Annotated in this window: 45 protein-coding genes, 3 pseudogenes and 2 riboswitches (1 of these 50 running past the window's edge); of the genes and pseudogenes, 18 read left to right on the top strand and 30 right to left on the bottom strand. The window is 68.8% G+C overall.

Annotated elements, in window-relative coordinates:
• A protein-coding gene (locus tag K228_RS0111600; protein ID WP_025618587.1) for a polymorphic toxin-type HINT domain-containing protein crosses the window boundary here: on the bottom strand, positions 1 to 8,610 show its 5' portion. Its footprint begins 1,212 nt before the window's first position; 8,610 of the gene's 9,822 nt are visible here — the first part of the coding sequence; it begins with the start codon at positions 8,608 to 8,610; its stop codon lies off the left edge, out of view.
• Between the two features lie 581 nt (positions 8,611 to 9,191).
• Here K228_RS0111600 and K228_RS30035 point away from each other — a divergent pair.
• Complete coding sequence (locus K228_RS30035) at positions 9,192 to 11,207, top strand: tachylectin-related carbohydrate-binding protein (RefSeq protein WP_025618586.1); 2,016 nt, start codon at positions 9,192 to 9,194, stop codon at positions 11,205 to 11,207.
• A 243-nt stretch (positions 11,208 to 11,450) separates the two neighbouring features.
• Here K228_RS30035 and K228_RS26985 read toward each other — a convergent pair whose 3' ends face one another.
• The 3 genes from K228_RS26985 to K228_RS0111585 form a co-directional block, all read right to left on the bottom strand.
• Entirely contained in the window at positions 11,451 to 12,236 is a 786-nt protein-coding gene (locus K228_RS26985) for a pentapeptide repeat-containing protein (RefSeq protein WP_025618585.1), read from the bottom strand.
• Positions 12,226 to 12,651, bottom strand: coding sequence for a hypothetical protein (locus K228_RS26980; RefSeq protein WP_080516543.1), 426 nt, complete (start codon positions 12,649 to 12,651; stop codon positions 12,226 to 12,228). The genes K228_RS26985 and K228_RS26980 overlap by 11 nt, the downstream gene beginning before the upstream one ends.
• A 434-nt stretch (positions 12,652 to 13,085) precedes the next feature.
• Complete coding sequence (locus K228_RS0111585) at positions 13,086 to 13,325, bottom strand: winged helix-turn-helix domain-containing protein (protein ID WP_025618584.1); 240 nt, start codon at positions 13,323 to 13,325, stop codon at positions 13,086 to 13,088.
• Between the two features lie 199 nt (positions 13,326 to 13,524).
• On the opposite strand from K228_RS0111585, the gene K228_RS0111580 reads away from it, so the two are divergent.
• Positions 13,525 to 13,929 (top strand): DivIVA domain-containing protein, encoded by a 405-nt coding sequence (locus K228_RS0111580; RefSeq protein WP_025618583.1) that lies wholly within the window; start codon positions 13,525 to 13,527, stop codon positions 13,927 to 13,929.
• Positions 13,926 to 14,118: pseudogene (locus K228_RS26975) on the top strand (hypothetical protein); the annotation flags it as partial. The gene K228_RS0111580 and the pseudogene K228_RS26975, both read left to right, overlap by 4 nt.
• Before the next feature lie 25 nt (positions 14,119 to 14,143).
• On the opposite strand, the gene K228_RS0111575 reads toward K228_RS26975, so the two are convergent.
• The 5 genes from K228_RS0111575 to K228_RS0111555 form a co-directional block, all read right to left on the bottom strand.
• The gene (locus K228_RS0111575; RefSeq protein WP_025618582.1) at positions 14,144 to 14,479 is read right to left on the bottom strand and encodes a DUF1416 domain-containing protein; all 336 of its coding nucleotides are present in this window, start codon (positions 14,477 to 14,479) and stop codon (positions 14,144 to 14,146) included.
• A complete protein-coding gene (locus K228_RS0111570; RefSeq protein ID WP_025618581.1) occupies positions 14,476 to 15,324 on the bottom strand; it encodes a sulfurtransferase in 849 nt (282 codons plus the stop codon). Before K228_RS0111570 ends, K228_RS0111575 begins: the two co-directional genes overlap by 4 nt.
• 182 nt (positions 15,325 to 15,506) lie before the next feature.
• Positions 15,507 to 15,662, bottom strand: coding sequence for an Ms5788A family Cys-rich leader peptide (locus K228_RS30160; protein WP_342667119.1), 156 nt, complete (start codon positions 15,660 to 15,662; stop codon positions 15,507 to 15,509).
• A 17-nt stretch (positions 15,663 to 15,679) separates the two neighbouring features.
• Positions 15,680 to 16,471, bottom strand: a complete 792-nt coding sequence (locus K228_RS0111560; protein ID WP_025618580.1) for an LmeA family phospholipid-binding protein — start codon at positions 16,469 to 16,471, stop codon at positions 15,680 to 15,682.
• Between the two features lie 116 nt (positions 16,472 to 16,587).
• Entirely contained in the window at positions 16,588 to 17,619 is a 1,032-nt protein-coding gene (locus tag K228_RS0111555; RefSeq protein WP_025618579.1) for a hypothetical protein, read from the bottom strand.
• A 243-nt stretch (positions 17,620 to 17,862) separates the two neighbouring features.
• Between K228_RS0111555 and K228_RS0111550 the strand changes: the two genes are divergently transcribed.
• The 3 genes from K228_RS0111550 to mshD all read left to right on the top strand — a co-directional run bounded on the left by K228_RS0111550 (position 17,863) and on the right by mshD (position 20,558).
• Positions 17,863 to 18,582 (top strand): winged helix-turn-helix transcriptional regulator, encoded by a 720-nt coding sequence (locus tag K228_RS0111550; RefSeq protein WP_025618578.1) that lies wholly within the window; start codon positions 17,863 to 17,865, stop codon positions 18,580 to 18,582.
• A gap of 121 nt (positions 18,583 to 18,703) precedes the next feature.
• Positions 18,704 to 19,609, top strand: a complete 906-nt coding sequence (locus tag K228_RS0111545; protein ID WP_025618577.1) for a polysaccharide deacetylase family protein — start codon at positions 18,704 to 18,706, stop codon at positions 19,607 to 19,609.
• 25 nt (positions 19,610 to 19,634) lie between these two features.
• On the top strand, positions 19,635 to 20,558 hold the full coding sequence (gene mshD / locus K228_RS0111540) for a mycothiol synthase (protein ID WP_025618576.1): 924 nt from the start codon (positions 19,635 to 19,637) through the stop codon (positions 20,556 to 20,558).
• Between the two features lie 62 nt (positions 20,559 to 20,620).
• Here the strand turns inward: mshD and K228_RS0111535 are convergent, their stop codons facing one another.
• The 11 genes from K228_RS0111535 to K228_RS0111485 all read right to left on the bottom strand — a co-directional run bounded on the left by K228_RS0111535 (position 20,621) and on the right by K228_RS0111485 (position 29,794).
• Positions 20,621 to 21,376, bottom strand: a complete 756-nt coding sequence (locus tag K228_RS0111535; RefSeq protein WP_025618575.1) for a winged helix-turn-helix transcriptional regulator — start codon at positions 21,374 to 21,376, stop codon at positions 20,621 to 20,623.
• A gap of 17 nt (positions 21,377 to 21,393) precedes the next feature.
• Complete coding sequence (gene pstB, locus K228_RS0111530) at positions 21,394 to 22,260, bottom strand: phosphate ABC transporter ATP-binding protein PstB (protein ID WP_025618574.1); 867 nt, start codon at positions 22,258 to 22,260, stop codon at positions 21,394 to 21,396.
• Between the two features lie 61 nt (positions 22,261 to 22,321).
• A complete protein-coding gene (gene pstA / locus K228_RS0111525) occupies positions 22,322 to 23,245 on the bottom strand; it encodes a phosphate ABC transporter permease PstA (RefSeq protein WP_025618573.1) in 924 nt (307 codons plus the stop codon).
• Positions 23,242 to 24,189, bottom strand: coding sequence for a phosphate ABC transporter permease subunit PstC (pstC, locus tag K228_RS0111520; protein ID WP_025618572.1), 948 nt, complete (start codon positions 24,187 to 24,189; stop codon positions 23,242 to 23,244). The genes pstA and pstC overlap by 4 nt, the downstream gene beginning before the upstream one ends.
• A 1-nt stretch (position 24,190) precedes the next feature.
• A complete protein-coding gene (locus K228_RS0111515; RefSeq protein WP_025618571.1) occupies positions 24,191 to 25,141 on the bottom strand; it encodes a phosphate ABC transporter substrate-binding protein PstS family protein in 951 nt (316 codons plus the stop codon).
• Positions 25,138 to 25,284: a hypothetical protein gene (locus K228_RS28810; RefSeq protein WP_188116191.1), complete on the bottom strand. Its 147-nt coding sequence runs from the start codon at positions 25,282 to 25,284 to the stop codon at positions 25,138 to 25,140. Before K228_RS28810 ends, K228_RS0111515 begins: the two co-directional genes overlap by 4 nt.
• Before the next feature lie 111 nt (positions 25,285 to 25,395).
• On the bottom strand, positions 25,396 to 26,040 hold the full coding sequence (phoU, locus tag K228_RS0111505) for a phosphate signaling complex protein PhoU (protein WP_025618570.1): 645 nt from the start codon (positions 26,038 to 26,040) through the stop codon (positions 25,396 to 25,398).
• Positions 26,041 to 26,204: 164 nt separating this feature from the next.
• Positions 26,205 to 27,092, bottom strand: coding sequence for an NUDIX hydrolase (locus tag K228_RS0111500; RefSeq protein WP_025618569.1), 888 nt, complete (start codon positions 27,090 to 27,092; stop codon positions 26,205 to 26,207).
• A 52-nt stretch (positions 27,093 to 27,144) separates the two neighbouring features.
• On the bottom strand, positions 27,145 to 28,149 hold the full coding sequence (locus tag K228_RS0111495) for an inorganic phosphate transporter (RefSeq protein ID WP_025618568.1): 1,005 nt from the start codon (positions 28,147 to 28,149) through the stop codon (positions 27,145 to 27,147).
• 3 nt (positions 28,150 to 28,152) lie between these two features.
• Positions 28,153 to 28,779, bottom strand: a complete 627-nt coding sequence (locus tag K228_RS0111490; RefSeq protein ID WP_018254656.1) for a DUF47 domain-containing protein — start codon at positions 28,777 to 28,779, stop codon at positions 28,153 to 28,155.
• Between the two features lie 508 nt (positions 28,780 to 29,287).
• Positions 29,288 to 29,794: a DUF402 domain-containing protein gene (locus K228_RS0111485; protein ID WP_025618567.1), complete on the bottom strand. Its 507-nt coding sequence runs from the start codon at positions 29,792 to 29,794 to the stop codon at positions 29,288 to 29,290.
• Between the two features lie 137 nt (positions 29,795 to 29,931).
• Here K228_RS0111485 and K228_RS0111480 point away from each other — a divergent pair, with 137 nt between their 5' ends.
• Positions 29,932 to 31,983, top strand: a complete 2,052-nt coding sequence (locus tag K228_RS0111480; RefSeq protein WP_029723495.1) for an ATP-dependent DNA helicase — start codon at positions 29,932 to 29,934, stop codon at positions 31,981 to 31,983.
• A 12-nt stretch (positions 31,984 to 31,995) separates the two neighbouring features.
• On the opposite strand, the gene K228_RS0111475 is transcribed toward K228_RS0111480, so the two are convergent.
• Positions 31,996 to 33,270, bottom strand: coding sequence for an AI-2E family transporter (locus K228_RS0111475; RefSeq protein ID WP_025618566.1), 1,275 nt, complete (start codon positions 33,268 to 33,270; stop codon positions 31,996 to 31,998).
• A gap of 178 nt (positions 33,271 to 33,448) precedes the next feature.
• Between K228_RS0111475 and K228_RS0111470 the strand changes: the two genes are divergently transcribed.
• Together K228_RS0111470 and K228_RS28805 are read left to right on the top strand one after the other, a co-directional pair.
• Positions 33,449 to 33,787 carry a GroES family chaperonin gene (locus K228_RS0111470; protein WP_025618565.1) on the top strand — a complete coding sequence of 113 codons (339 nt, stop codon included), beginning with the start codon at positions 33,449 to 33,451 and terminating at the stop codon, positions 33,785 to 33,787.
• Positions 33,788 to 33,874: 87 nt separating this feature from the next.
• Complete coding sequence (locus tag K228_RS28805) at positions 33,875 to 34,042, top strand: hypothetical protein (RefSeq protein ID WP_018218073.1); 168 nt, start codon at positions 33,875 to 33,877, stop codon at positions 34,040 to 34,042.
• A gap of 49 nt (positions 34,043 to 34,091) precedes the next feature.
• Here the strand turns inward: K228_RS28805 and K228_RS0111460 are convergent, their stop codons facing one another.
• On the bottom strand, positions 34,092 to 35,612 hold the full coding sequence (locus tag K228_RS0111460) for a PrsW family intramembrane metalloprotease (RefSeq protein ID WP_025618564.1): 1,521 nt from the start codon (positions 35,610 to 35,612) through the stop codon (positions 34,092 to 34,094).
• A 24-nt stretch (positions 35,613 to 35,636) separates the two neighbouring features.
• Positions 35,637 to 35,756: riboswitch (SAM riboswitch) on the top strand.
• 40 nt (positions 35,757 to 35,796) lie between these two features.
• Between K228_RS0111460 and K228_RS0111455 the strand changes: the two genes are divergently transcribed.
• Complete coding sequence (locus K228_RS0111455) at positions 35,797 to 37,041, top strand: aminotransferase class V-fold PLP-dependent enzyme (RefSeq protein WP_025618563.1); 1,245 nt, start codon at positions 35,797 to 35,799, stop codon at positions 37,039 to 37,041.
• A 61-nt stretch (positions 37,042 to 37,102) separates the two neighbouring features.
• Here the strand turns inward: K228_RS0111455 and K228_RS0111450 are convergent, their stop codons facing one another.
• A complete protein-coding gene (locus K228_RS0111450) occupies positions 37,103 to 38,338 on the bottom strand; it encodes an FUSC family protein (RefSeq protein WP_025618562.1) in 1,236 nt (411 codons plus the stop codon).
• Between the two features lie 276 nt (positions 38,339 to 38,614).
• Between K228_RS0111450 and K228_RS0111445 the strand changes: the two genes are divergently transcribed.
• A complete protein-coding gene (locus K228_RS0111445; RefSeq protein ID WP_025618561.1) occupies positions 38,615 to 40,009 on the top strand; it encodes an FAD-binding oxidoreductase in 1,395 nt (464 codons plus the stop codon).
• A gap of 49 nt (positions 40,010 to 40,058) precedes the next feature.
• Here the strand turns inward: K228_RS0111445 and K228_RS0111440 are convergent, their stop codons facing one another.
• Complete coding sequence (locus K228_RS0111440; protein ID WP_025618560.1) at positions 40,059 to 41,870, bottom strand: glycerol-3-phosphate dehydrogenase/oxidase; 1,812 nt, start codon at positions 41,868 to 41,870, stop codon at positions 40,059 to 40,061.
• Between the two features lie 159 nt (positions 41,871 to 42,029).
• On the opposite strand from K228_RS0111440, the gene K228_RS0111435 reads away from it, so the two are divergent.
• The 3 genes from K228_RS0111435 to K228_RS0111425 all read left to right on the top strand — a co-directional run bounded on the left by K228_RS0111435 (position 42,030) and on the right by K228_RS0111425 (position 45,800).
• Positions 42,030 to 44,453, top strand: a complete 2,424-nt coding sequence (locus tag K228_RS0111435) for a S8 family serine peptidase (RefSeq protein ID WP_025618559.1) — start codon at positions 42,030 to 42,032, stop codon at positions 44,451 to 44,453.
• A 127-nt stretch (positions 44,454 to 44,580) separates the two neighbouring features.
• On the top strand, positions 44,581 to 45,510 hold the full coding sequence (locus K228_RS0111430) for a GNAT family N-acetyltransferase (RefSeq protein ID WP_025618558.1): 930 nt from the start codon (positions 44,581 to 44,583) through the stop codon (positions 45,508 to 45,510).
• Between the two features lie 86 nt (positions 45,511 to 45,596).
• The gene (locus K228_RS0111425) at positions 45,597 to 45,800 is read left to right on the top strand and encodes a hypothetical protein (protein ID WP_025618557.1); all 204 of its coding nucleotides are present in this window, start codon (positions 45,597 to 45,599) and stop codon (positions 45,798 to 45,800) included.
• 57 nt (positions 45,801 to 45,857) lie between these two features.
• On the opposite strand, the gene groL is transcribed toward K228_RS0111425, so the two are convergent.
• Positions 45,858 to 47,480: a chaperonin GroEL gene (gene groL, locus K228_RS0111420; protein WP_018221617.1), complete on the bottom strand. Its 1,623-nt coding sequence runs from the start codon at positions 47,478 to 47,480 to the stop codon at positions 45,858 to 45,860.
• A gap of 721 nt (positions 47,481 to 48,201) precedes the next feature.
• Positions 48,202 to 48,405 carry a cold-shock protein gene (locus K228_RS0111415; protein ID WP_007073263.1) on the bottom strand — a complete coding sequence of 68 codons (204 nt, stop codon included), beginning with the start codon at positions 48,403 to 48,405 and terminating at the stop codon, positions 48,202 to 48,204.
• Positions 48,406 to 48,615: 210 nt separating this feature from the next.
• On the opposite strand from K228_RS0111415, the gene K228_RS0111410 reads away from it, so the two are divergent.
• Together K228_RS0111410 and K228_RS0111405 are read left to right on the top strand one after the other, a co-directional pair.
• Entirely contained in the window at positions 48,616 to 49,152 is a 537-nt protein-coding gene (locus tag K228_RS0111410) for a GNAT family N-acetyltransferase (RefSeq protein ID WP_025618556.1), read from the top strand.
• Positions 49,153 to 49,324: 172 nt separating this feature from the next.
• A complete protein-coding gene (locus tag K228_RS0111405; RefSeq protein ID WP_033776800.1) occupies positions 49,325 to 50,164 on the top strand; it encodes an SAM-dependent methyltransferase in 840 nt (279 codons plus the stop codon).
• 10 nt (positions 50,165 to 50,174) lie between these two features.
• On the opposite strand, the pseudogene K228_RS30380 reads toward K228_RS0111405, so the two are convergent.
• From K228_RS30380 to thrC, 4 genes and pseudogenes are all read right to left on the bottom strand, one after another.
• Positions 50,175 to 50,471: pseudogene (locus tag K228_RS30380) on the bottom strand (IS701 family transposase); the annotation flags it as partial.
• 993 nt (positions 50,472 to 51,464) lie between these two features.
• Entirely contained in the window at positions 51,465 to 53,138 is a 1,674-nt protein-coding gene (gene paaN / locus K228_RS0111395; protein WP_025618554.1) for a phenylacetic acid degradation protein PaaN, read from the bottom strand.
• A gap of 51 nt (positions 53,139 to 53,189) precedes the next feature.
• Positions 53,190 to 54,188 (bottom strand): GNAT family N-acetyltransferase, encoded by a 999-nt coding sequence (locus K228_RS0111390; RefSeq protein ID WP_025618553.1) that lies wholly within the window; start codon positions 54,186 to 54,188, stop codon positions 53,190 to 53,192.
• A gap of 239 nt (positions 54,189 to 54,427) precedes the next feature.
• On the bottom strand, positions 54,428 to 55,714 hold the full coding sequence (thrC, locus tag K228_RS0111385; RefSeq protein ID WP_025618552.1) for a threonine synthase: 1,287 nt from the start codon (positions 55,712 to 55,714) through the stop codon (positions 54,428 to 54,430).
• Between the two features lie 10 nt (positions 55,715 to 55,724).
• A riboswitch (SAM riboswitch) is annotated at positions 55,725 to 55,859 on the bottom strand.
• A 773-nt stretch (positions 55,860 to 56,632) separates the two neighbouring features.
• On the opposite strand from thrC, the gene K228_RS25535 reads away from it, so the two are divergent.
• Both K228_RS25535 and K228_RS29170 read left to right on the top strand, forming a co-directional pair.
• A complete protein-coding gene (locus K228_RS25535) occupies positions 56,633 to 57,379 on the top strand; it encodes an LPXTG cell wall anchor domain-containing protein (protein WP_033776795.1) in 747 nt (248 codons plus the stop codon).
• A gap of 168 nt (positions 57,380 to 57,547) precedes the next feature.
• Positions 57,548 to 57,671 (top strand): annotated as a pseudogene (locus tag K228_RS29170) (IS701 family transposase); the annotation flags it as partial.

Here is a 57,671-nt window from a genome sequence, read left to right as displayed (position 1 = left end):
TTTCTCGGCTGCCGCGTTCAGGAGCTTCTCTCGGAACTTTTCCGGGTCCTTGATGGCCTGGGCGGTGACCGAGACGACACTGGCCGCGACTTTGACGCCGGCAGAAACCAGTTCTTTTGCTGCGATCAGAGGTTTTGTCAGCGCTTGAACAACCGGCAGTTTGGTGAATTTGACCAGCTTTTCCTGCACTGCCTTGGCTGCCCGCGTAACCTTGGCCTTGACTTCATGTGCGGCGGCCCTGGCCTGTTCCTTCGCCCAGTCGCCGAGCTTGCCGTCCTGGTAGGCTGCGTAGCCCTCTCTCGCCTTGTTCTTAACCGCGTGGATCTTATCGCTAACCCAGGTCTTCGCCGCGGTAAGGGCTGATTTCACACGGTTGTACTGCTTCGTAACCCAGGTGCGCGCATTCTCCCACAGCCTGGACCCCCAGCTCTTTGCAGAATTCCACGTCCGGCCCACAGCCTTCTTGGCGGACTTCCACTTGTTGGATACCCAGCTACTTGCTTTCTTGACAAAGCTGGGCCAGTGGCCGTCGGGGTCGTAGAAGTCGAGTGGGGCGCCAGCACCGTAGCCGTACCGGTTGGCCAGAATCGAATCCCCAGCGGCGTAGGTGACGCTGTCCCGCGAGGTGAATGAACCGGTACCGGGGTCGTACCAGCGGGCACCCATGTCGACCTGGCCGGTGTCTGGATCGGTCCAGTCACCCTGGAAGCCCAGGTTGCCGGTGTCGCCGACGCTGTCGATCTTTTGACCGAACGGGTCGTAGGCAGTCGAGTCGTTGAGTGCGGCGAGCTCGGTGTTGGCCGGGTCGAAGGCGGCCACGACATCGCCGTGCACGTCGGTCAGGGACAGCCGTTCGTTGTTGCCCTGGCCGGTGGCGAGCAGTTCCCCGCCCGGTCCGCGAGCGAAGTACTCCACCCCGTCGTGGACCACCTCATCCCCGAAGCCGGCGTAGGTGAAGGTCGTCCCGGTACGGGAAGTCACCCGGTCCAGGCCGTCGTAGGTGTAGGTCTGCTCGTCGGCCTCGGTGAGCCGGTCGAACGCGTCGAACGAGTACTGCTCGGACAGGCCGGAGCTGGTCCGGGTACTCAGGGTGCCGCGGGCGGTGTAGGCATAGGTGTAGTCGCCATCGGAGAGCAGGCGGTTTCGCTCGTCGAACGTAGCGGTCTTCGACCCGGCGCTGATCCGGTTACCGCTGTCGTCCCACTCGTACGCGACCGTGCCCTCCGCGTTGGTCCACGAGGTGAGCCGGCCCGCCTTGTCGTACGTGTAGGTGTTGTCGCCCGCGCCCGCGGTGCCCGTGGTCTTCTTCTCGGTCAGGTGACCGTTCAGGTCGAAGCCGTAGATCACTGAGGCGACGGTGGAGCCGGCGCTGTTCTGCACAGTGTCGCTGGCGACCCGGCCAAAGTCGTCGTACCCGAAGGTGCGAATCCGGCCGCCGCCGTAATCGACCGTCTCCACCTCGCCGGCGGCGTCGTAGCTCAGCCGCTGTGCCTGGCCGGTGATCGAGTCGGTGATCGTGTCGAGCCGACCCTTGACGTAGTCGAAGGTGGATGTCCCGGTCACGTCAGTCCGGGTCGTCATCCGACCGTCGTCGTCGTAGGTGAAGCTGGCGGTGCCGGACGGGCCGGCGGTGGAGAGCAGCGCCCCCTGGTCGTTGTAGGTATAGCTATTGGCACCGCCCGGGGCGCTCACACTGGTGGGCCGTCCCACCAGGTCGTAGCTGACTTCCCGCGCGGTGGTCGCGGTGTCGCCACCTGATCCGGTCTCGGCGGTGAGCCGGCCGCCGGCGTCGTAGGTACGCTGCCGGCTGACGTCGCCCGGTGCGCTCAACCGGACCGCCTGACCTTCGGCGTCGTAGCCGACAGTCCAGGTGCGGTCGGCCACCGCCGGGTGGGCGGTCGTCGCCGGTTCGATCGTCGACTCCGGCAGGCCGAGCGTGTTGTACGTGTAGATGGTCGAGTTACCCCGGCCGTCGGTGTAGCGGGTCCGGTTGCCGGCGACGTCGTAGCCGAAGGTGGTGGTGATCGACTTTTTGTCGGTCACCGGTTCGATCTGTGTGCGTAGCCGGCTCAACGCGTCGTACTCGTACCGGGTGACGGTGCCGTACGGATCCGTTGACCGGATCATGTTGCTTGCCTCGTCGTATTCGTACGTCTGGCGGCGAAGCAGTGTCCCGTCCGCGTCCAGGCTGGCATCGCTGGCCCGGTCGCCAAACCGGTCGTACTCGATGCTGACGGTGCGGCCCAGTCCGTCGGAGGCACGGATCTGCCGGCCCGCGTAGTCGTAGCCGAAGACCATCGACTCGCCAGTAGGCGCGGTGGTCCGGATCATGTCGCCCACGCTGTCGTAGGCGTTGACCGTCGTCGCACCCGACGGTGACACGACCGAGGTCAGATTGCCGTAGTCGTCGTAGGCCATCTGGGTGACGAGGTTCCGGGGCGTCGGTTGCCGTTCCACGCGGGTCTGCGTGATCTGGCGGTCCAGATCGTCGTAGGTGGATTCGATCCGAGCACCGGTCGGGTCGGTGACCGACAGCACTTCGCCGACGCGGGTGTACGTGTAGTGGGTCACCGCCCGGTCATCGTTGGTCGATGCCGGATCGTCCCGGGCGACAAGACGGTTGAGCTGGTCGTAGGTGAACTTGGTGGTGCCACTCGGACGGATTGCCTCGACAACGTTGCCCAGCCCGTCGTAGCTCTGTCGGGTTTCCGGGATGATCTGCTCGGAGACTCCCGGCGGCAGGTAGGCCGGGGCTAGGGTGCGCACCGGACGGCCGAGTTTGTCGTACTCGACGTGGGAGATCTGCCCGCGTGGGTCACGCGCGGCGACCTGCTCGCCGAAGGTGTTGTAGCTGAACGCGACCTCGACGCGGGTCGTGACGGGCCCGCCGCCGTCGCTCTCCGCCGCCGCCGCCGGGCCGGTCGAGCTGACCTGCCGGCCGAGTTCGTCGTATTCGTAGGTGGTGGTGAAGGCGGCCTTGTCGGCACCGCTCACGTTGCCCCGGGGGTCGGTGGCGCTCAGTCGCAAGCCCCGCTGGTCATACGTGTAGCTGGTCGTCCGGGTCTCGCTGCCTGCCGTCACCTTCTCGGTCAGCAGGTTGCCATCATCGTCGTAGGTGTAGTCAACGGTTTCCGTGACAACCGGCACGACCCACGGCACATTGGAGGCCTTGCCGCTGCGGGTCGTCCGTGTCACGTTGCCGTTGAGGTCGTACGCCATGGTCTCGGTCCGGGTCAGCCCGGTCGGATCCAGAACGCTGGTGAGAAGCTTGCCCGCCCGGTCGTACGTGAACTCGCTCGCCCGGGTGCCGTTAGCTTCCTTCTTGAGGGTGAGGTTGCCGGCCGCGTCGTACTGGCGTTCCTCGACTACATAGTCACGCGTGGTTCCGTCCTGGTCCCGGAAGTCCTTCATCGTGATGGCGTGCAGGCGGTCGTCCCGGTAGTACGTGTACTCCAGGCGACGACCCATCGCGTCGGTGTCGCTGGCGAGTCGACCCGCGTGGTCGTACGAGTAGGCGTGCAACACCAGATAGTCGCCGGTGTCCGGGGCGGGTATGCCATCCGGGTCGCTGCGCCAGCCGCGCAGCCGCACCTCGGCGACCTTGTTCTGAGCCGTGTACGCCCAGTCGTACCGGTTGTCGTTGGCATCCACCATGGATGTCCGGTTGCCGAACCGGTCGTACTCGTAGCTCTCCTCGTTGCCTTCGGCGTCGATCATCCGCACCGGGCGGTTGTACTCGTCGTACTCGGTGGTGACGATTCGCTCCGGGTCCTCGCCGAGCAGGTCGGCGACGGTTACCTCGGTGACGTTGCCGTCCGCGTCGTACTCGTTGGTGGTGCGCGCCTGATGCTCCGCACCGGAGATCTCCTCGGTGACTACCGGGCCAGTGACGGCCTTGACCCGGGAGTGATCGTCGTAGGTGAAGGTGGTGGTGACACCCTCGGGGTGGGAGTCCGAGACGATCTTCTCGGTGAGTTGCCGGCCGAGTGTGTCATAGGTGTACTCGCTGACCAGACCGCCTGGCTCGGTGACCCGGGCAAGGTCTCCGTTGCTGTAGTAGACGAAGCGGGTGACCTTGCCACGGGCGTCGGTACTGGTCTTGATCAGGCCGGCCGGTGGATTCCCGCCGCCAACGGCGACTTCGGCACCGAAGGTGTAAGTGTGCCTGACGGTGCTTCCATCCGGGTTGGTCTGCCGGGTTAGCTGACCGTCTATCGCGTATTCGAAGGTGGTGCGGTACTGATTGTCGGTGGGGCTGCTCGACCGGCTGTCCCTCGACTCGACGACCAGGTCCACCCGCGGGTCCAGCCGGTCGGTGATGGTGGCGGAGTAGGTGAAGTAGCGGGTATGGCACTCAGAGGTGGTACGGCAGTTCTTACGGGTCGTCAGGCGACCCTTGCTGTCGTAGGTCATCTCCACCGAGTCACCGTTTTCGTTGGTGACCTTGGTCTGGTAGCCCTTTTCGTCGTATGAGTAGCTGCGGATCGCCATGCCGTCGAGCGGATGCTCGACGAAGACCGGCCCACCGGAGTCGTCCGGAATGATGGTGCAGAAGGCAGGGTCGATAGGGTCCGGTTCCGTGCACGTCTCACCGGGCGGAGGACCCGGCGACGGAGTTGGCTCACCCGGCTGGTCCTCCGGCCGGGTTTCCAGGCCGAGCGGAATGCCGGAGCGCAACATCTGCCCGGTCAGCGCGTCGTACTCGTAGAGGTGCGGGCGGTTGGCCGGGTCCAGGAGCTGGACACTCCGGCGGAGATCGTCGTCGCCGCCGTAGATAGCCGGCTGACCGATCTTCCAAGTACCACCGTTCTCGTCGGTGTATTCCTTCACCCGGTCGGTGGCGGTGTCGTAGACAACCTCGCTGGCGACCTTACCGCTGGGAAGCGTGATCTTGGTGAGCTGCTGTGCGGCGGGCTTCGCGTACTCGAAGTGCGCCGCGGCGGTCTTCGGGCCAATGGGATGCGAGTAGACGGCGACCTCGTCGATCATGCCGGCGAAGTACCGCCGAGCCGTCCACCCCCAACCCGGCCACGAGCCGGGCGTCGTAGCCGAAGCGGCACCGACCTGGTTGAACGTCAGCAGCGAGTGTTCGATGGTCTGCCCGGTCCGCTCGCCGACCTTGACGCCGTCCAGATACATGGTCTGGACGTTGCCCATGGCGGACAGTACGACGTGGTGCCACTTGCCGTCGTTGACAGGAACGGTGGAGGAAATCGGTGCGATGGTGCCTCCGGCGAGCTGACCACGCAGGCGGCCATCGATGCCGGTGTAGAGGATCGGCACCCCGCTGGTGGCAGCGGAGTCGAGGGCCTTGTCCTGGTAGCCGATCAGCGGGCCACCGGTCTGGGTCTTGCCGACCTTGAACCAGAGCTCGACAGCGGTGTCACGACTCTTTTTCACCAGGCCCTTTGGGAGCTCCACATGGGAGGAGGTGCCGTTGAAGGAGGCCGCGGTGTCACCGACGCCCTCGATCACACCAGGTTGGGCAAGGGTCACGTGGTGATAGGTGGCGGAGTCCTTGCCCAGGTTGATCGCGACGTCGCTGGCCGCCGCGGTGCCCTCACTCTCCCCGAGTCGGTAGTACGAGTCCGGGCGGGCATCGAGCACGGCGGTACGGTAGTGCGAGCCCTCCGCGTACTCGTAGCTGGTGCAGGCGTCCGTCGGCGAGCACACCTTGGTGAGCAGATCGCCGCTGTAGGTGTAGGTCCAGGTCAGCGGGGCGCCGTCAATCGCGTCGGTCTTGACGGCGGTGATATGGTCGTCGGTCCACGAGAAGTGGAGCGCTCGGCCCGCGGTGTTGGTAAAGCTGTTCGCGACTTGCGCCCGTGCCAACTTGCCGGAGAAGACGTCGTACACCAGCTTGACCGACCGGGCCATCTTGTCAGTGATCCTGACCAACTTGCCGGTCAGGGAAAACTCGTAGGTGGTGCCGGAGCGGTCGCGCAGCTTCCAGCCCGTGTCATCGAGGGTCAGCCGGGCCACCCGACCCGACGGCGCGACGTACGTCCCGTCGGAGTTCCGCCCGAACCGTACCTCCTGCCCGTCCGGGTAACGGATCACCACGTTGCCGGAGCCGTCATCGTCCGGCGTCAGCTTCATGTCGTACCGACTGGACCAGCCGGCGCCGAAGACCGCGGACGGACGCGGGTCGAGGCTGTTGTACGTGCGGAGCAGATTCAGCTCCGGCCCAACGGTCATGGCCGTGACGTCGATCGCCGACGTACTGACGTTGCCGACCTGGGTGTCGAAATCACGCCCCCGTTCGGCGTCTGGCGATCTGGCGATCCGGGAGAGCACGTCCGGTTGGGGCACGGAGGTAAGTAACACCGAGTCGGGGGAGCGCACCTCGTTGGCGCCGTCCCTGACGTAGGCACGCCACAGGTAGGACTCGCCCCAGGACAGGCGACTGTCCGGGATCACCCACGCGTGTTCGTCGAGGTAGCCGGAGTCCGTGCAGTTGGCTTCCCCGCCGTCGTCGGTACGGTCACAGACCTCAAACTTGAAGCTGAGAGTTGCCCCGGGTGGGGCGTCGGTGTCCACGGCTTGCGCCCACAGCAGCGGGTTCAGGGTGGGGGCCTGGTACCCGTTCGGTGGGTACAGCTCCTGCACCACCGGTGGCACGTCGAAGACTTGGAGCACGATCCGGCCCGGCGGGACCTGGTGATCGGTGAAGACGGCGCCGCCGGTACGAACCATGGTGAAGTCGAGGAAGTACGTTGCCGGTTCCAGCCGTTTCACCGAGGCGTCGAGGGTGACCGTGGCGCCGCGGGCGAGGGTCGACGGCAGGCTTGCCGACCGTTGCTGGGTAACGGCCTCTCCCGTCTGGGCGTTGTAGACCCGGTAGGCGAGGTAGTAGTTCGCGGGCGTCCAGTCCTCGGAGCCCCGGTTGGTGACGGTCACCTGCACGTTGCCGTCCTGGTTACGCAGGACGGGCGGCTCCGGGGTCGGGTTCGGGATCGCGTACTCGGCGTTGTAGGGCGAGTGGGTGATGTACAGCGTTGGCGCGTTGGCGGTACCGGTACCGGCAAGCCGCTTCCAGGCCGAGGAGTCGGTCGTCGAGGCCCGCAGCGACAGACCGTTGTTGGCCTGTTCACCGTTCACCCACCGCTGTACCAGGTCCCGCCCGGCCGTACCAAGGTCGAACATCTCGTTGGCCGCCGGGCACGCCGACTGGGACTGCCCCAGGCCGATGTAGCCATGCGCGAACGAGCGGCTGGCAAGCGAGCTACCCACCGACGGACCGGGGTACGAGTGGCCGGTGCCCGCGGTCCACGACTCGGTGACCGGGTGGACAGTGATCTTTCGTGGCTTGCAGGAGGCCGCGTCGTAGTTGACCACGGACAGGGCGGCCCCGTGGATAGTTTGATCACGTAGCTGGTCAACCAGCCCGTTGAACGTGAGGTACGCCGCCGCGTTGGACCCACTGGCGCGTCCCACCAGCAGCTCCTGGCCTCCAGAGGTGGAGCTGCTGCCGTGCACGTACATGCTGCTGTCCGCGCCCTCGCCGGTCACCGGCGGACCCACCGTCGGGTCAACCTCGACCGGGAACCGACGATCCGGATCGCTCAACCACGCCGAGTCCAGCGTCAGTCGCAGCGCGGGTTGATCGTCAACGTTGACGAGTTCGTAGCGCACGCCGGTGGAAGTGGCAGGACCGCGATCGCCCTCACCGGCATCCACCATGTACCCGGGCGGAATGACCGCCCGTTGCATGCCGGCTTTGTCGGTCAGTACGACCTGCCCATCAACGAGCCGGGCGGTCAGGTCGCGTAGGTGAAGCGGAAAGAGATACGAGGTCGGAGCGGTGGCGGAGTGCAGAACGAGAGTTTCCTTGACCCCGCTGGGACGCGGTTCCAAGCGCAGATCCATCTCCGGTCGAACACCGGGATAGACAATCGCGTCACCAGTGACCTGCCCGACCGTCCCGGCGGCGTCGGCGACGCTGTAGCCGAACTCGATGTCCTCGTCGAAGATCAACCGGACGAGATCGCCCGCGTCAGACCGAGGAGCCAGTCGGACCTGGGTCGCGTCCGCCGCGTTCTGCCAACCACCGTCACCGCTGGGCACCAGACTGCTGTCAATCGGTGCCCAGCTACCGTCTGACGTCTGGTAGTTGATCGGCGCGGACGAGAATTCGATGGTCTGGGTGCCATCGGCGTTGTGGTAGACCCGCTGGTTGGCGTCACGCTCGGCCGGCTGCTCGCGACTGGTCTTCTGGTCGAAGCCCTTTGCCTCACCCGCCGGCGGCTGCTCCACGCTGGCCTTGTTGACGGCCGACTTCGGCTCCTGCGCCAGGCGATGCAGCGGGTAGCGGCCACGCTGTGTGGTCGGCAGCTCCCGATTGACCCGGCCCCGGGCAACGTGGTCGCTTCCGGTCGCCGTCGAACTCCACTTCTGGGCAGGCGCCCCAGCCGCTGCCCTGCGCCCGGCCTCGTCTCCTTCAACGGGCAGCGGCGACAGACCGCCCACCCCGCCGCCGCCCAAACCGAGAGCGAGTACGCCAACCATGGCAGCAGCGACGAGAGAACGCACCGTGCCCGTGCGCAGCAGCGGAGCACGCCTCGACGGCTGTGCCGACCGGTCGAACGTACGTCGAGGACCAAAGGACATCGTCAACCCCTGGGCTGATGGATCAATTGACAGCAGGAAGACTGCGGATCAGCCTCGAGCGACTCGACCTCGAATGGTTCCGCAGTGTTAGTGCATTGCTGAAAATAGCCGAACAACGCATAAATCCAGAAATTGCCAGCACATAAGCGCGCCGGGCGACACGCGACAGACAAACGTCAAGCCAGCGCGAGAACAGCCTCAAACACAGGGACAGTGTGCACACCCGCAGCGGCCATTAAAGGCAATCAGCCATTGTGAACTTCCCGTTAGCAAACCCGCTTCTTCGACTATCCACTGCTACTCTCCGTCACCGTCCCATCTCGACTCGCCGCCGTACAATCCCAGCAACGCAGGCCATTGTCAAGGCGTCATCCGACCCACTCAGCCGGTCAGGCACACCTCCTGACGGGACGGCAATGAGGGGGGCACGGTGCAGCCCCGATCGACTACCATCCAGCACGGCCAAACGAGCAGGGCCCGCAGAGCCTCCCAATTACAAAGACCTATTACTTTATTCCACACAATCCAAGAATGCCGGCATACCGGGCAAACAGCACACACAATGAGAAAGGGGTTTGAAAATGTTCCGTCCCACACATGTTCGCAGGCGGGGAACAGTCCCCAGGCGCAGCGCACTCCGTTTAGGACTTGCGATTGCACTGATCGGCAGCGGCATCACCGTCACCGCTGGAGCACACCCCGCACAGGCGTCCGAAGATGCGTTCAGCTGCACCGGCGCGGCACAGTTTTTCAACTCCACCAGCAGCGGCACACTGACTCACCGAAAATACGAAACCCCGGGATACGACGACGGCAGCAGCGGAAAGTGGACCGCCGCCACCACCATCGGAGTCGGCTGGCAACAGTTCGGACGCGTCCTCGGGGGCCCCGACGGGCGGGTCTACGGGATCAAATCGGAGGGAATGTTCCGCTACCGGTGGACCGGATTCGGGTGGGAAAGGATCGACGGCGCACAAGGACCGCAGATCAGCTCCAGCTTCGGGTCGTACGCCGAATCAGCAAATCGCAACAAGATCACCATTGACGAGTCGGGTGACTTCTACACCATCGACGACACCGGAAGGCTTCGCTGGCACCGCTACAGCGAATCGTCAAAGACATGGACCATCGACGGCCGAGTGATCGACACGGGATGGGACCGGTACAACCTCCTGTTCGCCACCTCCCCGGGAGTCCTCTACGCCCGCGCCGCCGACGATCGTCTCTACCGGTATCGCTTCGACCCGACGACGCAGCGATGGATCAGCTACAACCTCCACGTCGGTTCCGGCTGGGGCTACTACACCAGTATCTTCTCCGCCGGCGGTGACACCGTCTACGGCGTCCTGGACAACGGCGACCTCTACCAGTACCGCTACCGAGAAGACCTGCTCGACTGGGAGCTCGTCTTCCACAAGGCCGGCTGGGGATGGCGTTTCCCCGAGATCTTCGCGACCACGAACACCTGCCACCAGGGCGCGATCAGCAGCCCCGCGCTTCCTTCGATACCGTTGCAGCCGAACATGCCGATCGCGGCGATGCAGGCCCCAGCAGCCTCAACAGCCCTCGGCACCCTGGAAATCGCCTACAACGACAACATCGGCCAAATCCGACACGGCCGGGCTAACCCCGACGCCCTCAGCACAATCCAATGGTCAGCCCCCGCCAACATCGTGCACGTAGGCACGCCGGCCCTCGTCGCGGACGCCGAAGACAACGTAAACGTCTTCAGCCAAACCAGCACCAGCGACATCCAACGACTCACCCAGAAAGCCCCCGCCTCCCCCGACTGGAAACCCTGGCTGGAACTCGGCGGCGCAATGAAATCCGCCCCCGCCGCGATCCAACTCTCCGACGATAGCCTCGCCGTCTTCGCCTACGACACCAATGGCACCCTCTGGTCACGCCAACAAGACGGAACCACCGGCGACCTCCTACCCTGGACCTCCACCGGCGCCACCGGCCTAACCGGCACCCCAATCGCCCAAATCGGCCCTGACCGCACCGCCACCATCCTCGCCACCACCAGCACCGGCAAAGTCCAAACCGCCACCTGGCGAGCCGGAAATCTCACCACCGAATGGACCGACCTCGGCGACACCCAATTCACCGGCTCACTAACCACCACCCTCCTACCCGGATACCGAGTAATGGCCGTCGGTCACGCCACCAACGGCACCGTCCAAACCCAACTACAAAACATCAACGGCACCTGGCCCGGCACCTGGACCACAATCGGCGACAACTCAATCGCCCCTGACGGGTCACCCAGCACCATCCTCAGCCCCACCACCGGCCGCGCCTGGGTCTTCATCCGCGCCACCGACGGCAACATCTACCGCACCCGCCACACCGCCGCAGGATCAACCACCTGGACAACCTGGGGACCCGTCACCTCCGGAGAAACCTACCCCGTCGACCCCACCGCATTCACCTGGCAAAACTCAAACGGCCACCAAATCGCCTTCGTAACCCGCAACACCAACGGCTCCATCCGCCTCTACGCCGCAGACGAGACCGCCGCCATCACCACCAAGACCAAGACCACCACAGAACCCACATTCACCCAACACAACATCCCAACACCACACCAGTAACCAACCAACCCCGCCAGTGGCCGACAAACTCATGTGGCCATCGGCGGCCCACTCCAGATCGCGGCCACATTACCTCGGTGGCGTCGAAGAGTCACCCATCGGAGTAGGCCACCGATCGTTGCCGCAGGTGTCGTCCAGCCCGGACGTCACCTGCGGCTCATGGGTTACAGAGCCCGCGATCTCGGGCCCTCGAAAGGCCGCTCCGGACCAGCGACAGCGTTCACTCGACGCCTACGTGCCCGGTCACACGACAACGGATGGGCGAATCCGGCCGCCAGCGTCTGGTAGCACGACGTAAACGCCCGGTTGATCCGGCCATTCCGCCGACCGGAACCAGATCTCCGCTGCCCGCTCGGGTGGCCAGATAGTGGCCCAATCCCACCGTGCCCCCGCGAGTGTGGTGCTGGTGAGAACGGCACCGTAGAGGTTGGCCTCGCGGAGGTTGACGCCGGTGAGGTTGGCGCGATCGAGGTTGGCCTCACGAAGATCGGCACTGGTGAGGTCGACGCCGGTGAGATTGACTCCGCGAAGGTCAACACCGGCAAGGTTGACGCCGGCAAGGTCAACACCGGTGAGGTCGGCACCGATGAGCAGCGCGCCAGTGAGGTTGACGTCGGTGAGGTCCGCGCCGCGGAGGTCAACACCGGCAAGGTTCGCACCAGTGAGGTCGACGTCGGTGAGGTCCGCGCCGCGGAGGTCAACACCGGCGAGGTTCGCACCGGTGAGGTCAACGCCAGCGAAATTGGCGAGGTTGACACCGATGAGATCAGTCTCGCGAAGGTCCCTGTTGTTGAGCTCCACGCCAGCCAGGTCGGACTTGCGGAGGTCGGCGGTGCGAGTGTCGTCCTGGTGGAGGGTGACGCTGGGCAGGCTGCTGAGTTGGCGGCTGGTGAAGGCTGGGGTACGTCGGCTCAGGGCATCAATGAGGTGTCTTAAACGGCCAGGTCGGGCTGCTCGTGGTGAGTGAAAGGCGGGGGTGGATCGACCGAGCGCGAGCACAAGTTGGCGGCGGAAGGAGTCAGTCGACATCGGAAGAGCCCGCTTCTCCCGGGGCCCGCTTCTGGTCCTTTGCTATCGGGGGTGGTACGGATCGGGTGAGGGGTAGTGTCGAGTGGTGGTGCGGTGTGGTGGCTTCGGCTGGCGCCATGTCAACCTGGCGCAGAATCTTTTCGATCAATAGTGGTGCGGTGATACCGAGGAGCCCGGCGGCGAAAGGGCTGGCTAGCTGCCCGTCGGCTCCGATGAGGGCGGCGAGCCCTGCGCCAGCGGCGAGCCGGAGCACGACTGAGGCCAGGTATGCGGGGAGTCCCGGCTCGTCGGGGCGGTTCCATGGCAGGGTTTTCGCGCGGCGCAGCGCAGCGCCAAGTTCGAGTGCTTCCACAATAAAGCTACCTAGCAGCCCCCAGAGGGCTGACTCCATAGTGGAAAGGGGCTCGAACGACATAGGCGAACAATAGCCGCCCCCTTCCTTCTTCCACCGGTTGGCCGGTGGCTGACAACCGGCCAACCGGCGGCTACGGGAGAACATCGAAGTCGGCGAAATCTTAGAACCCGGACCGGGGATAAATCAATGCCGGGACGATGAATTTGGTGAACGATCACACTGACAAGTAGTTCACAGTGTTAAAGTGAACGTTCGATTTGTCATCGTCTTGCGGCATAGCTCCCACAGGACAACCGCCGAGGACACGGAAGCCGGCTTTACGCTCAAATCACCCAAGGCGCCCTGGCGCAGCTTTCGGGCATAGCCGATGATTAGGCCAAGCAAACCTTGGCGGTAGTCCACCCCACCGCCACGCCTGTGGCACCGGCCAGTCAACAGCCAGCCGCGCGACCATCGGTTGCGCGCCTTGCCCGAGGCCGGGCGACACCGGCGGGTCAGGGTTTACGGAGCCACGTCTTCGGATCGGTCACGAAGACACCCTTGCCCTGGTGACGGTTGATCACCTCCAGCGCCTCCAGCCGGATGAACACCTGGCGGATCGTGGACGCTCCGACCTGATGCAACTCGCAGAGCTGGGCGATCGACGGAAGCTTCTCACCCGGCTCGAGCTTGCCGCTCTCGACGTCCGACATGATTCGGTTAGAGATTCTCAGGTAATCCGGTACAGCAGGCATGGCGCTCCTCGCGTGGCTCGTTGATTCGATCACGCATCCCGGCACCTCGACAAGCCGATGCTCATCCGAGCCTTGGCTCCTGCGCCTTACGCGCATAAGTTTGCCGACAGGTCCTCCTCGCGTGGCAACGAGTAAGGGCTCGATCCCCCGGTCGGGGTGGGCTGGGCACGGCTCACCCCGACCCGTCCGGTCAGGAGAGGTGGTTGACGTGCGTAACCCGTTCCGACGATTCCGTCGCTGGCGAGACCGCCCCGCCCCGAGCCACCCCACTGCTCGCACCGACTCGCTGATCGGTGCGAACGTGCGCCGCCCCACCGGCACCGACAGCGAGGTGGACCGGCACCGGTCGTACGCCGGCAACGCAGGCGGGCACCACCGGTCGACGACCCGCTGGCCGTTGGCCCCCGAACAGGTACGCCAGCAACAGTTCCCGCAGGTCCGGCGGGGACTCGACGCATCCGAGGTGGAACTCTTCCGCTATCGGGTCGCGGCGGACCTGTCCGCGCTACAGACCGAGCTGAGGAGGACCCGGGACGAAAACATCCGGATCAAGCGGGCGCTGCGCGACTGGCAGTCCCGGTTCACCCCGGGCGTACGGGCATGAGCGCGCCCGACCGCGACGATCGACCGCGCTTCGTCGTCCATGTGACCCTGCACGCCGACGACCTCGCCGACGCGCGGCTGGCGCTGCATGCTGCGGCCCGACCACGACGGCGGCTGTTCCCGGCGGTTTCTCCAGCCCATCATCGGGCGCGCGCGACGCGGCCGGACGACTGCGGCCCGCAACCGGAGGCAGCGGGCCGCAGTCGAACCTGCTGTCAGTCGACGGCGACCGGGACGGTCGCCTCATTGACGCCCCGGCTGGCGGTGAGGACAGTGTCACCGTTGCCGTGCCGGGACAGCGCACGCAGTCGCCACGTGCCTGGCGCCGCGAAGAAGCGGAACTGCCCGGCCGGCGACGTGACCACCTCGGCGGTGAACTCGTCGGTGGAGTCGAGCAGGCGGACGTAGGCACCGGTCACCGGCTCACCCGCAGCGTCGCGGACAACGCCGGTGATGACGGTCTCCTTCTCCAGGTCGAGGCTGGCCGGCAGCGGGGCGGCCTGATCCGGGGCGGCGCACCCGGCCGTGGTCGAAGCTGTCATGACGTTCACTCCTTCCCGGGCTCGTCGCCGAGCGCCACCGGCACGCCGACCAGCGAGCCGTACTCGGTCCAGGAGCCGTCGTAGTTCTTCACGTTCCGGTGGCCGAGCAGCTCCTGGAGCACAAACCAGGTGTGCGAGGAGCGCTCACCGATCCGGCAGTAGGCGATGGTCTCCCGGCTGTCGTCCAGCCCGGCAGCGGCGTAGATCTCGCGCAACTCCTGGTCGGACTTGAAGGTGCCGTCCTCGTTGGCCGCCTTGGACCACGGCACGCTGATCGCGGTGGGCACGTGGCCGGCACGCTGCGCCTGCTCCTGCGGGAGGTGGGCGGGGGCGAGCAGGCGGCCCGCGTACTCGTCCGGGCTGCGCACGTCGACCAGGTTCTTCGTACCGATGGCGGCCACCACCTCGTCGCGGAAGGCCCGGATGGTGTGGTCCGGATCCTGCGCCACATACTGGGTTGCCGGGCGGGACACCGTCTCGGCGGTCAGCGGGCGGGCGTCCAGCTCCCACTTCTTGCGACCGCCGTCGAGCAGCCGGACCTCATGGTGCCCGTAGAGCGCGAAATACCAGTACGCGTACGCGGCGAACCAGTTGTTGTTGCCGCCGTAGAGGACGACGGTGTCGTCGTTGGCGATGCCCCGCTCGGAAAGCAGCGCCGCGAACTGGTCCTTGTTCACAAAGTCCCGGCGGACCTGGTCCTGCAGGTCGGTCTTCCAGTCCAGCTTGATCGCGCCGGGCAGGTGGCCGGTGACGTAGGCCGAGGTGTCCTCGTCGACCTCGACGAAGACGACACCCGGGGTTTCGAGGTTCTTCTCGGCCCAGTCGGCCGAGACGAGTGTGGTGTCACGACTCATCAGATCACTCCTGGTGAGGATGGATGGTGAGCCAGCCCGCGGGACGTCATGGTGCGTCAGTGGTCCACCACGCGCGGGAGCCATGGCTCGGATCGGATCACGGGTTCGTGCGACGGCGCCGCTGGTTGGCGCAGGAGGGCGCACCAGTCAGGTGCGCAGGCCCTGGGCGCTGGAAGGCCGCGTCAGGCGGCCGAGGACAGCCCCGCCGTCAACCGGACAGGGCGACACAGGCAGGTGGCCACACGGCACAGGTCGACCGCGCGCCGCTTGGTGAGGAACATCCCCATGGGCAGGGAGACTACCAGCGATATCGCCGCCAGCCACGGCTCAACCAGCATCCGGGACACGACTCGACTCAGCTCGCCGCGTGGATCGGCACCTCGACCGCCTCCGCGGTGACCTGGAGCCCTTCGGGTAGCGGCCGGACCTCAGTAACGGTGAGGTCGAACGGGAGCACCGGCAGTGGCACATCAACGGAGATGCCCTCGGCGAAGCTGCTCAGTAGCGCCTGGACCAGCGAGCCGTTCGGCATTCCCTCGGGGGTCGGTTCGGTGAACCGCAGCGACACCCGGCCCTGGTCGACGGTGATGTCGGCGGTGCCGCTGACCGGCACCCGCTGCCCGAGGAGCTCCACTGGAGCGGTCACCGTGAGTTGACCGTCCTGCTCCCCCAGCTGCAGCCCCTCCCGGTCGAGCTGGGCGGCGAGGCTGTCGTAGCTGATGGTGCCGGTGCCGGTGACGCTCCCGGCGACCACCCCGCCCCGTCTGGAGCGAAGGGTGTCCAGTGAGGCGGTCACGTCATAGGCGTCGATGTCGAGGCTCGGCAGGGCCACCACGTCACCCTGGACTGACCCCCGGACCTCCTTGAACCCGATGGAGATGCGCTCGTAGCGACCGTCGAGGACCTGGGTGACGAAGGGGAAGCCGCCGATCTCGACCTCGGGCGGCCCAGCCTGAACACCCTCCTTGGCGAGCTCCTCGCGGACCTGTTCGGTCAGTGCGCGTTCGGCCACCCCCGCCGCCACCCGGTCGGCTACCACCAGCAACCCGACCAGGACCAGCAGCAGGACCAAAAGCACGACGAGTACACGCCGCCCGCGCTGCGGCCGGGGGCGTTCGTCCTGGTCCGGGCGCTCCTCAGTCTGCACAGCTCCTCCTGGCACCGCCGTCGCTCCTCACCGCCGTCGCTCTCCTGGCACCGCTGTCGCTCCCGGCACCGCCGTCACTGCGGCGAGGCTACCCGGGCCCATGACGCTCCGACCGCTCAGAGGACCAGCTTGCACAGGACGTACGCGGCGGGTGCGGCGAGAGCGAAGCCGGTGAGCGGGCCTTGGATGTGCTGGATCGCCCACCCGGGGGTCGGCTCGCCGGCCATTTCCCGACCCGCCTCCGCAAACCCAACGGCGAGGTCGGCCAGGACGGCGACGACCGCCGCGACCAGTCCCATGATCGCAGCCCGGGTCGGGGTGAACGGGGTGACGAGGTAGCTGCCCAGGAACGCGCTGACCATGGTGCCGATCATGGCGCCGCCGACCACGCCGACCGCGCCCCGCGGCACCTGGGGGGCCAGCCGGGGCCAGGCGACAAACGCGTCGGTGATCCGGGCTACGGCGAGCGCGACCCCGGCCGCGGCCAGGCAGACCGTGATGACCTGGGTGCCCATCGGGATCCGGGTGAGCACGATCATGGTGGGGAAGGCGACGGACCCGGCCACTATGAGCATAGTGCCCCGCAGCGACTCGAGGACCTGTGCCCGGTCGGCCCGCCGGACGAACTGCCCCACGACCGCAGCGACCAGGCCGACCAGCAGGACCTGCACCAGCGGCATCAGCCGGGCCGGATCGCTACGGACGGCGACGGTGTCGGCGGCGATCGCGGCGACGGCACCCACCCCCGCAACCGTCATCAGCGCCGGTGGGCGGAACGCCATCGTCCAGGTCAGCACCGAGAGCGCCTGGACGCCGAGGATGACGGCGGTGAAAGGTAGCCGGTGCCCGGGGCCGCTGGTCTGCGCCGCCAGCACCAGCCCCATCCCGAGCAGCGCCGCGAAGCCGGCGACGGCCAGCGCGAGTGATCGGCGCACCTCGACCGACGGGACGTCCTCGGCGTCCTGGTCAGAGCCGTCGCCGGGGTCGCCCGCAGGCCGGCGGCTCGGCTCCCCGTCCCGCCGGGCTCGACGTGGGCCGCCGCGCTCCGGCCGCCCGTCGTCGCCCCCGGCCCGCGGTGCGGGCGGACCGCTGGACGGCTGTTCGGGCCAGGGCTCACGGCCGGTCTCGGGCCTGCTGGAGGGAAGCACCCACCGATCGTGCCAGACCGCACGGCGCCGCGGGCGGCACGGTTTCGGTGACGTTAAAACCTACCCCCCAGTCATGGATGTAACAGACAAAACGGATTTGCGCTGAAGGTTGACGCAGGGCAATCGGTTAGGCTCACCCTGTTTACCCGCCCGTCAGTGACGCCGGGACCACGCAGTACCCCCAGCGCCCTCAGTGCGGAGCGTGCGCTGGTCACGCGCGGCCACCGCGCCGCCGGGACGGAGGTGATCGTGGAGATCCTGCTTCTGGTGACGGCACGCGCAGGTGAACCATCCGCTGTGCTGCCAGCGCTCGACCTACTACCCCACTCGGTCCGCACCGCCCCACGCGACGTACGCACCCTGGTCGCCGGCCCCAGTCCGGACGTGGTCGTGATCGACGCCCGCTCCGAGCTGAGCGAGGCCCGGGACACCTGCCGCATGCTGCACGCCACGGGACTTAACGCGCCCCTGCTTGCGGTCGTCACCGAGGCCGGGCTGATCGCACTGAACGCCGACTGGGGCGTTGACGATGTAATCCTCGCCTCAGCCGGCCCGGCCGAGGTCGAGGCTCGGTTACGCTTAGCGATCGGCCGATTGGCAGCCACGACCATGGGGGCCGACAGCTCGATCCGGGCCGGCGAGTTGACCATCGATCCGGACACCTACGCGGCCAAGCTGAAGGGTCGCCCTCTCGACCTGACCTACAAGGAGTTCGAACTGCTCAAGTTCCTGGCGCAGCATCCGGGGCGGGTCTTCACCCGGGACCAACTGCTGCGCGAGGTGTGGGGCTACGACTACTTCGGCGGGACCCGCACCGTGGACGTGCATGTCCGACGACTGCGCGCCAAGCTCGGCTCCGAGTACGAGTCGATGATCGGCACCGTCCGTCAGGTCGGCTACAAGTTCGTTGTACCGCCCGCCCGGGCGCTACCGGAGTCGGAGCCCGCCCCGGTCTCCGTTTAATCCACTAATACCTATTTGCCCGATTATTACCGATAATCGGGACTATCCTCATGTTCTAGAACCGCTACCGGTAAGTACGGGGGTACATACGGTGCAGACGAAAGGCGGCGATCCCACCCGATTGAGCGGGCTGAGGCAGCTCACCCCAGCCACCCGCTTTCTCGCCATCGCGGCCGTGGTCGTGATCGCGTTGCTCGGCTCCGCGTTCGCAATCGGGCGTGGTATCGCGCCGACGGGGGCCCCGGTCACCGGCAGCGCCACCACGCCGAATCCCACCGACCAGCCAGCTGCCTCCGAAACCCCATCCCCCGACGACCCCGCGACCGCGGCGGGGCGCGACGGCGGCACGGCGGCGAACCCGGAGTCGACCGCGGTTGACGAGAGCTCCCCGGCCGCCCCAGAGCCGACCCCGAGTAGCGACTACTACGACGAAGGTGCCCTGCGCACCACCGGAACCTCGACCGTGACCCTGACCTTCGACGACGGGCCAGACCCCCAGTACACCCCGCAGATCCTCAGCTCCCTGCGGGAATACGGTGTCACCGCCACCTTCTGTGTGACCGGCCAGAACGCCAGCGCCTACCCGGAGTTGGTCCAAGCGATCGTGGCCGACGGGCACACCCTGTGCAACCACACCTGGGACCACGACATCGCCCTCGGCTCCCGGTCTCCGGACGAGATCCGGGCGGACCTGACCCGGACCAGCAACGCGATCCACGCCGCCGTCCCCGACGCCCCCATCACGTACTACCGCCAGCCGGGCGGCGCCTGGACCTACTCGGTCGTGTCGGCCGCCCAGGAGCTGGGATTGACCCCGCTGCACTGGACGATCGACCCGCGAGACTGGGAGTCACCGGGCGTCGATCCCATCACGGCGACCGTGCTTGGCGGCGTGCAACCCGGTTCGATCGTGCTGCTGCACGACGCGGGCGGGCCTCGGCAGGACACGGTGGACGCGCTCAACCAGATCCTGCCGGAGCTCACCGCCCGCTTCCCGGTCGCGGCGCTGCCACCCAACGTGACCTGACCGGTGGGCGGGCTACCGTGATCCGATGAACAGCACCGAACCCGACAGCGACCGGGTGACCCGAACCGATCGGCTCAGTCCGCCGGAGATCGCCGACGTGCTGGCACTCGCCCGAGCCGCGGGAGACGCCGACGGCGCGGACCCGTTCGACGAGCACACCCTGCTCCGGCTCCGGGACCCGCAGGCACCCGCCCACCACCTCACCGCCCGCACCGCAACCGGCACCTTGACCGGGTACGCGCACCTGGACATCACCGACCCGACCGCCGGCACCGGGGTGGAGTTGGCGGTCCACCCCGCGTACCGCCGTCGGGGAACCGGACGAGCCCTGGCCCGAGGCGTACGCGCGGCCGTCACCGGCCCGCTCCGCGCCTGGGCACACGGCGACCACCCCTCTGCCGCCGCGCTCGCCGTGGACCTCGACTACCGGCGTACACGGGTGCTCTGGCAACTCCGCCGACCGCTCACCGCCCCGATCCCGGAGCCGCCCCTGCCCGACGGGGTGACGCTGCGCGCGTACCGGCCCGGAGCCGACGACGACGCCTGGCTGGCACTCAACGCCAAGGCCTTCGCCGACCACCCGGAACAGGGCCGATGGACCGCCGCCGACCTGCGGGCACGCCGCGACGAGCCATGGTTCGACGCGGCCGGCTTCCTTCTCGCCGTCGACCCGACGGGAAAGCTACTCGGCTTCCACTGGACCAAGATCCACGAACGGCCCGGCTCCGCCCGAATCGGTGAGGTCTACGTGCTGGGTGTTGACCCGGCCGCTCACGGCGGAGGGCTCGGCAAAGCGCTCACCGCGGCCGGGCTGGCATACCTACGGGACCGGCGGGGCCTGGACCGGGTGATGCTCTACGTGGACGAGTCCAACACCGCGGCAGTGGCCCTCTACGAGCGAATCGGCTTCGCCCGATGGTCAGCGCACGTCAACTACCAACTGGGCTGACGGGCCGCGGCGCGGGGTCCTCAGCGCGGGGGGTGGCCGCCGTCGCGGCCTCCCCGCGGGCCTCACCGCGGAGTCGTCGCGGACGGCTCCGTCTGCTCCGGCGGGGTGAAGCGGTAGCCCAGGCCGCGCACCGTGATGATGAGCGGCTGCTGTTCCCCCTCCGCCTCCAACCGCTTGCGGAGCCGCTTGATGTGCACCGTGAGAGTGTTCGAACTCTCCCCGGTCGACCCGTCCCACACCGCCGACAACAGCTGCTCCCGGCTGACCGTCCGGTCGGCATGCGTCATGAAGAAGTACAGGAGCCGGAACTCCTTCAACGGCAGTGACACCGGACGGCCGTGCAGCGTCACCTCGTAGGTGGCCGGTTCCATCCGGAGACCGCCCAACTCGACCGGCGGATCCAGACTGCCGGCGGTCTCCGGCCGGATCCCACGCAGGATCGGCACCATCTCGTCCACCCGGTACGGCCGCCGGACGCAGGCCGTGGCGCCGGCCCGGAGCGCCCCGACGACCACCGACCCGTCGTCATCCCCCACCCCGACCAGGGTGGGGATGCCGGCCTGCCCGACCAGCAGCCGGACCAACTCGGTGCTGGCCATGGTGGTGAGCCCAGCCGACACGACAGCCGCGTCCGGTTGCAGGGCACCAGCGGCCAGCAGCGCCTCGGCGGCGTGCGGGAAGTGCCGCCCGTGCACCCGGAGGGTGGATAACTCCGTCACCAACTCTGCGCCGGCAACCTTGTCGTCATCCACCACAAAAAGTAGAAAGCGCCCCTCCGCTCGGTAGTCACCCTTGGTGTTCTCGACGACGTTGTTCATCGACACCAGCCGCTGGATCAGCCGAAGCGGCCGGTGATGTAGTCTTCCGTGCGCTTGTCCGCTGGGTTGGTGAAGAGCTTGCCGGTCTGGCTGAACTCGACCAGTCGACCGTGCCGCTCCTGCTGCTCGTCCACCTCGGCGGTGAAGAAGGCCGTGTAATGGCTTACCCGAGCCGCCTGCTGCATGTTGTGGGTGACGATGACGATCGTGTAGTCATTCGACAGCTCCGACATCAGGTCCTCGATCTTCGCCGTGGCGATCGGGTCGAGTGCCGAGCAGGGCTCGTCCATGAGGATGATCTCGGGCCGGACGGCGATCGTCCGGGCGATGCAGAGCCGCTGCTGCTGACCGCCGGAGAGGGCCAGACCGCTGGTCTTGAGCTTGTCCTTGACCTCGTCCCAGAGGGCGGCGTCGCGCAGTGCCTTCTCCACCAGGTCATCCATGCTGGAGACCTTCATGCCCGTCACCCGCGGCCCGTAGGCCACATTGTCGTAGATCGACTTGGGGAACGGGTTCGGCTTCTGGAAGACCATGCCGATCCGGCGCCGAACCTCGATCGGGTCAACATCCTTGGCGTACAGGTCCTGGCCGTGGTACGTCACCGCCCCGGAGACGCGGGCTCCGGGGATGAGGTCGTTCATCCGGTTCAACGACCGCAGGATGGTCGACTTGCCACACCCAGAAGGGCCGATCATTGCCGTGATCTGCTTCTCCTGGATCGGCATCGACGTGTCGCGTACGGCCTCGTAGGCGCCGTAGTACACGCTGACGCCGGAGAGCTCCATCACCGGGTCCGCCGCGTCAGACTTGGGGGCTCCGGTCGCTTGGGTGCCAACGCCGGCAATGCTGACGCCGGGCCGGTTGGTGGTGTCGGTGGGGTTCACGGTGCTCACCTCTGGATGGGGTGGGTGGGACGGTGGAGCCGGTGATCCGTCATCGGACTGCTCACCAGCGCTTCTCGAACCGGTTACGAACGAAAATCGCGATCGAGTTCATCGCGAGCACAATCGCCAGCAGTAGGACGATGGCACCGGCAGCGAGCTCCGTGTACTCCGACTGCGAGCGGGTGATGAAGGTGTAGATCTGGATCGGCAGTGCGGTGTACCCGCTGTCCAGCCCATCCGGGTTGAAGGTGATGAAGGTGACCGCACCGAGGACGATCAGTGGGGCGGCCTCCCCGATCGCACGGGACAGGGCCAGGATCGACCCGGTGGCGATCCCCGGGACCGCCGACGGCAGCACCTGCCGCGACACGGTCTGCCACTTGGTCGCACCGAGGGCGTAGGAGGCGTGCCGGATCGACTGCGGCACCGCCCGGATGGCCTCCCGGGTGGCGATGATGACCACCGGCAGGACCAGCAGTGACAACACGATCGCCGCGGTGATGACCGTGAACCCGAGGCCGAGCGCCCGGGCGATGATCCCCAGGCCGAGAATACCGAAGATGATCGATGGCACGCCGGCGAGGTTCTGGATGTTGAGTTCCAGCAGCCGGTTGTACCAGCGGGTGTTGTCCGCGTACTCCTCCAGGTAGATCGCGGACAGGATGCCGATCGGCAGGCAGATCAGCGCGACCAGCGAAATGATCCAAAGCGTGCCGACCAGCGCGGACTGCACGCCAGCACCATCCAACCGGCTCACCAGACCGGTGGGCATCTCGGTCCACAGCCGGGAGTCCAGCCGGTTCCAGCCCTTGACGAGCACCCAGGTCAGCAGGGCGGCGAGTACGCCGAAGGCGATTAGCAGGCAGGCCTGCATCGCCAGCCGGAACGCGACCTCACCCGGCCGGCTACGGCGCTGGGTCAGCGCGTTACCCGACGCGGACGAATCCGGTCGGGTCTCGGTGGTGGTGGTGGGGGGGGTGCTCACTCGTAGACCTCCCGGAAGCGACGGACCATCCGGATCGACACCGCGTTCAGCGCGAAGGTGATGAGGAACAGCAGCGCACCGACAGCGAAGACCGAGTCGTAGTCGAGCGACCCGACCGGGATGTCGCCCGAGGAGATGTTGGCGATGAAGGCGGTCATGGTCGCCGCCCCCTCCAGCGGATTGAGGACAATCCGGTCAGAGGTGAGGCCGCCCGCGATCGTAACGATCATGGTTTCCCCCACCGCGCGGGAGATACCCAGGACCACCGCGGCGACGATGCCGGACATCGCCGCCGGCACCACCACCCGGGTGGACACCTGCATCTTCGTGGAGGCCAGCGCGTACGCGCCCTCGCGCAGGCTGCGCGGAACGGCGGCCATCGAGTCCTCGGAGATGCTGGCGATGGTCGGCACGATCATGATGCCCATCGCGATACCCGCGATGAGCAGGTTCTGGAAGGCCGGTCCGTTGTCGGTCGGCCACCACTTCTGCAGCAGCGGGTTGAGCGCGAAGAGCGCGACGAAGCCGTACACGACCGTCGGCACACCGGCGAGCAGTTCGATGATCGGCTTGAGTACCTTGCGGGTACGCGGGTTGGCGTACTCCGAGAGGTAGATCGCCGAGCCCAGGCCGAGCGGAACGGCGATGGTCAGCGCGACGCCGGTCACCGTCAACGTGGCGGCGACGAGGGGCAGGACGCCGTAGGCCTTCTGCGCGAAGGTCGGCGTCCAGCTCGTACCGGTGACGAACTCAACGATGCTGACCTGCTGGAAGAACCCGATCGTTGGCTGTACCAGCGCGATGACGATCCCGATCGTGGTGGCGACCGAGACCAACGCGGCAGCGACGAGCAGGACCTTTACGGTGCTGTCAACGGGGCGACGCCGGCCCCCCCGCAGGGCGCTGCCTGCGGCGGAACCGGCGTTCGAGGTGCTGGTGGACACGTCAGGCCGCAGCCTTCAGGGCGTCGAACTCAGCCTGGAGGACGCTCTTCTGCTCCTCGGTGAGCGGGACGTACTTCGCCTCCAGGACGATGTCGTCGATCCGCTCGATGTAGAAGTTGACGAAGTCCGCGACCTGCTCCTTCTTGACACCGGCGTCGCTGACGTAGACGAACAGCGGCCGGGAGAGCGGCTGGTAGGTGTTCTCCTGCGCGGTCTTCAGGCTCGGCTCGACGCAGCCGGCGCCACCGTCAACCTTGAGCGCCTTGAGCTTGTCCGCGTTCTCCTCGAAGTAGGTGAAGCCGAAGTAGCCCAGGCCACCCTTGGTGCCGGCGACGCCCTGCACGACGACGTTGTCGTTCTCCGACGCGGTGTAGTCGGTGCGGCTGGCGCCCTCCTCACCATTGATCTCGTCGGTGAAGTAGTCGAAGGTGCCGGAGTCGGTACCCGGGCCGAAGAGCTTCAGCGGCTCGTCCGGGAAGCTGGGGTCGACCTGGTTCCAGTTGGCAACCTTGGAGTTCGGCTCCCAGATCGCCTTGAGCTGGTCAACCGTGAGGCAGTCGGCCCAGTCGTTGTCCTTGCTGACGACCACCGTGAGGGCGTCGTTGGCGACGACCAGCTCCTTGTACTGGATCCCGGCCGCCTCGCAGGCCTCGATCTCCGACTCCTTGATCGGACGGGAGGCATCCGAGATGTCGGTCTCCCCCTTGCAGAACCGCTCGAAGCCGCCGCCGGTGCCGGAGGTGCCGACGGAGACGTTGACGCCGCTCTGGACCTCCCGGTAGAAGGTGGCCGCGGCCTCACTCAGCGGAGCGACCGTGCTGGAGCCGTTGACCTTGACCTCACCCGAAAGCTCGCCATCGGCGCCTTCGTTGTTGCTGCTGCAGCCGGTAAGCGCGAGCGCGGCGAGCGCGGTGCCGGCGAGGACGCGCCGCGAAAGCACGTTGCGGTTCACCAGAAAGCCTCTCTATCGGGGTGTGCCAGCCCGTCCGGGCCGTACGAGAAGTCAAGGTAGAAGGCCCAGGTAGCCGCGCGACCGGCGCTAAGTGAACGAAAAGTGAACTCCACGACGAAGATCGTGACCGGGAACATCAGCATTGTGACTTTCAGACCCTTGGCTCCCCAGATGTCCCCTGTCGCGGGCCCCGAAATCCTGGTCGCGGCCAGCGCCCCGCCCGGCTGCGTGCGACCGGCGCTGACCCCGACCGCCTAGAGCCGAATCGTGCCGGTGACCAGGTAGACAACCTGACGCGCCACGTTGACCGCATGGTCGGCGTACCGCTCGTAGTAGCGGCCGACCAGGGCAAGGTCGATGGCGCTCTCCACCCCGTACTGCCAGCTGGCCAACAGGAGCGACAACAGACGCGACTGGGCGGTGTCGACCTCGTCGTCGTCGAGCCCGATCTGCATGGCGGTCAGCGGATCACGGGTGGCGAGCACGGTCGAGGCCTTCTCCGCGATCCGCGCCGCCGCCTCGGCCATCTCCGTCACCACGGCTGCCGCCGGCGGCGGGACGACCATGACCGGGTACCGCATCTGCACGACCTTGGCAATGTGAACGGCGAGGTCGCCCATCCGCTCGAGGTCGGCCGCGATCCGGATGGCGCAGAGCACCAGGCGCAGGTCCGAGGCGACCGGCTGCTGCCGGGCGAGCAGCTCCGGAACGGCCGCCTCGATGTCCCAGCGAAGCTGATCGAGGACCGCGTCGTTCCGAATGACCTGCTCGGCTGCCTCCCGGTCCACGTCCAGCAGCGCCGTGCCCGCACCCCGGATCGCCGCCGCGGCCTCCCGGCTCATCACCGCCAGGGCGCCAGTCAACCGATCAAGCTGCTCGTCGTAGCCGCTCCGGACCATCGCGCCTCCACCTGCTCGCCTCGCGGCTCCGCCGTCGTCCCGAGGGCGGGTACGCCGTTGGCGAACCACGAGTCAGCCACATCGCATAGACAGCAACCTACCGGCTGCGGCCCGGATCAGCCGAATTCAGCACCGGTGCTGGGACGGAGACCCTGACCGGCCAGTCAGCGCAGGAGAAACCGGGGCGGCCCGGCGCCGGAGTCCTCCAGCCGCGGCAGCACCGGGCTCGCCGAATCGCGGGTCGCCGCGGTGGCGATGACACCGGCCAGGTCCTGGCAGGCTGCCACCTGCCCGAGCGTGACCAGGGTGGGCGGAAGCATGGTCAGCTCCCCGGTGGCGCAGGCGTCGGCCGGGGAGATCCAGAGCGTGCGGTCCGCCTCACCGGAGACATCCCGGGTACGCTGCCCCACCGGTAGCCGGGCGACGAAGAAGTATGTATCGAACCGACGCGGCTCGAACTCGGGTGTGATCCACCGGCTCCACGGCAGCAGCAGATCCGACCGGAGGGTGAGCCCTCGCTGGGCAAGCAGGTCAGCGAAGCCCACCTCCCGCCGTTCCAGGGCTACCCGGACCGCCTCCCAGTCACCGCCGGACACGTCACCGACGACCGTGTCGGCGTCGGGGCCGGCGAGCAGGACCCCGGCCTCCTCGAACACCTCCCGCGCGGCGGCGCAGACAACCGCCTGCGCCGCCGTCGGAGCCAGCCCCAGCCGGGTTCCCCACTGGTCCGGGCTCGGTCCGGCCCAGTCGACGTGGGCCGTCGAATCCGATGGGTCCACGCCGCCACCGGGGAAGGCGTACACGCCGCCGAAGGCCATCGCCGCGACCCGGCGGATCAGGTACGCCTCGAAGCCGTCCCGATCGGCAGGCGGGGCGGCGGGCCCTTGGGGCTGGTCCACCCCGCTGTCCACGGCGGCATCTTCGGTCGGGCGAAGCAGCAGTACGGTGGCCGCCACCCGGGGCACCGCCGGGGTGCCCCCCTGCTCGCGGAACCGGCGGGCGTGCTCCACCAGCGCCGATGGGGCAGGGAAACCATCGCCGTCGCTCGTCATGGAGCGAGCCTAGATCCCGTCCGGCGGAACGCCCAGTGCCCCTGCCCGCACCTCAGCTGAACAACGGACGAACCAGGAAGTACGTCAGGGCACCGATGCTGCCGGCCGCCGGGAAGGTGAGAATCCAGGCACCCACGATGTTGCCGGCGACCCCCCAACGAACAGCGGAGAGCCGCTTGGTGGCGCCGACACCCATGATCGCCGAGGTGATCGTGTGGGTGGTAGAGATCGGCGCGCCCAGCACCAGCGCGTTGAAGTAGAGCACCGAGCTGGCCACGGTCTCGGCGGCGAAGCCCTCCGGCGGCCGTAGATCGATAATCTTCCGGCCCAGGGTGCGGATGATCCGCCACCCACCGGCGTACGTGCCAGCGGCGAGCACCGCCGCAGAGGTCCAGAAGGCCCACTCCGGGATGTGCGTCGGACTGTCCTGGAAGCCACCGACGAAGAGGGCGAGCACCACGATGCCGATCGTCTTCGCCGCGTCCTGCATGCCGTGGCCGACCGACATGGCCGCGGCCGAGGCACTCTGGGCCCAACGGAAGCCCCGGTTGAGCTTGCCCGGGTGCCCCCGCCGGAAGATCCATTGCACCGCGACCATCACGATGTAGCCGAGCAGGAGACCGACCATCGGCGACAGGACCATCGGAATGATGACCTTCTGGCCGATGCCGGTCCACAGCACCGCGCCGGACGCCGCCACGGTGGCACCGACCAGGCCCCCGATCAGGGCATGCGACGAGGATGACGGCAGGCCGAAGTACCAGGTGACGATGTTCCAGACGATGGCACCGACCACACCGGCGAAGACGATCGCCAGGCTGGCCGTCCCGGTGGGCAGATCCACCAGGCCGCTGCCGACGGTCTTGGCGACCTCCGCGCCGAAGTGCGCGCCGATGAAGTTGCCGATCGCCGCCATAGCCAGGGCGACCCGGGGGGTCAGCGCCCGGGTGGAGATGCTGGTCGCGATCGCGTTGGCGGCGTCGTGGAATCCGTTCGTGTAGTCGAAGACCAACGCAACTGCGATCACCGCCAGCACGGCGATGAGTTCAGGGGTCACGGATCAGGACTCCTTGACCGCGATTGTCTCGACTGTGTTCGCCACGTGCTCGAAGGCGTCGCAGGCGGCCTCGAGCTCGTCGGCGACCTCCTTCATCTTCAATACCGTCAACGCGTCGTACTCGCCGGAGAAGAGCCGGACCAGCAGCATCCGGTACGCCTGGTCGCCGTCGTTCTCCAGCCGGTTGCACTCGATCCAGTAGTCCTCAAGGTCCCGCATCGACTTCAGTCGAGGCATCGCCTCCGCGGTCAGCCTCGCCTGCTGGTCCAAGACGTTGACCAGCTCATGCATCTCCCGCGGCAGCGACGGCAGCTCGGTCAGGCCGTACAGGTAGAGCAGGTTTCCGACCGCCTCCAGGTGATCCATGACGTCGTCAAGCAGCGAGCCGAGCCGGTAGATGTCCTCCCGGTCAAACGGCGTGACGAAGGTGGAGTTGATCTTCTTGTACAGCTCGTGGGTGATCTGGTCGCTGTCGTGCTCCACCTCGGTGAGCCGCTCGCTGACCGACTGCACCACAACGCCAGGCAGGGCCAGCTCGTTGAGAAGTTCGGTGCCCCGCACCAAGTTTTGCGCGGCCCTGGTGAAGAGCTCGTAGAAGGCACCCTCGTTCGGGCGGAAGGAAAACTTCACAGGACGGACCTCGTCGTGTCGGTGGGGGGTGGCAGCCACCTCGCGGGGTGACCTGAGTGGGAATGCTAGGTGCCGCCGAAACGCCGAGTGAACCGGCCCACCACTAGCCTACCCCCGTTCACGTTCGGTTAACTGTCTGTTCACCTTTATCGGTTCCGGGCCTCCGTTCCGGCCCGGGGCGACGAGCCGACAAGCGGATACCCCACACATCCGATGCCGAACATGCCCCACGACCCCATGACCCCACGGCGACCCCACGAGAGCATGGACATGCGGTGATGCGCGGCATGGACATGCGGTTATGCACGCTGCAGAGCTGCACTCACGGGTGGGGCGGCGATATACCTCACACTGTCCCCGGCTCCGGGCCGCGACCACCCGAAGCAGCTGCCCGCCCGGCCCCGGCCCCCGGCCGCCCGGCCAAACCGAGAAACATGTATCCATCCTCGCGAGAGTGGCCCGACGAGCTGGTCGGTGGAGCGAGGGGCCACCGCTTCAGCCAGCCCGTTCAGACGACCAGGGCCAGCCACTTTCGGTACGACGTAGCGAACGGCTCGGTGCCATCGCCCAACGCAGTGAACAGCCAGTGGGCTGCGGCGTGCGCCTCGGAAACCACCTCGTCCGGGTAGCCGAACCGCTTGCGGTGCTCGGCGAACTCATCCTCGTCCAGCAACTCCACCAGACCGGAGCCACGCCGACGTACCACGTCAAGGTCCAAGTCGAAGAGGTGCACGGTGTCGTCGTTCTCCCAGCGGGCCGGACTGGCGATGTCGCAGTAGACCTCGCTGGTCCGCGGCGGCGGGTTGAACATGCCGGTCCACCACGCGTGATGTGGCACCAGGAGCACGAACGGGATCTGCTCGACGGAGGGACGGCCGTGGTAGACCGAAGGGGTGCCGACCGGCACGCCGAGCCAGACGCCGAGGTCGTCCTCGGCGAGCCGGCGGGCCGGATAGTCGCGGTGGGCGCTGCCGTCGTACTTGCGGTAGATCACGCGGACCACGTCGCTCGGCATGACTGGCACCCTAGCCGATTCGGTGGATCCGACGTAGCAGGGAGATAACCGGACGCCACCGGTAAGTTGTCAGACCGTGACGACGCCGCGCTGGCGGCCGAGCGCCAGCTGTCGGCGCCGACCGGTACCGTCGCACGGTGACCCCGCCCCGCACCGCCACCGATTCGGCCAGCCCAAAGTCCCGAACTGGCAGCCGGCGCTCCAGCGGTGGGGTGACCGGAGCCGACCTGCTCGCTGCGGCGGTCAACGCGGTCCCCGGAGGCGCGGCACGTCCGGGTCAGCAGGAGATGACAACGGCGATTGAGGCCGCCGTAACCGCCCGCGAGCATCTGCTGGTGCAGGCCGGCACCGGCACCGGCAAATCCCTGGCCTACCTGGCGCCCGCGCTCACCGTCGACGGCCCGGTGGTGGTCTCCACCGCCACCCTCGCGCTCCAGGCCCAACTGGTCGACCACGATCTCCCCCGGCTGGCCGACGCGGTGGAGCCGCTGCTCGGTCGGCGGCCCACCTTCGCGGTGCTCAAGGGACGGCACCACTACCTCTGCCTCGCCCGGCTCGACAACGCCACCGAGGCGGAGCCGGGCGACACCCTCTTCGATGCGCCGAGGCCAAGCGGCACGACGTGGCTCGGTGAGGCCGGGCGCCTCGGCCGGCAGGTCCAGCGGCTCCGCGACTGGGCCGAGAAGACCGACACCGGCGACCGGGACGAGCTTGATCCCGGCGTTGACGAGCAGGCCTGGCGCCTGGTGTCCATGCCGGCTCGCGAATGTGTCGGTGCGGCCCGTTGTCCATTCGGCGCCGAGTGCTTCGCCGACGCCTCCCGGGCCCGCGCCCGCGAGGCCGACGTCGTGGTGACCAACCACAGCCTGCTCGCGGTGGACATGCTCGCCGGGCGACACATCGTTCCGCCACACCAGCTGCTTATCGTGGACGAGGCGCACGAGTTGGCCGATCGGGTCTCCTCCGCCGCGCAGGCCGAGCTGGTGCCGGAGTCAATCGACCGGTCCACCCGTCAGGCCCGCCCACTACTCCGCCCGGAGACGGCCGAGGCACTCACCGCGGCGGGTGACGCCCTGGCCGTCGGGCTCGCCGAGGCACCCGCAGGTCGGATCACCACCGGGCTGCCGACCCCACTGCGGGAGGCGTGCACGCTGCTCGACGCCGCCACCCGCGCCGCGCTCGACGCGATCGGTGAGATCAAGGCCGACGACCCGGACCCGGTCCGCAAACAGCAGGCCAAGGCGGTGCTCGACGAGCTGTCCGGCACCGCGCAGCGGCTGCTGGAGGAGGCCGACCACGATGTGGCCTGGGTGGAGCGCAACGACGCCACCGGGCGGCGGGCGCTCGTGGTCGCCCCGCTCTCGGTGGCCGGGACCCTCGCCACCCACCTCTACGACGAACGCACCGTCGTCGCCACCTCAGCCACCCTAACCCTGGGGGGCCGCTTCGACACCGTTGCCCGCGCTCTGGGCCTGGAGGTTCCGGCTGCCACGACCGAGGCGCCTGTCACCTCCGGCCCGGACTGGCAGTCACTCGACGTCGGCTCTCCGTTCGACTATGCCCGACAGGGGATCCTCTACGTCGCCGCGCACCTACCCCGGCCCAGCGCCTCCGGTCTGCCCGATGCAGCCGGCGCAGAGCTACTCGAGCTGGTGGAGGCGCTCGGCGGACGGACGCTCGGGCTCTTCTCGTCCCGCCGGGCCGCGCAGCAGGCGGCGGAGCTGCTCCGGGAACGCACCGACCTGCCCGTGCTACTCCAGGGCGAGCAGGCACTGCCACTGCTGGTCCGCCGATTCCGCGAAGAACAGGCGAGCTGCCTGTTCGGGGTGATGTCGCTCTGGCAGGGGGTGGATGTGCCGGGCGACGCCTGTCAGCTGGTGGTCGTTGACCGGCTGCCCTTCCCACGACCGGATGAGCCGCTCGCCGCCGCCCGTGCCGCCGCCGTCGATGCCGACGGGGGATCGGGTTTTGCCGCGGTCAGCGTGCCGATCGCGGCCGTCCGACTGGCCCAGGGCGTAGGCCGGCTGATCCGCGCCACCGGCGACCGAGGGGTGGTCGCGGTGCTCGACTCCCGGCTGGAGACCGCCCGGGGATACGGCCCCTTCCTCCGCCGGTCGCTTCCGCCGTTTTGGTACACGACCCGCCGGGACGTGGCGCGCGGCGCCCTCGAACGCCTCGCCAAGGCGTGACCGGGTAACAGATCAGGGAGCCCTGCTCGCGACGACGACAGCATCCGATGGGGTCTCCGGGACGGTACGGGCGGCGAGGCGGCGTACGGCCGTGTTGAGCACCGCGATCAACGGCACTGCGATCAGCGCCCCGGTGATCCCGGCGAGTACCACGCCGGCGGCGATACCAACGATCACCGCGAGCGGGTGGATGGCCACCGCCCGTCCCATGATCAACGGTTGGAGCACGTGGCCCTCAAGCTGCTGCACACCGACCACCGCGCCCAAGATGATCAGCGCGGTGATCGGTCCGCTGTCCACCAGGGCGACAAGCACCGCGACCCCGCCGGACAACGTCGCGCCGATGATCGGAATGAACGAGGCGAGAAAGATCAGCGCGGCGAGCGGAAAGGCGAACGGAATATCGAAGATCACCAGGAAAATACCGATGCCGAGCGCGTCGATGAAGGCCACCAGCACGGTGGCCCGCACGTACGCGCCGAGCGTCTGCCAGGAGGCCCGGCCGGCGTCGTCGACCTTCCAGCGGGCGTTGACCGGCATCAGCCGGACCAGGAAGCGCCAGATCCGGTTGCCGTCACGCAGGAAGAAGAAGGTCGCGAAGAGCACCAGGATCGTGCCCGTCAGCACCTCGGCCAGGGTGGCCGCGGTGGAGAGCGCTCCGCTGGTCAACCCAGCCGTATTCTCGTTGAGCCACTTCTCGGCCTCGTTGATGTAGTTGTTCAGCTGCCGGTCGTCGAGTTCCAGTGGGCCGGTTCGCAGCCAGTCCTGGATCTGGCGTACGCCCTGGGACGACTTCGCGCTCAGCTCCGGCACACCCTGGATGAACTCATTGACCACCAGGGTCAGCGTGCCGATCACCGCGGCTAGCCCGCCCACCAGCACCACGGCGGTCGCCAGCGACCTCGGGAACCGGGCCCGGAGCAGCCAACCAACGGCCGGGGCCAGCAGCGCCGACAGCAACAGCGCAATGGCCAGCGGGATGATCACGATGCGGATCTGACCCACGATCCGCAGCAGGGCCCAGGCGACGATCCCGATCGCGAGCAGCCGCCAGGACCAGGCGGCCCCGACGCGGAGCGCGTGCGGCACATCCGCGTCGTCCCGGCTGGTCGTCGAGCTGTGCAGCGGCGCGGATTTCTCCGCGTCGCTGACCGCCGGTGGTGGCGGTGGTGGTGGTGCCGGGCTGGCTTCAGCCGGCGAGGTGGTACCGGGGGTCCCAGCGCGCAGGCCCGCCGACCGCCGCCGGACCCGGTACGACTCGTACGCGTGCCGGAGCCCTCCACGCATCCGTTCGAAACGGCTCAAGCGCACCTCCTGGCGTCGACGCGATCCGCTCCACCGGTAGGTCGGACAGGATACGCCGTTAACCCAACCATCGTGGGGCTAATCTGCCACCGGATGCCCACGGTCACCACCGGGGAACCACGGCCGGGCGGCGGAACGGGACACGGTAGCGTCTGGCCCCGTGACCAACGACGAGGATCTCGACTCCGGCCTGCCGATCCGGCTGCTGCACGATCGGGTGCTGGTCCGCATGGAGGGCAGTGAAGGTGAGCGTCGCTCCACTGCCGGCATCGTGATTCCGGCGACAGCCGCCGTCGGCAAACGGTTGGCCTGGGCAGCCGCGGTGGCGGTGGGGCCGAACGTCCGTTCCATCGTCTCCGGTGACCGGGTGCTGTTCGACCCGGACGACCGCTCCGAGGTCGAGCTGCACGGCCGCGGATACGTGCTGCTGCGCGAGCGGGATGTGCACGCCGTTGCCGCCGAACGCGTCGAACCGGACTCCACCGGCCTCTACCTGTAGCCCCTGAGTCCGCCGGCCCCCGCCGGTAGCTGTTTGCTCCGCTCCTTCCCGGGAAGTTAGCCGCAGCAGGTGCCCTGGGGAGGGACGATGCCGGTACTGCTCAAGAAGTTGCTGTTCTGGGGCTTCATCGCGTTCCTGATCTACTTCATGGCGTTCCGACCCGATGGCGCGGCGGAGATGGTCAAAGCGATCGGGGGCGTGCTGATGGCGCTGGCGCAGGGCCTCGGCGACTTCCTCACCAGCCTGATGACGTGACCCGTACGGGTCCTGCCTGATGCCCGTTCGGGCATCAGGCAGGACCGGGTCAGCGCTGGCCGGGCGGACCAGCGGCGGGTGGTGGTGGATTGCCGGGCGACGGTGGCGGATAACCGGGCCGCACCGAGTGACCGGACGGAGTGGGATGGCCGGGCGGCGCCGGATAACCGGGCGGAGCGGGCGGCGCCAGCACGACCGGGATCGGTACCACCGGCTCCTCCGGTGCCGCTACCGCGCGCTGCGACCCATCCGGGAACCGCAGATGGTAGCGGTGCCCGTCCCACACCCCGGCGGGGGCACGCGGATCCCGGCCGACAAAGAACGCCCGGTAGCCGCTGATCAACTCCAGCAGGTACCGCTCCTCGGCCACGGCCCGCTCCCGCTGCGCCGGGCGGTCGTCCAACCCACGACGCATCCCGTCACGCAGCAGCGCGAGCCGGGTGGCGGCGAACTGGTAACCACGCATCGCCTTTCGCCCCTGGTCGCCACCGATCCGCTTGGCCCACACCCGGGCGGCGTGCCGCCGGCCGAGACTGCTCAACGTCGCCACCTCCGGCGGAGTGAGCCAACCGGAGCGGACGTAGTCGGGCAGGATGCGCTCAGTTAGCCGCCCTTCCCAGGAACGCAGCCAGACCGCCAGCCCAACCATGCCGAAGAAGATCGGCACCATGACGCCGATGAGGCCGTAGAGCTGGATCAACAGCTCCCCGGTGGCCTGGGTCAACGTCGGCAGCAGGTTCCAGGCACCGTGCAACATCATCGCCAGCAGTAGGCCGGCCGCGGGAGCCAGCACCCGCACCCGCCGGTCGGCGCTACGGGCGGCGATTCCCAGCCCCACCCCGGTCATAGAGGTGAACAGCGGGTGGGCGAATCCGAAGAGCAGGATCCGGAGGATGAAGATCGAAATTACCTGCTGCGTGCCGGTTGCCGGACCGTACTCCTCCACACCCGTCCGATACCCGAGCCCGCCGAGATAGAGGATGTTCTCCACCATCGCGAAGCCGATCGCAGAGAGCCCGCAGTAGACCAGGGCGTCGGTGATTCCGGAGATCTCCCGACGCCGGAAGATCAGCAACAGGATCGGCCCCAGTGCCTTGGTCAGCTCCTCGATGAAGGGCGCAACCAGCACCGCCGTGAGCGCGGTCGACAGACCCGCTGCCTCGAACCGGTCCGCAGCGAAGGTGTTGACCACCAGCGACACCGCGGTGGACACGAACGCGCCCCAGGCGAAGCAGAAGACCAGATAGCGCAACGGCTCCGGCTCGTACCGGTCGAGCCAGAGGAAGCAGGCGACCAGCACCGGGACCGGAAGAACCGCCGCGACCACACCGATCAGCAGCGCCTCCGCGCCGAGGCTCTCGCCAAGGGACCAGAGCATGAACACGGCGCAGGCCGCGATCAGCAGGATCACCCCGGCCAGAATGAGGTAGCGAAGCCAGTTTCGGCGGCGGGACGGCATCTGCGGAGCGGCCGTCGGTGCGACGGTGATCGGCGACGGCGGGGGCGCGCCGGGCGGGGTGTCGGCCATTCCGTCAGCGTAGTCACCACCGACCCGCCCGGCCGGCCACACCGCTGCCCGCTAGACTGCAAAGCAGGTCACGAGCGCCAGCGACAAGCCCCGGCTTGCTGGCCGGCAACCCTCGTCGAGGTTCGCGGTGGGGTGCCCCGGGTGATGACCGGGCCTGGCGCGGCGCGCGCCGGGCAAGCGCGGACCCCACCCAGCCGGGGTCCCTGACTCCGAAGAGGCCACCCTGATGACCTGCGCCCTCGCTCCGTCGCCGACCGTCACCGACCCACTCGAGGTGCTCGGCGTCCCCGGTCAGATCAACCTGGACTACGCCGCCAGCGCCCCATGCGCGCAGGCCGCGGCGGACGCCGTGACCGCGCTGCTGCCCTGGTACGCGAGTGTGCACCGGGGCGCCGGGGCCCTGTCGCAGCACTGCACCCAGGCCTACGAGCAGGCCCGGCAGACGGTCGGCGACTTCTTCGGCGCCCGCCCCGACGACCACGTCGTCTTCACCCGGAACACGACGGACGCGCTCAACCTGCTGGCCCGCGCGCTACCCGCCGGGACCACGGTGGTGACATTCGGCGGCGAGCACCACGCCAACCTGCTCCCCTGGCCACGCGGGCCGGTCCGGCTACCCATACCAGAGCACCCCGCCGGTGCGGTGCGCGCGCTCGACGCCGCCCTCGGCGAACTGCGCCGCGGCGCCGACCGCGAGCCGCCGGTGCTGGTCGCGGTGACCGGCGCGAGCAATGTGACGGGCGAGCGGTGGCCCGTGGCCGAGCTGGTGCAGGTGGCCCGGCGGCACCGGGCCCGAATCGTGGTGGACGCGGCGCAGCTCGCCCCACACGCCCCCGTTGACCTCCGCGCCCTCGATCTGGACTACCTGGCCGTCTCCGGTCACAAGCTGTATGCGCCGTTCGGCGCGGGAGTGCTCATCGGGCGGGCCGACTGGCTGGACGCGGCCCCGCCGTACCTGGCCGGCGGGGGCGCGACCAGCCACGTCGGCGTCGCGACCCACGACGTCCGGTGGGTGGCCGGACCGGCCCGGCACGAGGCCGGCACGCCGAACCTGCTCGGCGCGGTAGCGCTCGCCGCGGTGTGTGACGCCCTCGCCAGCGCCGACCGGGCTGCGCTGCACGACGCCGAGCAGCGACTGCTGGACCGGCTGCGGGCGGGCCTCGCCGAGTTGCCGGACGCGGTTGAGCTGCACGCCTTCGGGCCGGCGGCGCCGCGGGTGGGGATCGTCTCGTTCGTGCTGGCCGGTCGGGACTCGGCCGAGGTCGCCGCCCACCTGGCCCGGCAACACCGGATCGGGGTACGCGACGGGCTGTTCTGCGCCCACCCGTTCGCCCGACGACTACTTACCGAAGCATCCGCCCGCAGCGGTCGGCGAGACCTGCCGGCGACCGCACTGCGGGCGAGTATCGGACTGGGTAGCACCCGGGAGCACGTGGACCAACTGCTCGCCGCACTCGCCACGCTCGAGTGAACCACGTTTCCCGACGGCTCATCGGGACGGCGGCGGGGATCATGACCCACGCTTCGCTGGATCAGCCAGCCGCAGGCGGGGGCTCCGACGTCCGCTCCGGCTTCCCCGCAGACTGCTCCGACTTCCCCGCAGACTGCTCCGACTTCACCACGCGCTTGTTCTTCTTCAGGTCGCCGAAGGCCTCGCGGACCAGACGGTTCGCCTCCTGCTGAGTGATACCGGAGGCGACCAGGAGGTCGCTGGCGACGGTACGCACCTGGGCAACGACCACGCTGCCGGAGAAGCCCACGCCCTCGGTGTACGCCTGCGCGGCCTCACTGACCGCGCGCAGCGACCGCTCGCGGGACCGCTCCGGCTCCTCACCGACGGCGAACTCGTGCCGGAGCAGCCGCACCGACTCAGCGAGGTGGACCATCGAGGTCGGCATCGGGTCGGGGATCGGCTCCGCGTCCTCGACCAGGGTGATGGAACGCCGGGTCAGCGTGGTGCTGTTTCGAATCGCCCGTTCGATCGGGTCGGCCGCCTCCGCGTAGTGGGTCAACTCGTCGCGGCGGTGCCAACGTGCGGGGGACAGCGTCGCGGTCTCCTTCGCACCCTGGATCGCCTCGTCGAACGACGCCACTTCCTCCTTGTGGTCACGGAGCTTGTCCAGCGAGTGTTGCACCTTGTCCCGGTCCCGTTGTCGCAGCCCTTCAGCGGTCGCAGCGATCTGGTTGGCGAGCAGGTCCAACGCCGGCTGGGCAGCCCGGTTGAGTACCTGTACCGGGTTCAGTGGTAACAGCAGCGCGGTCACCAGTAGCGCGGCGCTACCGCCGATCAACGCCTCGAGGAATCGCGGTATCTCCAGGCTGTGCCCGGCCGGGCTGAGCGTGACGATCAGGACAGCCGTCGCCGCCGCCTGGATCAGGATCGCGACGCTCCCGCCGGCGAAGACGGTCAGGAGAATCGCCGAGGTCACCACGAGACAGAGCTGCCACGGCCCGGTGCCCAGCAAAAAGATCAAGAGGTCACCGACCGCCACCCCGACCGCCACCCCGATGATCAGCTCCATCGTTCGACGGAAGCGCTGGCCGACCGAGACGGCGAGGGTACCGACCGCCGAGATCGGCGCGAAGACGGGCTGCGGGATGCCCAGCAGCTCATGCGCCACCAGCCAGGAGATGCCGGCGGCGAGTCCGGCCTGCACGGAGAGCACCAGCGTCGCGCGGACCCGGGACACCCGGTCCTGGAGATTCGCCTGACCACGACGGCGCAGCCGCTGCACCGTCGCCGCGAGCCGGGCGCCGTCGATGTCCATTCCACCGCCATCCCGCGACCGAGTCGCTACCCCAGTGAAGGTCGCTCGTCCCAGGCCACGGCGGGTACTACCCACACCACACCCGGTCGAATCCTCTCCGCAGCGTTTCCCTACCGCACGCCCGGATCGGACCGGCAACGGCCGGTGCCAGCGGAACGGGAGGAGGCGGGCGTGAGGGCGGTCTTAGGTCAGACGCGAGGATGGGTCTGAGGCAGACGCGAAGACGGGCGTGAGGGCGGGTTTGGGGCCGGGCAGCGCGGGTCGTAGCCTCGGCTCATGGGTCCCCTCCTCGACGAGCTGCGGGCCGCGCTCGGTGACGACGCGGTGTTGACCGACCCGGACCTGCTCCGGGCTCACCAGCGTGACGAGGCAGATCTCTGCGCCGCCGGCACGCCACTCGTGGTTACCCGCCCTCGGGACACCGCCCAGGTGGCGGCGGTCGTACGCGCCGCGGCGCGGCACCGGGCGCCGGTGGTGCCGCAGGGTGCCCGGACTGGGCTGGCGGGCGCGGCGAACGCGGTGGATGGCGCCGTCGTGATCAGCACCTCGGCCCTGACCACCATCCTGGAGATCGATCCGGTCAGCCGAATCGCGGTGGTGCAACCCGGAGTGGTCAACGCGGCCCTCGGCGCCGCCGTCGCCGAGCACGGGCTGTGGTACCCACCGGACCCCGGCTCCTGGGAGTCGTCCACCATCGGCGGGAACGTCGCCACCAACGCCGGTGGCATGTGCTGCATGAAGTACGGCGTGACCACCGAGTACGTGCTCGGCCTCGAGGTGGTGCTCGCCTCCGGCGAGGTGCTGCGCACCGGACGGCGTACCGCGAAGGGGGTGGCCGGGTACGACCTGACCCGACTCTTCGTCGGCTCCGAGGGCACCCTCGGTGTGCTCACCGAGGTGACCGTAGCGCTGCGGCCCGCTCCGGCGGAGTCGCTGACCATGGTGGCGGTCTTCCCGAGCACCATCACCGCGGGGGCCGCGGTGGCGAAGATCGCCGCCGAGGGCCTCTCCCCCAGTCTGCTGGAACTGCTCGACCAGACGCACCTGCGCGCCATCGAGGCGTACCGGCCGATGGGCCTGCGCCAGGATGCCGCCGCGCTGCTGCTGGCCGCCGTCGACACCGGCGCACGCGCCGCCGACGACCTCGCCGCGCTCACGGCGGTCTGCACAGCGGCCGGCGCCGACGAGGTGTACGCGGCCACCGACGCAGCCGAGGCAGCAGCGCTGCTACAGGCGCGACGACTGGCGCACCCGGCGATGGAGCGGTTCGCCGCTGACACGTACCCGGATGGCAACGGCGGCCTGGTCATTGACGACGTGGCGGTGCCGCGCGGATCGCTGGCCGCCATGCTCGACGGGGTGGCGCGGATCGGCACCGAGTGCGACGTGCCGATCGGTGTGGTGGGGCATGCCGGAGACGGCAACCTGCACCCGAACATAGTGGTTGACCGGGCAGACCCGGCAAGCCTCGACCGGGGACGACGCGCGTTCGACGAGATCATGCGGTTGGGGCTCAAACTGGGGGGCACCTGCACCGGCGAACACGGAGTCGGGCTGCTCAAGCGCGAGTGGCTGGCCGAGGAGATCGGTCCGGTCGGGATCCGGGTGCATCAGGCAATCAAGGCGGCGCTGGACCCGACAGGCCTATTCAATCCGGGCAAGGTGCTCTGACCCAACGGGCCCGTTCAACCAGGTTAGGTGCGCTGACCCGGCTCCGTCGCTACGGGGAGGGGGCGGCGCTCTCCACCGAATCCTCGTCCCCCCGGTCGGCGGCGAAGCCACGGACATCGGGTGCACCGAGCCGGGCCGTGTCGGCCGTCGCGTCATCCGGCATCAGCTGTGAGTTGCGCTCCGCCGCCACCCGCGCCCGGTAGTGCGCCACCTCCCGGGCCCGGGTCTCGGCGTTCCAGCCCAGCACCGCGCCCATCAGTTCCGCCGTGTGCTCGGCCGACGCCAAGCCGCGGTGCGCGGTCTCGATAGAGATCCGGGTCCGCCGATCCAGCACGTCCTCCAGGTGCAGCGCCCCCTCCGCCCGGGTCGCGTAGGTCACCTCGGCGGCCAGGTACTCCGGCGCGCCGGCCAACGGGGAACCGAGCAACGGGTCGGCGTCGATCAGAGCCAACAACTCCAGGGTGAGGCTGCCGTAGCGCTCCAGCAGATGCTCGACCACGCCGACCGGCACCCCGTGCCGGCGGGCCAGGTCCGCCCGGTCCCGCCACATGGCGGCGTACCCGTCGGCGCCGAGCAACGGCAGGTCGGCCGTTCGGGACCGCCGCGCCGCGCCGAGCCGGTGCGCCGCCCGGTCGACCACGTCCGCGGCCATCACCCGGTACGTCGTGTACTTGCCCCCGGCGACCAGCAGCAGCCCGAGCATCGGCTCGATCACCGCGTGTTCCCGAGACAGCTTGGAGGTGGAGTCCGCCTCGCCGGCCAGCAGCGGTCGCAGACCCGCGTACACGCCCTCGATGTCGGCGGTGGTCAGCGGCCGGTCCAGGACGGTGTTGACCTGTGCCAGCAGATACTCGATGTCCCGAGCGGAGGCCGCGGGGTGGGAGCGGTCCAGCCGCCAGTCGGTGTCGGTCGTACCGATGATCCAGTGCCCGCCCCAGGGGATGACGAAGAGCACGCTGGTGGCGGTTCGCAGGATCAGCCCGGTCTCGCCGGTGATCGCCGATCGGGGCACCACCAAGTGCACGCCTTTCGAGGCCCGGACCCGAACCCGGGGGCGTAGCCCGACGTCGTCGAGCATCCGGGACATGTCGTCGCTCCACACCCCGGTCGCCGCGATCACGGTGCGGGCCCGCACCTCGAACTCGGCGTCCGGGGAGTCGGCCGGCGCCTCCAGGTCCCGAACCCGAACCCCGGTCACCTCGCGGGCCTGCCGGATCAGACCGACGGCGCGGGCGCTGGTGACCACGGTCGCGCCGAGGCTGGCCGCGGTCCGGGCGAGGGTGACCACCAGCCGCGCGTCGTCGACCTGACCGTCGTAGTAACGGATCGCACCGGCCAACCCCTCCGTCTTGAGACTCGGGAAGGTCCGGCGGACCCCCTCTCGGGTCAGGTGCCGGTGCAGCGGCATCCCCCGGCCGCCGCCGAAGACGCCGGCGAAAGCGTCGTACGCCGCCACGCCCGCGCCGTAGTAGGAGCGGCGCAGCGTCCTAGCCGGCAGGTCCCGGAGCCCGCGACCGAGCAGCGGCACCAGAAACGGCACCGGACGGACCAGGTGCGGCGCGAGCCGGGTGGCCAGCAGGCCCCGCTCGGTGAGCGCCTCGTGGACCAGACCGAACTCGAGCTGTTCGAGGTAGCGCAGGCCACCGTGGATCAGCTTGCTGGACCGGCTGGACGTGCCGGCCGCGTAGTCGCGCGCCTCGACGAGGGCGACCTTCAGGCCACGCGAGGCGGCGTCCAGAGCGGCGCCAGCGCCGGTGACCCCGCCGCCAATGATCAGGACATCGAAGTGCTCGGCCGCCAGGCTACGCAGGTCGGCGGTGCGCCGTTGCGGAGAGAGCTGGCTGGCCGTCGCTCGGGACACATTCGGGTCACGCACGCCTCCACGTTAGCCCGCCCCGTCCCGGCCAGGGCAGCAGCGAATTCCGGGACACTCCGTCCCAGCACCGACCGACGACGGTTCGACGTCGTACGGCGGTGAATCCGACGACGTACTGCGGCTAAGCCGACGACAACGTACGGTGTGCCGGTGCAGCCCGGACCCTGGCCAGCCCACCCCCTCCCGAGCCCGGCCGGCCCACCGCGGAGCAGCCCCGTGCCGGTGATCGCCGCCGTCTTCCTCGGCCTGTGGATCGTCGGCCTCACCGTGGTCACCCAGCTCGGCGGCTGGTTGACCGACCAGTTCCTCCTCCTGATGGGCGTGGACCGGCTGGTCTGGCTCTGGCCGGTGACCACCGTCGCGGTGGTGGCCCTGGCCGGCATCCCCACATTGCCACTCGCCCTGCTGCCCCGCTCCCGCGTGGTCCGCGCCGTCGGCCGGCTCTGGCTGGTGGGTCTGCTGGTGTTCGGCGCGCTGAGCCTGCTGCGGGCGCTGCCGCCGGTGCAGCACGAGGCGTATCTGGTGACGCTTGCCGGCACGGCCGGGCTGGCCGCCCTGCTCATCCACCGGCTCGTCGCCCACCGGATCGCCCCGAGGGGCCCGGGGGGCGAGTCGGACCGGCGGCGCACCTCACCCCTCGCCCCGGTGACGCTGCTCGGGCTCACCGGCGGGCTGGCCCTGCTGCTGCCGTGGGTCTGGGTCGGTGCGCTCGGTGGGCTGCTGGAGACACTGCTCGCCGCACTCGCCGCTGCGGCCGTCGGTGGGCTGGCAGCCGTGCTCCTGTCCGACGGGTTCTGGTCCCGCCGCAGCGCCGACACTCCGCCCCGACCAGGCCAGCTGGTGCTGGTGGACGGTCTGGTCGCCGGCGTCGTTCTGCTGCTGCTCGGGGCGGGAGTCGGGCAGTCCGGCGCCCAGCTGCCGCTGCTGCTGACGCTGCCGCCGACCGGGTTCGCGCTGGCGGCCCTGGCCACCACCGCCCGGCGGACAGCGACCGGCGTCGGGCCCGCCGTCGCCGGGCTGGTTGGGCTGAGTGTCTTCGGCCCGCTCGCCTGGGCCGACCCGGAGGAGGTCAGCCTGGTGCTGGCCACCTCCCGGGACGTGCCCTTCTGGGTGGCGGTCGCCGCCGCTGCCGGCTTCACCGTCGTGGTCCTGCTCGCCATCGGGTACGGGGTGACGCTCGTCCGCCGCCCCGGCGCCCGGCCCAGTCGGGCGGTGGCCGGGGCGGCGGCGGCCACCCTGCTGGTGGCGACCGGGGCGGTAGCGGTCGGGCCGGGGCAGCCCGGGCTGCATGGTGAACGGCTCTTCGTGGTGCTCCGGGAGCAGGCCGACCTGAGCGGCGTACCCGCCGCCACCGGGCGGGCCGGTCGCGACCGCCGGGCAGCCGAGGTATACCAACGGCTGGTGGAGACCGCCGAGCGGACGCAGGCCGACCTGCGCCGGGAGCTGCGCCGGTTCCGGCTGGACCACACGCCCTACTACCTGGTCAACGCGATCGAGGTCGACGGCGGGCCGCTGGTGCGGGCCTGGCTGGCGGACCGTCCCGAGGTGGATCGGGTGCTGGTCAGCCAGCGGGCCCGCCCACTGCCCGCGCCCGCCCCTGTCGCCCAGGGGGACACCGCACCACAGCCGGGCGCGGAGTGGAACATCCGGCTGATCCGAGCCGACCGGGTCTGGTCGGAGCTGGGGATCACCGGTACGGGGGTGACCGTGGGCAGCTCCGACTCGGGGGTGGATGGCACCCATCCGGGGCTGGCGGCCGGCTTCCGGGGCGGTGTCGACTCGTGGTTCGACCCCTGGAACGTCACCTCGGCCCCGCGGGACCGGGGCGGGCACGGCACCCACACGCTCGGCAGCGCGGTTGGGCGGGACGGGGTCGGGGTCGCCCCCGGGGCCACCTGGACCGGCTGTGTCAATCTGGACCGCAACCTCGGCAACCCCGCGCTCTATCTGGACTGCCTCCAGTTCATGCTGGCACCCTTTCCCATCGGTGGGGACCCGTTCCGCGACGGTCGCCCACACCGCGCGCCGGAGATCCTCACCAATTCGTGGGCCTGCCCCGCGCTGGAGGGCTGTGATTCTGGGGCGCTCCAGCCGGCCGTTGCCGCCCTGGCCGCTGCGGGGATCCTCGTGGTGGTAGCCGCCGGCAACACCGGGCCCCGCTGCCGCTCGATCGAGGATTCGCCGGCCTTCCACCCGGATGTCCTGACTGTCGGTGCCGTCGACCGGCAGCGACAGGTGGCCGACTTCTCCTCGCGCGGCCCGGGCCCCGGCGGCGGCGCCAAGCCGGACCTGGTCGCCCCTGGCGCGGAGGTGCGCAGCGCGCTGCCGGGTGGCGGGTACGGCACGCTCAGCGGCACATCGATGGCGACTCCGCAGGTGGCCGGGGTGGCGGCGCTGATGTGGTCGGCCAATCCGGCGTTGATCGGGGATCTACCTCGGACGCGCCAGATCCTGACCGAGACCGCCACCGCGGTCCGGGTCAGTGGCGACCGGTGCGGCGACGCGGCGCATGTCGCGGGCGCCGGCCTGGTGGACGCGTACGCCGCCGTCCGCGCCGCCCGAGGCTGAACGCCACGCGTAGGCCGAAGTTTCCGCCGACCGGGCCGGGCGCTCCGGTGCGCGGACGCAGGCCCCGTACGCCGACGGCAGGGAACCTTCTTAACAACAGTGCTCTGGTGGCCTAGGGTCAGCGTCCATGGACCTGTTGTTCACCGAGCTGACGCCGGAGCAGTTGCCGACCGTGATCGAGCTGTGCGGCCGGTCCCTGGATCTGCCGGACGACGCCGCCGAGGCGGGGGCCATCGTGGAGACGCTCTGGCCTCGGGCGGTCGCGAACCGCCCCGTCGTTGCACTGGGCGCGCACCGGGAAGACCGGCTCATCGGCGTACTGCTCGGCTCGCTTTCCGCGCCGAGCAGCCCAGCCGCACATGTGGACCTGATCGCGGTGGAGCCGGCGCACCGGCGGCGGGGCGTGGCGCGGGCACTGGTGTCACGCGCCGAGCAACGGCTCGCCGACCTCGGGGCGAGGGAGGTGCTGCTGGCCGGCAACCCGCCGTACTATGCCTGGCCCGGCATTGATGTGCGCTACACGCCGGCGATCTGCGCGGCGGAGGCGCTCGGGTACGCCCGGGACAGTACGGCCTGGAACATGACCGCGGACCTCTCCGATGTCGAGAGCCCAGCGCTGCGGACGACGGCACCGGCGGAGCAGCGGCTGGCCGATCAAGGAGTGACGGTACGGCGGGCGGAGCCGGCAGATCTGCCGGCGCTGACGGCGTTCGCGTCGGGGACCTTCGACGGCACCTGGGCTGCGGAGGTGGCCGAGTCGATCGGCCGGGACCGGGCCGGCTGCCATCTCGCCGAACGCGACGGCGACCTTCTCGGCTTCGCCGCCTGGGGTTCGTCCCGGCCGGGTTGGTTCGGCCCGATGGGCACCGCGCCGGCCGCAGCGGGGTCCGGGATCGGTGGGGTGCTGCTGCGTCGCTGCCTGGCCGACCAGCGGGCCGCGGGGATCACGCAGGCGCAGATTGGCTGGGTGGGGCCGGTTCGGTTCTACTCGGGCAGCGCGGGCGCCTGGATCGAGCGAGTCTTCTTCGGGTACCGGCGGAGCCTCGGGGGGCAATAACCGACGAATAGGATAGATCATCCGATAGCGTCATTCGCCCCCATTAGCCGGCAACGGCCCCTACCGTTTCGGTGGAGGAGGCCCACATGACGACGGACGACGAACAGCCCGGGCCGCCGTTGCCCTTTGACCGCCTCGACTTCGGCGACGCCGAGCAGCGGGCGGAGATGGACGGCACCGACGAACCGCCCGCCGACGAACCGGTGCCGGTCGTGGACGAGCCGGTCCCGGCACCCCAGCCGTACGACCAGACGCAGAAGCGGCGCAATCAACGGCCGCTACCGACATAAACGCGCAAAGGGGCGGACCGCTGAACGGCCCGCCCCTCCAATCTCGCGAGACTGGACTCAGAAGTCCATTTCCCCGCCGCCCGGGCCAGCCGGGGCAGCCGGGGTCTTCTCCGGCTTGTCCGCCACGACGGCCTCGGTGGTGAGGAAGAGCGCCGCGATCGACGACGCGTTCTGCAGCGCCGAACGGGTCACCTTGGCCGGGTCGATGATGCCCGCGGCCATCAGGTCCACGTAGCCACCGGTCGCGGCGTTGAGGCCGTGGCCGGCCTCGATGCCACGAACGTGCTCGACAACAACGCCACCCTCAAGGCCGGCGTTGACGGCGATCTGCCGCAGCGGGCCGTCCAGCGCGATCTTGACGATCTGGGCGCCGGTCGCCTCGTCACCGGTCAGGTCGAGCTTGTCGAAGGCGGTCTTGCCGGCCTGCACCAGCGCGACGCCACCACCCGGGACGATGCCCTCCTCGACGGCAGCCTTCGCGTTGCGAACGGCGTCCTCGATGCGGTGCTTGCGCTCCTTCAGCTCGACCTCGGTGGCCGCGCCGACCTTGATCACCGCAACGCCGCCGGCCAGCTTGGCCAGCCGCTCCTGCAGCTTCTCCCGGTCGTAGTCGGAGTCGCTCTTGTCGATCTCGGCCCGGATCTGGTTGACCCGACCCTGGATCTGCTCGGCGTCGCCGGCACCGTCGACGATCGTGGTCTCGTCCTTGGTCACCACGACCTTACGGGCGCGACCCACCATGTCGAGGCTGACGGCGTCCAGCTTGAGGCCGACCTCCTCGCTGATGACCTGGCCACCGGTGAGGATGGCGATGTCACCGAGCATGGCCTTGCGGCGGTCACCGAAGCCCGGGGCCTTGACGGCGACGGACTTGAAGGTGCCCCGGACCTTGTTGACGACCAGGGTCGCCAGGGCCTCGCCCTCGATGTCCTCGGCGATGATCAGCAGCGGCTTGCCCGACTGCATGACCTTCTCCAGGATCGGGAGCAGGTCCTTGACCGAGGAGATCTTGCTGTTGACGATCAGGATGTAGGGGTCGTCAAAGACGGCCTCCATCCGCTCCGGGTCGGTCATGAAGTACGCGGAGATGTAGCCCTTGTCGAAGCGCATACCCTCGGTGAGCTCAAGCTCCAGGCCGAAGGTGTTGCTCTCCTCGACGGTGATGACGCCTTCCTTGCCGACCTTGTCCATCGCTTCGGCGATGATCTCGCCGACGCTGGGGTCACCAGCGGAGATGGAGGCGGTGGAGGCGATCTGCTCCTTGGTCTCGACGTCCTTGGCGAGCTTCAGCAGCTCCTCCGAGACGCTGGCGACCGCGGTCTCGATGCCCCGCTTCAGGGCCATCGGGTTGGCGCCGGCGGCCACGTTACGCAGGCCCTCACGGACCATGGCCTGGGCCAGGACGGTCGCCGTCGTCGTGCCGTCACCGGCGACGTCGTCGGTCTTCTTCGCGACCTCCTTGACCAGCTCAGCGCCGATCTTCTCGTACGGGTCCTCGAGCTCGATCTCCTTGGCGATGCTCACACCATCGTTGGTGATGGTGGGAGCGCCCCACTTCTTCTCGAGCACGACGTTGCGGCCCTTGGGGCCGAGGGTCACCTTCACGGCGTCAGCGAGCTGGTTCATGCCCCGCTCGAGGCCGCGGCGAGCTTCCTCGTCGAACGCGATCATCTTGGCCATACGGCGTTGTCCTCCTGGACACTCACGGGCCACCCGAGAGGGTGTCTCCCGGATGGGCCGCCTGGTTACGCACCTTCAGACATCGCCACCTGGCGACGACGATGTCCGTCGGCCGGGCCGGATAGCCCGCGACGACCGGCCAACTGCCGCACCCGCGTCTTGCGACGCCGCTGCAACCGTGGCCCTCCCGCCCCGACCATTGGCACTCACGGTATGCGAGTGCCAAGACCTGTTTAGCACTCCCCCTTGCCGAGTGCAAGCACGATCGCCCAGGGCAGTCGAGTTCCACCGTCTGCCGAGCGAGGCTCGACCAGCCCCTCGTACGTCGACGGCGCGGCAGCCACGACAACGAGCCCTACCTGCTACATCAGGTAGGGCTCGGAGGTGACAGTGCGGCGCCGGGACCACTGCGGCGAAAAGGAACAGCAGCACAGCGGGAGCCGCGTCAAACAGGGAAGCAGCAATGCACAGCGCGAGCCACGTCAAGCACGGGAGCACCACCACGGCGAGAGCCGCATCCGGCAGGAGAGCATCAACACGGCGAGAGCCGTGTCACGAACGAACAGCGGCGGGAGCCGCGTGATCCGACCGCGCACCAGCCCGAGCCAGTCGGTCGACTGAGCGGCTGAGCGGCTGAGCGGCCGAGCGGCCGAGCGGCCGAGCGGCGACGATCTTGGGGACGACCGCTATGCCGGTCGCCCCCTGAGGCGGCGCCGGTCACTCAGGCGACAACCCGCACCCGTTCGGCCTGCGGGCCCTTCTGACCCTGGGCGATCTCGAACTCCACCCGCTGGCCATCGTCCAGCGCCTTGTAGCCGTCCATCTCGATAGCAGAGAAATGGACGAAGACATCCTGCCCCCCGTCAACGGCGATAAAGCCATAGCCCTTCTCGGCGTTGAACCACTTCACGGTGCCCTGTGCCACGGTGCACTTCCTAACTCTGCGCGACTCCACTCACCCCGGCCGAGCCGGCACGCCGACCGGCGGGTGGCACCGGTTCGACGATCAGCGACGGCCGCTGAACCGGTGACCGAAATCGCACGCTACACGAGGCGTGACGGCGGCGCACGACCACAAATCGGACATGAACCGAGTGGATTCCATCGTCGAGCATCGTTGTGATAGATAACCGACATGACGAGCGAGCCCGATCCGCGGCCGGCATCGGCCCAGCGGGCGCGGGTCCGTCGCGTCCAGCCAGCCGACGCCGCCCGAATGCGGGCGCTGCGGCTGGAGATGCTCGCCGACGCACCGCTGGCCTTCCTGGAGACGATTGCCGACGCGGCAGCCCGCCCCCACACCGACTACGCGGCACGCATCGCCTACACCTCGGCGGGCATCACCGACGCGCAGTTCGTCGCGGACCCGAGCGGCCGGCTGGTCGGACATGCCGGGGGCACGGTGGCTCCGGACGAACCGGGGCTCACCGTCATCTTCGCCGTCTACATCACCCCGTCCTGGCGGGGGAGCGGGCTGCTCCCCGACCTGATCGACGCGGTGGCCGGCTGGTCCCGCGCCTGCGGTCGTCCCGAGCTGATGCTGGAGGTCGTGGTCGGCAACGAGCGGGCCTACCGGGCGTACCGGCGGTTGGGCTTCATCGACACCGGCCTCCGCCTGCCGCACCCGACGATCCCGACCCTCACCGAGCTGCAGATGCGCCGCCCGGCCTGAACGACACGGTACGACGCCGAACGGGTCCCGGGCCACCGACCCGAACACCGACCGGCGTACCCAGCTCAGGGGCGCACCCGATGCCGCCCGCACCGATCTCCCGGGAATGCCGCTGGTGTCGATGTCCGGCTAGGCTGAGTGCCGCCCGCTCCACGAGCATCCTTAGTAGGAGGTGACCGTGCCCAGCAGCAACCCGGCCACGGCAGATCAGCAGCGGACCAAGTCGTCCACGATAGATAACGGTGTGCCACACTCCGCGCGGATCTACGACTACTGGCTCGGGGGCAAGGACAACTTCGCCGCTGACCGGGCCGTCGCCGAGGCCCTGATTTCGGCGATCCCGACGCTGCGGTCCATGGCCGCCGAGAACCGTCGGTTTGTCCACCGGGTGGCCCGCTACCTGGTCGGACAGGCCGGCGTGCGGCAGTTCCTGGACGTCGGCACCGGCATCCCCACCCGGCCGAATCTGCACGAGGTAGCCCAGCAGATCGCCCCGGAGACCCGAGTGGTCTATGTCGACAACGACCCCATCGTCCTGGCCCACGCCCGGGCCCTGATGATCAGCACCGAGCAGGGGCGCAGCGAGTACATCCACGCCGACCTGCGTGAGCCGGAGTTGATTGTCAACCACCGGAAGCTGCGCGAGGTGCTTGACCTTGGCCAGCCGGTCGCGCTGACGATTATCGCGACCCTGATGCTGCTCGAGGACGCCGACGACCCGTGGCGCAAGATTCGCGTACTGATGGACGCCCTGCCATCCGGTAGCTACGTGGCGATTACTCATCCGACCGGCGACTTCAACCCGGAGGCCGTCAAGACGGCCGTTGACGCCGCCGTTGACAGCGGCATGACCCTCGTGGCCCGCAGTCGCGACGAGGTGGCCCGGTTCTTCGCGGGTTGGGAGCTGGTGGAGCCGGGAATCGTCCCGGTGGCGGCCTGGCAGCCCGACGACGGCGGGCCCGCCGACCCGCACGCCGCCTACTACTGGGCCGGTGTCGCCCGCAAGCCCTAGGCACGCGCTGGTTGAGGCCGAGGCCGGTCTTCAGTTCGCGGTAGTCGTGTGCGATTCGCCAGCGTAGTTTCGCCCATCGGGCGAGGGTGCGTTTCGCGGCGGTGGCGGGCAGGTTCGACAGCCAGTACTTGGTGGGTTCGTCGCGGTCGGGTGGCCATTCGGCGATCAGCCACGCTTCGGGTAGGTCCTGGTCGCGGCGGGCGGCGAGCAGGACCCGTCCGGCTGGCGGGACGCGCAGAAGCACGAACCGGGAGCGCATCCTCACCCGGCCTGCCCGCGCGGGTGCGGGACCGTCACGCCAGGACACCGACAGACGCCCGCGCCATCAGCTGGATCGGCCCACGCCGCCCGTCCACCATCAACCCACGTGCATACTGCCCGATTCGATCCTGCCACCCGGGGCGGGTCAACGACCCGAACACCTCACCGCGGCGGACATCAACGCCTGCGCACACGTCTTCGCCATCGCCTGCAACACATCTAGCGACGCGACCTCGATCGGCTCACGCAGCAGCTCAACAGGGTTCACCCTCTCAGATAGGCCATCGCGTCCGCACTTCCTTCACTGACTTGGTCACCTTGAAGGATCGACGCGATGGCCGTCTCTCGGCTATGCGACACGCCCATACTGGGCAGACGGGAAGATCGTCTCGGCCGTGGGTGGCCACGGCCTTTCCACAGGCAAAGACTGGTGGCAATCCGTAACGGCAATCGGATATCCAGGAAACTACGGGCGCGGCGCATTTTCAACAATTCCGCCAGGCCCAGACCACCCAAAACTACCCTGACAAGCTCCTCATCATGTCAAACGACATGCAGGACGAGACGAAGGTGGCCCCTGGCTGCTGAATTACGATAATTCTACCGGCAGAGGAACAATCAACAGCATCACCAGCCATACTTCGGCTGCCCCGGTCTTCAGGAACGGTCCTTACTTCGACAGCGCTGTTTGGAACCTCTACCAAGATTCGGAAGCTCTTTCCGCTGACTGACCCCACCTCGCAACGGAGTCCCGTCTGGTCGGCCGGGACTCCCGCATATCACCGGTAGCTACCACCTGCCGCGTTCACCGTCGGAGGCGGCAGCATCAGCAGCGAACCGCACCACCAGCACGCCACCGAGTAAGAGTGGCAGAACGTCACCGACAAGACCTTGCCAGCCGCGTTGGACGGGGGACAGCCCGGCACCGGGCGGGCAACAACTCAAAGGAGCTACCCGCCCGGAATTGCCCACTGCACATCATGATCGCGAGGGTTGCACCGCGCTTGCGAGCGCCGCAGTCGCTGAGCGGTGGGTCTGCTCAGACGTGGCGACGGCTCTGCACGATGCGGAACCGGTTGGCGACGTAGGCACCGTCGGTGAGAGCCGCGTTGGCCGCCGGGTTGGCGCCGCTGCCGTGGAAGTCGGAGAAGGCCGCCGACTGGTTCACGAAGACGCCTCCGGTCAGGTTCGCCGACAGGTGCACCCCAACCTCGACCGCCGCCGTCTCGGCCGCGTCCAGCACCGCCTCCCCGGTCGAGTAGACCGCCGCGGTCAACGCACCCTGCTCACCCACCGTGGCGCGCAGGAGCTCCAGGCTGTGCTCGGTCGAGTCGGTCCCGATCACGAACGAGATCGGGCCAAACCACTCCCGGGTGTAGGTGGCGGTGTCGTCGGCGTTCAGCCGGACGATGGTCGGCGTCCGGACCACCGCGCCGGGGAAGGCCGGGTGGGTCACGGTACGGGACTCCAGCACCGACTCACCGACCTTGGTCACCTCGTCCAGCCGCTCCAGCACCCCGTCGTTGACGATCGCGCCGGTCAACTCCACGCTACGGGCCGGGTCGGCGGTGAGCTTGCCAACCGCCGCCGCGATCCCGGCCGCCACCTCGGCGAAGCTCTTGTGCCCCTGGTCGGTCTCGATGCCGTCCCGGGGAATCAGGATGTTCTGCGAGGTGGTGCACATCTGGCCGCTGTAGAGGGTCAGTGTGAAGCCCAGGTTGCGGCACATTCCGCTGAAGTCGTCGGTGGAGTCGATGACCACCGCGTTCAGGCCGGCCTTCTCGGTGTAGACCTGCGCCTGCCGGGCGTTGGCCTCCAGCCAGTCGCCGTACTCGGAGGAGCCGGTGAAGTCGACGATCCGCACCGCCGGATGCTGGGCCAGTGCGGAGGCGAGCTTCTCGCCCGGCGCTTCGGGGGCGAGTTGCACCAGGTTCGGGTCGAAGCCGGCCTCGGCGAGCACCTGGCGGGCGTAGCGCACCGTGATCGCGAGCGGCAGCACCGCGCGCGGGTGCGGCTTGACGATCACCGGGTTGCCGGTGACCAGCGAGGCGAAGAGCCCCGGATACGAGTTCCAGGTCGGGAAGGTGTTGCAGCCGATCACCAGCGCGACGCCGCGCGGCACCACGTGGAAGGTCTTGGTCATCCGCAGCGGGTCGCCCTTGCCCGCCGCCTTCTCCCAGCCGGCCGTGCCCGGGTGCCGGGTCATCTCCGCGTACGCGTAGGCGAGCGCCTCCAACGCCCGGTCCAACGCGTGCGCCCCACCCGCCTGGAAGGCCATCACGAACGCCTGCCCACTGGTGAACTGCACCGCGTTGGCCAGCTCGAAGACGTTGCGGTGCAGCCGATCCAGGATCTCCAGGCAGACGCCGACCCGCGCCCGGGGGCCGGCGTCCCGCCACGACGGCAGTGCCGTGGCGGCCGCAGCGGTGAGCTGGTCGGCGCTCGCGTGCGGGTAGCCGACTCCCAGGTCGACGCCGAAGGGGCTGACCTCGGTCCGGACCGTGCTCCCGTCGCCAGCTTGGTCAAGGGGAAAGTCACGACCGAGGTACGCCTGGAAGGCCGCCTTGCCGTCGTCGGCGGCGGTCTCGCCGTACACCCGCGGGCTGGGCGACTCCGGGTAGGCGGACCAGTACCCGCGCTGCGAGATGGCGGTCAGCGCCCGGTCGAGGGTCTCGGCGTGCCTGTCGTACAGGGGGTGCGGGGTCTCCGTCATGCCCGCCATCATGCAACAGATGTCAGCACGATCAGTAGGGCCGCGTCACACTCAGATCGTCAACTGCCAGTTGGTCCAATGGTCCGCGACCCGGAACCCGAGCTGCTCGTTGATGGCGATCATGTGGTCGTTGGCGGCGGCGTTGAAGGTGTTGATGACCCGCACCGCCGGTTCGTGCGACCGCAGGTACCGCAGGTTTTCGAGCTTGACGAGCAGGCCGAGGCGGTGGCCCCGGTGCTCCGGGTCCACGAGGGTGATCTGCTGGAGCGCGTGCCAGTCGACGGTGGCCGCCACGTCGAGCAAGGTCCACCCGACAAGCCGGCCGGAAGCCCGGTGCCGTACTCCGGCTTGGTAGCGACGGCGGCCGCGCGCGTCCAACGCGGCCTCGGTGGCCCGGACCCGCTCGGCGTCGTACTGCTCCGGCTCCCACGCCAGGCCCCCCATCGGGGCGTCACTGACGAGTCGCCCCTCGAGGTAGGCGACATCGGCCTGGTATTCCGCCGGGGTGTGGCCCTGCCAGAACACCACCTGGTAGTCGGCGGCCCGGTCCTGGGCCTCGGCCAGCAGGCGAGCCAGCACCGCGGGGTCGAGCTGGTCGAGGTCCAGCTGGCGGCGGACGTCGGCCAGCACGGAGTCCGCCCCGAGTGTCCGGGCGAAGGCGGCGCCGGCCGCCACCGTGTCCAGGGTCATCGCGGTCAGCCGCTTGCGCCCGTGCTCCCGGGCCAGCTCGACCGCGCGATCGAACAGCACCCGGCCGACTCCCCGGCGTCGGGCGGCCGGATACACCGTCAGTTCGACGGAGGCGTTCTCGGTGTTATCCAGCTGCGGCAGCTCGAGGGTGAGTAGGCCGGCGGCCGCACCATCGAGGTGGGCCAGCAGGTGCACCGGCGCGTCGCCGGGCATCGGGTGCCGCACAGAACCGATGAGCCGCTGTGGGCAGAAAAGCGGAAAGTCAGGCATATCAACCACGGCGGCGGCTGCCCCGATCTGGACTGCCGCGGCGATTGCCTGGTCGTCGGCGGGGCCGAAGGGAGTAACGATGACGCTCATGCCCGCAGCCTGCGCCACGAGGCGCTGACCGGTCCAGCCATTTATCGGCGGCCCGAATCAGGAAAAATAGGGATGGTCGGGAGGGACTCCCACACAACGCCGCTGGCGCTGGGTCGAAAGAACAAGTCTCCGGCGAGAGCCCTCCCGCACTAGATATTTTTCGCCATGATAAACCGGACGTCAAGCCCGCACGGGCAGGTTTTACGCAGTCCGGGCCTGATCAATCTTCAACCGGCCGATCAACCCATCAGGCCGGCGTCCCGGGCCGCCCGCAGCGACGCCTTGATCCGGTGGCTTGGGCCGGCCTGATCCGCCACCGCCTCCAGGGTCTTGAGCCCCTCGCCGGTATTGAAGATCACCGTCTCGGCGGTCGGGTCGAGCCGGCCGGACTCGACGAGCTTTCGCAGCACCGCCACGGTCACCCCGCCGGCGGTCTCGGCGAAGACCCCGGCGGTACGGGCCAGCAGCCGGATCCCGGCCCGGATCTCGTCGTCGTCGGCCGCCGCCATCCAACCGCCGGTACGGCGGACCGACTCCAGGGCGTACGGGCCGGCGGCCGGATCACCGATGTTCAGCGACTTGGCGATGCCGGTCGGCTTGACCGGGTTGATGGTGTCACTGTCGGCATGCAGGGCAGCGGCGATCGGGCTGCAGCCCGCCGACTGCGCCCCGAACACCCGCCAGCCACCGGCCGGCGCCTCGACCAGGCCAATCTCGACCAGCTCGGCGAACGCCTTGTCAACCTTGGTCAGCAGCTCACCGGAGGCCATCGGAATCACCACCTGGGCGGGGATTCGCCAGCCGAGTTGCTCGGCCACCTCGTAGCCGAGCGTCTTCGAGCCCTCGGCGTAGTAGGGCCGCACATTGACGTTGACGAAGGCGGTGTCCTCGAACTCGTCGGTCTCGACCAGTTCGCCGCAGAGCCGGTTCACGTCGTCGTACGAACCGTCGATCGCGACCAGGTCCCCGCCGTACACGGCGGTGGTGAGCACCTTGCCCTGCTCCAGGTCGCTAGGGATGAACACCACCGACGGGGCACCGGCGCGGGCGGCGTGCGCGGCGACCGAGTTGGCCAGGTTTCCGGTGGAGGCGCAGGCGAATCGGGTGAAGCCCAACGACCGGGCGGCGGTCAGCGCCACCGACACCACCCGGTCCTTGAACGAGTGGGTCGGGTTGGCGCTGTCGTCCTTGACCCAGAGCGGCGCGGTGAGGCCCAACTCGGCGGCCAGCCGGGGGGCCGCGACCAGCGGGGTGAAGCCCGGGTCGAGGGTGACCCGGCTGACCGGGTCCTGACCGACCGGCAGCAGCGGCGCGTACCGCCAGATGTTGCGCGGGCCGGCCTCGATCTGCTCGCGGGTGACGGCGGCCAGCGCAGCGGGGTCGTGGTCGACCTCCAGCGGGCCGAAGCACTCGTAACAGGCATGCTGGGCGATGAGTGGGTACCGGGCCGAACAGGCACGGCAGACCAGGGCGCGGGCCGGGCTGGTGGCGGGGTCGATCCCGGACGGGGCGACGGTGGACGTCATCTCGAGATTCCTCTCATCTGCCCCCGCGTCGCACTCTGCGGCGGGGCCGGAATTGGCACCTGCCCCGCCGATCACTCTGGGTGATCACGTGGGGTGGTTGCCGGGGCGTCGTCGGGCCGTGTCCCTCAGCCCCTCTGGATGAGGCATTCAGTTGTGCCGCCGAGTGTAGGCCGGCGACCACGACCGATGACCACCCGTTCCCACCCTGTGGCGAAGTGTGATTCACCCCGCAGCGGCACCGAGCCACCGCTCTGCCCGGCCCACCACGACCACCACCGCATAACTCCCTGTGACGGTCGGGGTGGTCATGAGGGTTGACATCGCCCGGGGCGGTTGCCAGGGCCGGGGCTGGTGGCGGTGCCGGGGCCGGTGGCGCGGCCGGGGCTGCCAGTGACCAGTTCGCTCCGCTCGCTGTCGAGCTGCCCCATCTGTGCGCCCGCTGCGCCCTGCCTCAGCATCCGCGTAGGGGGGTCACATACATGACAGACGTCAATCAAAATATCGATTTACGTTCTGGCGGGAACTTAACGTGTCCACAGTATCGTTCGAAAGCCTTGCGTTACGCACGGGGCAGGTCTGCTTGCTGGCGGCTGCTCGGAAGTCGAAGGAGGTGTCCCTATCCTCGATGATTCGCGACCGACGCCGGCTCCTTCGGCCCGGCTGAACTCATCGATGTGGATCGGTTGCGGGCGTGGTGGTGGGCCGTCTGTCGCGGCGATGGGCATGCTCGCCTGGGGTCCTCCGGGTTGTTGGCGCAGCGGCTACGGGCCGCGCTTGTTCGCCAGGAGGCGATGCAACGGTTGCGCTCACGAGCGAGACGGCACAGCCAGCCATCCTCGTGATCCACATCGCTGACGCCCAACCCTTCTCATCCGGTGGGGTAGCATCTCTGCGCTCTACTTCACGGGAGGGAACCACATGCGTGGGAAGATCCTGGCCGGCGCCCTAATGGCGCTGGCTTTTGTCATACCGGCAACACCGGCAGCGGCCCAAACCCCGCCACTCGGCCTGGACGAGACCTGCCAAATGGTCGAGCGCAAGGTCTACAAGGACATCCGCGAGCTCGTCACCATTGATCCGGACACCGCCCACTACGGCAAGGTGCGGCTCTTGGCGTTCCGGCTCCTGGAGGCGGCAAACGACCACTCGTTTGTCGCTACGCCTCGCGCACTGCAGACCGCGCTGAGCGGCAGCGAAGATGATCTCCGCACATTCCTCAAGACAGGCATAGAGGGCTCGTGGTCGATTGACCTGAGGATCAAGGTGAACCAGGCGATGGCGGCCGGTGGCACCAACGTGGACGAGGCCGCGCAAGAGGTGTTGCACACCTCGAGCATGGACGCCTACCTGGCTTTCCTCAACGACGGCCTGTACGCCGCACGTGAGCTTGACTGCGCAGCTCAGCCCACACCCACCCCGAGCACCACGGCGACCGCCGCACCCACCCCGAGCACCACGGCGACCGCTTCGCCCACCACCCCCGCCACTGACACACCGACCCCTACCCCCTCCACCAGCCTGAGCGCCGCCAGCGGCGAAGGAGGCGGCCTCCCCCTAACCGGCGCCAACACCGCGACCGCGGCCGGCATCGGTGGCGCCCTCCTACTCCTCGGCGGCGCGGCCTACCTGATCGGACGCCGCCGCCGTACCCGCTTCCTCACCTAGTACTCCAGCCGGGGTTGTTGACCTTGACTGAGCTGCGGTTTGATGCGACGCGGGAACGAGGGCAGCCACCGCCGATCATGGACGGTTGTGTGGACTGACCATGATGCAGCGGTGGCTGCCGGATACAGGGTAGACGCCCAGCGGTGGCGGGTGTTGTTCGACGACTTGATGCTGACGGTCGGGCAGCGTTTCCGTAGGCCGGAGCCTCGCCGTCGGGTGCGTGACTTTGTCCGGGGCTTGCTGGCGCCGTTGCCGCGGAAGAACTGCTGGACGATCGCGGAGCATGCCGGTG

It is taken from the genome of Salinispora cortesiana (assembly GCF_000484695.1).
Classification (GTDB): domain Bacteria; phylum Actinomycetota; class Actinomycetes; order Mycobacteriales; family Micromonosporaceae; genus Micromonospora; species Micromonospora cortesiana.
The sequence above is the reverse complement of the archived record's forward strand: the minus strand, read 5'-3'. Positions and strand labels throughout refer to the sequence as shown.

Bases quoted from the DNA above. Each gene is read 5' to 3' on its own strand.
- K228_RS28810 (WP_188116191.1), bottom strand. From the start codon at position 25,284: ATGCTGATGTTCCCGGTCACGATCTTCGTCGTGGAGTTCACTTTTCGT.
- K228_RS30035 (WP_025618586.1), top strand. From the start codon at position 9,192: ATGTTCCGTCCCACACATGTTCGCAGGCGGGGAACAGTCCCCAGGCGC.
- K228_RS0111485 (WP_025618567.1), bottom strand. From the start codon at position 29,794: ATGCCGAGCGACGTGGTCCGCGTGATCTACCGCAAGTACGACGGCAGC.
- K228_RS26980 (WP_080516543.1), bottom strand. From the start codon at position 12,651: ATGTCGTTCGAGCCCCTTTCCACTATGGAGTCAGCCCTCTGGGGGCTG.
- paaN (WP_025618554.1), bottom strand. From the start codon at position 53,138: ATGACGGAGACCCCGCACCCCCTGTACGACAGGCACGCCGAGACCCTC.
- K228_RS25535 (WP_033776795.1), top strand. From the start codon at position 56,633: ATGCGTGGGAAGATCCTGGCCGGCGCCCTAATGGCGCTGGCTTTTGTC.
- K228_RS0111410 (WP_025618556.1), top strand. From the start codon at position 48,616: ATGACGAGCGAGCCCGATCCGCGGCCGGCATCGGCCCAGCGGGCGCGG.
- K228_RS0111585 (WP_025618584.1), bottom strand. From the start codon at position 13,325: ATGCCTGCTGTACCGGATTACCTGAGAATCTCTAACCGAATCATGTCG.
- K228_RS26985 (WP_025618585.1), bottom strand. From the start codon at position 12,236: ATGTCGACTGACTCCTTCCGCCGCCAACTTGTGCTCGCGCTCGGTCGA.
- K228_RS0111390 (WP_025618553.1), bottom strand. From the start codon at position 54,188: ATGAGCGTCATCGTTACTCCCTTCGGCCCCGCCGACGACCAGGCAATC.
- K228_RS0111445 (WP_025618561.1), top strand. From the start codon at position 38,615: ATGGGTCCCCTCCTCGACGAGCTGCGGGCCGCGCTCGGTGACGACGCG.
- K228_RS0111450 (WP_025618562.1), bottom strand. From the start codon at position 38,338: ATGGACATCGACGGCGCCCGGCTCGCGGCGACGGTGCAGCGGCTGCGC.
- K228_RS0111455 (WP_025618563.1), top strand. From the start codon at position 35,797: ATGACCTGCGCCCTCGCTCCGTCGCCGACCGTCACCGACCCACTCGAG.
- K228_RS0111500 (WP_025618569.1), bottom strand. From the start codon at position 27,092: ATGACGAGCGACGGCGATGGTTTCCCTGCCCCATCGGCGCTGGTGGAG.
- K228_RS0111535 (WP_025618575.1), bottom strand. From the start codon at position 21,376: ATGAACAACGTCGTCGAGAACACCAAGGGTGACTACCGAGCGGAGGGG.
- K228_RS0111425 (WP_025618557.1), top strand. From the start codon at position 45,597: ATGACGACGGACGACGAACAGCCCGGGCCGCCGTTGCCCTTTGACCGC.
- groL (WP_018221617.1), bottom strand. From the start codon at position 47,480: ATGGCCAAGATGATCGCGTTCGACGAGGAAGCTCGCCGCGGCCTCGAG.
- phoU (WP_025618570.1), bottom strand. From the start codon at position 26,040: ATGGTCCGGAGCGGCTACGACGAGCAGCTTGATCGGTTGACTGGCGCC.
- thrC (WP_025618552.1), bottom strand. From the start codon at position 55,714: ATGACGTCCACCGTCGCCCCGTCCGGGATCGACCCCGCCACCAGCCCG.
- K228_RS0111430 (WP_025618558.1), top strand. From the start codon at position 44,581: ATGGACCTGTTGTTCACCGAGCTGACGCCGGAGCAGTTGCCGACCGTG.
- K228_RS28805 (WP_018218073.1), top strand. From the start codon at position 33,875: ATGCCGGTACTGCTCAAGAAGTTGCTGTTCTGGGGCTTCATCGCGTTC.
- mshD (WP_025618576.1), top strand. From the start codon at position 19,635: ATGAACAGCACCGAACCCGACAGCGACCGGGTGACCCGAACCGATCGG.
- K228_RS0111570 (WP_025618581.1), bottom strand. From the start codon at position 15,324: ATGAGTCGTGACACCACACTCGTCTCGGCCGACTGGGCCGAGAAGAAC.
- K228_RS0111475 (WP_025618566.1), bottom strand. From the start codon at position 33,270: ATGCGTGGAGGGCTCCGGCACGCGTACGAGTCGTACCGGGTCCGGCGG.
- K228_RS30160 (WP_342667119.1), bottom strand. From the start codon at position 15,662: ATGCTGGTTGAGCCGTGGCTGGCGGCGATATCGCTGGTAGTCTCCCTG.